Below are 57,671 nucleotides of genomic sequence, written 5' to 3' on the forward strand. Positions count from 1 at the left end.
CAACTTCTACAACACGTTCTACGACTTTCTCAACTTCCACTACTTTTTCTACTTCAACGATCTTCTCGACAGGCTTCTCAACCTCGACGATTTTCTCGACTGGTTTTTCAACCACTTTCTCGATCACTTTAGATTTACGCGATACTGCAATCAAAAGAAGTAAAACACTCGAAGCCGCTAGGCCTGCGTGAAGCATATCGAACGTTTGAGGAATCATTTGTAAATCGAATGTCATGACATTTCTCTTTTGTTTAGTTCAAGAGGCGATTGGCTCAATCAACTCTTGGGCTTTGTGCCCGATTATTCTGATAAATTGGGACGAATAGTAGCATATTCAATGCTGCTCGCTGCTAGATTTCCTTGAGAATCGTGGCCGTTTTGATTTGAGTGACGGCTTTTTGAGCGGTTTTACTACTAGAAAGTAACGTTTGAGTGAGGCGTGCGCCATTTTTGGTGCTGGACCGTTAATAACCCTTTATGTATCTGATTATTAAAAGCTAAGATAGCTTGGTATTTTAGCCGCGAATCAGCAAAACTATTATGTACTTAGGCACTCCTAAAAAGGTTCTATATCCTCTTATCACGTTTCTTCTCACTGTACTAGTGACCTCACTAGTTGTTTACTATTCGCATAAGTCTCAGTTGAAATACACTAACGCTTTGTTTAGCAACCTTGCAGAGCAGCAGGCGGAGAATCTATCTCAAGTATTAGAGAGTGATCTTCATTTTATAGGTGCTGGGGCAAATTTCTTCCACGCGACTAAACCAGAAAACTGGGGGCAGTTTCATTTATTTGCCGATGAATTAGTTTCTTCTTCCGATACGTTGATAGGTTTGCAGTGGATGCAGAGAGTAGGGAAATCGGAACTAGATTCGCATATCACTCAGGTACGTGAAACTTTTCCGAGTTTTAATCTCTATACCGTCCCTAAAGATGGACCCAAGACCATGGGTTACATCATGCCAAACGGTGAAGATATCTACATCGCTTCAGATATCTACCCACGCAGTGATGCCAATTTAAATCTACTTGGCTTCTACTCTTCTCGTGTCCGCTTTCAATTGATCCTCGATGGTATTAGAGCGACTGGGCAGCCAAATGTATCGGATAAGGTTCGATTGCTACAAGATGGTTTGGACAAGAGCTTGGAAAAAACTGGGTTATTGGTGTATCACCCTGTATTTGATGTCGAATCGGCAGAACACTTAATAGGTGTGGTTGTCGGAGTTATTCGGACAACTCGATATTTTGACAATTTAATAAGTCGTACGGCCTCAGGACAGCAATTACTGGTCAAAGTTACCGATATGGGGTTTGACGCAGAAGATGATCCAACTTTGTATGAAAGTGAAGGTTGGAACTCCGGCCAAGGTTTGGAGATCAGTAAGACCATTGTTTTACCCAATCGAGAGTGGATTATCGACTTCAAACTGGCAAGCCGTGTTACTAACAATGATCGCTTGGTCTTAATCAGTATTGGCTTAGGTGGGCTCGTTATCGCCTGCTTGCTTGGCTATATTGTCTATCTGCAAGTTAGAGATAAAGAGTATCTATCGGTAATGTTGGATGAGCGAACGGAAGAGCTCCAGTTTATGGTTAATCATGACGCTTTGACGGGGCTTCGTAACCGACGCGCATTCAATGACCGTTTAAGTCAAGTCATCGCGCAGGAACAATGCTTTGCGCTGGTCACTTTTGATATTGATAAGTTTAAGGTGCTTAATGATAGCTTCGGTCACGTTGCCGGTGATGAGATGCTTATCCATGTCGCTAATATCGTCAGCGAAAATCTAGTCGATGGTGATTTGTTTTACCGAATAGGCGGTGATGAGTTCTGCATTATTTCCTCCGTGACGGAGTGTTCTAAGCTTTACAATTACCTTAATGATATTGGTCGATTAGTGGCGACGTCTCATCATCAATACGATATCCATAAGATCCGTTGTTCACTAAGCATTGGCGCGGTTGTTCGCGTATCGGAATCTGAAGAGGATATCCTTAAAAAAGCGGATACGCAGTTGTATAAGAGTAAGAAAGCAGGGCGTAACCGGGTCACTGTTGAAGAATAACTAATCAGTTGATGAGACAAAATTCGAATTGAGCGCTGTTCTCATGTAGAATCGCGCCCTTTCAGGTAGTTTAAGTAAGGCGAGTGATGAACCATAACCGTATAGTTTGTTTCGATTTAGAAATGTGCTGTTGGAATGAAAACGGTGTCGGTACGACAGGTGAAATCATTGAGGTAGGATTGGCGGAAATCGATCTGGTCAAAGGAGAGATCGTAAAACGCGCTCAATACTACGTTAAGCCTGAACAAGACGAAGTATCATTGTTTTGTGTAGAGCTAACAGGTATCACGCCACGAAAAATTGAAAAGCAAGGCCGTCCGCTAGAGGAAGTGCTCAAATCTATGGTGAAAAACTTTGGTGGTTCGAACAAGATTTTCGCTTCTTGGGGACGAGATGATGTCGTCTTGGCGAAAGAGTGCGAAGCGAAGGGTATTGAGATGCCGTTCAAAGAGTTTATTAACCTTGCGACTTTGTACCGCATTCAAAACCGCCTAAAGGATAAACGCATTGGCCATCGTGCGGCTCAAGAGTCTAAAGGTATTGAGTGGGAAGGGCGCCAGCATTCAGCGTATGTCGATGCCCACAACTTAGCGAAGCTCGCATTAACTATGCTTTAGAGATATTAAAAAGGGAGCGATGAGCTCCCTTTTCTATTTGAGGTGATCGAGTCACCTTTTACAGCTTAGCTTTTTTGCACTTAGGATAAATTTGAAGGTTATATTCCGCCGCATATTGAGTTAAAAGCTGGCGCTTTTCCAACTCCTCATCATTTCTCACGACGTCACTTACTCCTTCGATGATTTTTACCCCGCATAACTCAGCGGCAAACGCTCTTTCCTCGGTCTCGATGCCAGGAAGAACATTACCGCGTCCAGGCATTTGAAAAAGCCGATAGTCATCATTGCTTAGTGCACTTTGTGCATCAGCTTGTGCTTGCTTTTCAGCAGCACAACCACTCAAGATAATTAGAGCGAAAGGCAGAGCTTTTTTAATCATGTTTTCTCCTTAGCCCAAATGCTGCAAGCATTAACAAACCGAACCAGCTTACGCTGCCACCGCTACCACCGCCACTAGATGATGATGTACTGCCACTAGTGGTTGGTGCGGCTGCGACATTAATGGTTACCATTGCTGTAGCTGTTTGAGACGCTTCATCACGGATTGTGTAGGTGAATGAATCAACTCCGGAGAAGCCTTGCGAAGGCTGGTAGCTTACCTCTGTACCAGAGTTAATTAGAGTTCCAGTGCCAGTGTAATTGATCGCTGTGATCGCTAATTCACCTTGCCCAGCATCATTTGCAAGTAAATCTAACAAGGTTGCTGCGCTATTATGGTTTAGATCGTAACTATCATTCGTTGCTGAAATGGTCGCCGTGTTTGAGTTCACCGTGATAGTCAGTGTTCCTGTAGACGTTTGGTTTATTCCATCAACAATAGTATAAGTGATGGTTTCACTGCCAACAAAGCTCGCTTGTGGTTGGTAGCTAATCGCTTCATCAGTATAAGAAGCGGATCCCGTGCCAGTGTAGTTAATTGCAGTGATCTTAAGTGTCCCTTCACCTCTATCGTTTGCTAGCACATCGAATGATGTTTCAGCGCTATCTTGAATAACAGTAAACGCATCATCAACCGCTCTTGCTTCTTCAGGAAGCGCCACTGAAAAGCCCTTCGAAACAGCGTAGAAGATGTTGTCGCTACATTGGATCATTAAGCGCGCGTTGTTGAACGCTTGGCTAGGGAAGTTTACTGGCTCTGAACCATCATTGTTGGTTGCAGAAATCAAGGTTTGATCGAATGTTACACCGCCATCTGTCGATAATAGAATATCAACCGCAGAACAATTTATTGGTAGTTGCGCAGTGCCAGCGACATTCCACTCGACATTCGCAATTCCTGCTATAGTTGAACCGGCGGTAGGAGTGATGACTGTAAATGGACCACTGTTACCATCAACAGTTATGCGTGTATCATCACTTGATACACCACCATTGCCATCTCTTACTGTGAGCCTGAAGTTTAAATCTCGGCTCGTCGTTGCGTATGTTTCACCTTTGGCTAGCGTACCATCAATCACATCTTCCAATCTTGGTAAATAACGCTTAGGTTCCGCCGTAGGCATCCAAGATCGGAATAGCGGACCACTACCAAAATCGGTGGTAAGGTTTGAGGTGCCTGTACCTGAATCCATCTGTTCCCAAACATAAGTTAGGCTGCCTGTGCCCGTCGCTGAGCCAGTTAACACCAGAGGCGTGCTCGCTGGAACGGTATAATTGTTACCTGCATTGACCGCCGGTACTTCGGTCGCAGAAACGTCAACTGTTCCACAACTCTGAGTCGCTAGGTAGTCGTTAATCTCTTTAATGCTTGCAGCGTGGAAGTAGGCATCCGAGTTAACTTGCAGATCGTCGTCGCCACAGATACCAGCGTACGCCATGATGGTGCTACCACTACCGGGCTCGAAAGCCGTTGGATTGTTGCGGTTGCCGCCTTCACAGTTGTACATGTTGCCGTTGAATGTGTGGTTTGCGCCAAACTGGTGACCCAGTTCATGGGCTACATAGTCGATATAAAACGCATCGGTTTCTGGATCAGAGCGACCTGTTACACCTGCCCCTTTTCGAAAATCATCACATACAGCACCTAGCGCGGCCAAACCACCCCCACCGGTGGTAAAGATATGACCAACATCGAATGCGTCACTACCAAATTTACTCGTTAGATCATTGTGGTTGCGACCAATGTCGAGACTCGCATCAGAGTCAGTAAACGGGTCGGTCGACGGATTGGTGTATATATTGAAATTCACCAACTCAAGCTGTATCGCTAGATCTGACTTGTAAACCTGATTAACCCTGTTGATAGCTGTGGTAATAGCTGAACGTGTTAAAGCCTCCGTGCCACCGTGATACCGTGAATACTCGCCCGTTGTCGAAACAATCAATCGATAGGTACGAGACTCAATATTCGCTCGCGCAGCGACGCGATTCTTTTCTGTGTCAACTTGGTTGTTTTGTAGATACGTTAAAACCTGATCCTGGAATGGGCTAGAGAGAGTGTGATTGTAAGACACATAGTGACCCGAGCCATCAGGCTTTGGCTCAACATAAACATACTTGCCATTGTGGCTAAACATGCCGTGGAATCCCTTCGGCGTGTAATCAAATCGACCTTGGATACTAGTATCACCAACCGCATGGCCGACATATGTTTTTAGCTCTGGGTACTTTGCCTGCATTTCAGGCGAGAGGATGGAGTCGTAGGCTAAAACAAAGTCGACCAATTCTCCGTCTGGTAAAGGGACTTGAAGCGTTAAACTGCCTTTAGCTTGGCCGTTTACAAAATGACTTTCTAGCTTACCTGCGTCAACCGAAAAGGTCATAGATGATTTATCATCCGTCGACCTTTCAGAATAAACAGATTGCCAAAGTTCACTGGATAAGGCGTTCGCATTGAACATAAATGAGAGGGATATTGCGCCAACTAACTTACTGTACTTCATTATAAATCTCTGGTGTATCTACTACGTGAGTTGAATGTTTCACGAAACTATTATAATTGGAGTGAATGCTCAATAATTTATAAATACATGCAGTGATTTATGTAACCGACTTCTAGCTTTTTCTATATTGAATTAGGTTGGGGATTACATGGTGTAGTGAAAGCGTAAACCCTTCGCGTAAATAGGAATGGTATGAAACGCTCACGACTTTTGGCTGATGGTTTTATTGCTTGGTAGGCTAACGCTATTACTCGGGCTTGTTTTCAGTTGCGGAAAGTTTGGCGCGAATAAACTCACTGTGGTCGACGTAAAGCAATTCCGCTGTTTTTCGAATCACAGAGTCTTCGAGTGGGTCAATCTCACCATCAGCATTTGCCACTTCCCACATGGCTTTTATCAACTCAAATCGAGTCTCTTGAGTGAGCTCTCTTAACTGAGAGGTAAAATCATAGAGTGATGCCGATTGCTTGCTTTGGGCGCGAGCTCGAGATATCAGAGCCTGCGCGCTCGAATCTTCTAGCCCTAACAGGCGGGATAACAAAGTCAGTTTTGCTTCTTCTTCACGTTGATCTATATGGTGATCCGCTCCCGCGACTTCGCACAGTAAGCATGCGATAGCGAGGTTCGGGTCGCTCGCCGCGTGATTGCCTAAATCCTGCCCTTCGAGCAACTGTTTAAATAATTTTGTAATGGAATTTAGCATATCGATCGCCTCAATTTGTTCTCTAACTTTATAGATAGTGTTAATCAAAGACGATCACAAGAGGCTTTACAGAAACCTTACGTTTCTTTTATCACTGGGAACTCTACTTCTTGATAATTTCCGGTCAAAATCGAGATACGCTCCGGCTTACCATGTGCGTCCAGTTTAAGCTCACCAATGGCGCTGGTGTTGACCAATCTGCGCACGCCATCGGTGTTTGGATCGCGCTTATAGACTTTGAGGCGTTTCCGCTTGGTGAAAAAGTTGAGCGGAGAGCGGGGTGAATAGAGTAATCGGTCTGCGTGATCACAAATACCAAGCAATGGTTCTGGGAATTGGTTCTTAAACCCACTACAGGTAATTTGATAAATATTTGGACTGGATTTACGAAAACGCAGCTTTATGTCATAGGCAAAAGAGTAGTGCACATCACCGGATAAAATGACAAAGTTGGTTGGCGTTTTTGTATGGGTGAAAATACTTAATAACGTGTTCGCACTGCCTGGGTGAGCCATCCAGTTTTCCGCGTCAATGAGTAGAGGCTGCCCAAGCATTGTCATCCCTTTTTGCAATGCTTCTATGAACTTAACGCCAAACATTGGTGCAGCAGAGACAATGATAACTTTGTCTTGATACATCAATTCTTGTTGAAACTCGATCATTGCTTCCCAGTCCATCAGGCCTGAGGGCTTGTTCATACGCGACTCAGAGCGCCATCGTCGAGTGCGAGTGTCTAAGACGACAACTTTAGGCGAAGTATGGATGGTGTAGTGCCATTTCTCAAAAGTATACAGATACTGAATAAAGTTATCTTGGTGCGTAGCTGTTGTCGAATGAAAATATTGGTTAGCGACGTCAAGAAACTCTTGGTTAAAGTTGCCTGGCTCGTTGCCCCATCCCTGACACAGCCAGTAAGACAGTAAGCCGTTTCCAATAATTCGCTTGGCAAACGGATTTTCGTAGGCCGCTTTTTCCCAACCGATGGTTAAATTCCAATCATCAGTAACATCGTGATCGTCAAAAATCATGTAAGTAGGGATGTGCGCAAACAAGCGCTGTACACTTGGCAACCCTGCGACAAACTTATCAATGATCTTTTTTTCTTCTCGCCACTTTTGTTGCCATGCGGGACTAAGTTGTTGACCACCTTGGGTAAACTGCGACTCCATCAAGCGACTAGGGTTGATGTTTTGCCAAAGCACTGGTGACCAAACAAGCAGGTACATGGCGAAAAATTCAGAGAAAGTGATTAAGTGATTCTCGCATTCTCTTGAACTAAAAATAGGCGCGTGACGCTTGGGAAAAAACGTGGTTAACCAGTGACCATCATCGACATAGTGAGGAAGCAATTTATCGCGGCCATAATAGAAATCTTTGTGTTGGCGCAGTTCGTCACAGTTGGCGATAGGACCATGGTGAAACACTTCTTTTGGCAAGCCAAGTAAATCAATCACTTGATCAATGGCATCTAATGTTGGCCCTGCAACGTGGTCTGCATATATTTGGTCACCACTCATCATTAATAAGTCAGGCCTTTCTTCAAGTGGAAGAGACGCGACCTTTTTGTCAGCAGCGACGAGGGCGTCTGGACTTGGGTGATGGGGGTTGCGGCATGAACCATGTAAAACATAGTCAGCCTTGTCTGAGATGATAATGCTAGGGCGTTGTTCACCTTGGTAACAAAGGTGCGGAGCCAACTGCGTGAGCGGTCCAAATTGAGTTATAAAATCGTAACTTAGGGCTGTGTTTGTAGGAAAGTCATGGCGAAAATCAGCAAGGGTGACATAAGCATGCTTACCTACTTGAATTGAATGACAATCCTCCACCTTAAATTGCGTGATCTCATTTTGATCAAGTGGATGATAAAGTGAAAAATGGCCCTGAATTGGCTCACGAGTCACGAGCCAAAAGACAAGCTGATTGTGGGTTGCTTTACGTAAGATCGGGCCTGCGATCAAGAATGGGATTGTATTCAATGTCATTGATTAGTCTGTTGGGTCTTCAGGTACTTCTGGGTCTTCAAGTATTTCGATCACTTCAGAGCTGGATAGTTCATGGCCCATCAAAAAAAGCGCCAGCATCGCGTCCGCTTTTGTTTTTGTATCAGAACTCTCTTCTAAGATTTGCTCAAAACGGTGACGAATCATATCGATTTCGTGTTCAACAAAACCACGGCCTTCTTCGTCTCCTTGCGATTCTTCTGGTGCTGTATCGAATTGTAAAAACAGCAACTCTCCATTTAATTCACTATCGATGAGCCGCTCTGGTAACCACTCTTCACCGCAGACCACATCTGGATCGATGTCTTCTGGAAGAGATTCTAGCAATTTCTTTAACTTTGATGCTTTCACAATTTTATGATTTAGGAGAACATATATTCTTATTTTAACGACGAATTGCTAATAATCATAAGCATTAAGTGACTCAATAGGTTAATTATTGAGTCTTTAGGACATAAAAATGACAAATCAGTGGAAAATTTGCCGCGCGGCAGTGGGTATTGGCGCAGCTTTTCTTTCAACTTCGACTTTTGCCACAGAATCTTCAGCCGTCAGTGAGCAGGAATGGGGGATTGCGGCAATGTATCGTACGGCATCCATTCCGTTCGAAACAGACAAAGGGGATCAAACGGTGAGTACGTTTGTTCCAATGATGTATTTCGATAATGAGTATGTCTTTATCGATGGACTTGAAGGCGGTTTCCATCTTTACAACTCGGAAGATGAAAAGTGGCAATTGAATGCACTAACCCGATTACGATTTGTCGATATTCCTAAGTACTTCCAAAATGCGAATGAAGGTGACTCTGCGGATTTTGGTTTACAGCTTCGTTATCAGGTTGATAACAATTGGCACGTCGATACTGAAGTAATGACGGATGACGAGTATCGCGTTCACGGTAATCTACGAGTTTCTGGCGAATTTGAATCAGGAGACTGGGAGCTAAAACCGAGAGTAAGCCTGCGTTATAAGGAAGCAGAGTTCAACAGCGTTTACTATGGGTTTTCTGAGTACACTGACGATCGTATTGGCGCGGGTGTTGATATCAATGTTGGTTTAGATGCTCGTTATCATGTGATTTCTAACTTGTATTTGCTCGGCTCGACCAGTATTACTCGTCTTGATGACAACGCCTATAACTCTCCGCTTGTTGAAGACCGCTTTGAAGGTGAGTTGTTTGTTGGCTTTGGGTTCTTTAACGATAAGACGAAAGCCCCTAAATCTGAGTTGACTAATAAGCGTTACTGGCGCGTCGCCCATGGTTGGGCAACGCCATCCAATATCGGTGAAATCTTCTCATTTGAAAGTGAGAAGGATGAATACAACAACCAAATGACGTCATTGTTTTACGGTCACCCGTTAACAGATGAATTGTTTGGTTTGCCTATTGATATCTATTTGACGCCTGGACTTGTGCACCACTGGTCTTCAGACGTGCAAGGCGCAAGTACCGAATATGTTGCCGCGATTAAAGCGTACTACACCTTCAACTGGCCGACGCAATGGCGATTTGGTGTAGCGGAAGGTTTGTCGTACATCGACAACATTACTTATATTGAGCAAGATGAGATGGACAGAAAGGGTTATACAGCGAGCCATCTACTCAATTACTTGGATTTCTCATTCGATGTCAACATGGGTGATTTGTTTAATGCACCAGAGCTAAACAACATGTGGTTTGGCTATTCGCTCCACCACCGTAGCGCTATCTTTGAAAAAGCCTCTCAGTTTGGACGTATAAAGGGTGGCAGTAACTACAACAGCGTCTACCTACAGTTTGATTTCTAATTGACGAATCATCAGATTACGCCTGTAGTCAATTGGTTACGGGCGTTTTTTTTTATACGTACAAATAGCTTGTGATACAATTCACGCAGTTTTATGTAATGAAAAAGAATAGGAAACGCTTTGACTTCGTCACAGCCTAAAAAATCTGTCGAGACTGAACAGAAAGCGCTAGCGAACAGCGCAGCATCACTTCGGAAAGCACTCACGCAATGTATGATGCGTGACCGCTTTCGTTTAAGTAAACGTATTGCTGGTGCCAATAAAATTAAAAAAGATGCCGCTCGCAATGCTGTCTTCGATGAGATCGCGCTAGACATCGCTAAATCTATGATGGAAGTAGAACAACGTGCGAATGCTCAGCCAACCATCGAATACCCGGAAATCCTGCCAGTAAGTCAGAAGAGAGACGATATTGCGCAAGCGATCGAGGAAAACCAAGTGGTCATCGTTGCGGGTGAAACGGGTTCGGGTAAAACCACTCAGCTGCCAAAAATTTGTGCTGAACTTGGTCGCGGTAAGTTCGGTCTGATTGGTCATACTCAGCCTCGTCGTCTTGCGGCGCGTTCGGTTGCAAACCGTATTGCCGAAGAGATGGAAACCAAGCTTGGTGAGTTTGTTGGTTACAAGGTTCGATTCAACGATCAGATCTCTGAAAATACCCAAATCAAATTGATGACGGACGGTATCTTGCTGGCTGAAATTCAGCATGACCGCTTCTTGAATCAATACGACACCATCATTATCGATGAAGCGCACGAGCGCAGCCTTAACATCGATTTCATCTTGGGTTACTTGAAAGAGTTGCTGCCACGTCGTCCTGATCTGAAAGTGATCATCACGTCAGCAACCATCGATCCTGAGCGCTTTTCAAAACACTTCAACAATGCACCAATCATTGAAGTGTCAGGTCGTACTTATCCAGTAGAGACGCGTTATCGCCCACTTGGTGGTGAGGATGAGAGCGATCGTGATCAACTTGAAGGTATTTTCGAAGCGGTAGATGAACTGTGTGATGAAGGCTTAGGTGACATCCTGATCTTTATGAACGGTGAGCGAGAAATTCGCGATACTGCTGATGCTCTGTCAAAACGTAATTTGAAGAGCACGGAAATAGTACCGCTTTATGCGCGTTTGTCGGCGGGTGAACAGAACAAGATTTTCCAACCTCATGCTGGTCGCAGAATCGTACTGGCAACCAACGTAGCGGAAACATCATTAACCGTTCCAGGTATAAAGTACGTGATTGATCCGGGTACCGCTCGTATCAGCCGTTACAGTTACCGTACTAAAGTTCAGCGTCTTCCAATCGAGCCAGTTTCTCAGGCGAGTGCGAACCAGCGTAAAGGTCGTTGTGGTCGTGTGGAAGAGGGCATCTGTATACGCCTATACTCTGAGGATGATTTTAACTCGCGCCCCGAGTTTACCGATCCAGAGATCCTTCGTACTAACCTTGCATCGGTTATCTTGCAGATGACAGCTCTTGGTTTGGGTGATATCCAAGCGTTCCCATTTGTGGAAGCGCCTGATAAACGTAACATCCAAGATGGTGTTCGTTTGCTTGAAGAGCTTGGCGCGATTAACGCTGAAGCGAAAGACCCGAAGAAACGTTTGACCAGTATTGGTCGTCAGCTTGCACGTCTACCTATCGACCCGCGCTTAGCGCGTATGGTACTGGAATCACCAAAGTATGGTGCGACCAAAGAGTTGATGATCATTGCTTCAGCGCTGTCTATCCAAGATCCTCGTGAACGTCCAAGCGACAAGCAGCAATCTTCGGATGACAAACACAAACGTTTCTTCCATGAAGAATCAGACTTTCTGACGTTTGTGAATTTATGGGATTACATCCAAAAGCAGCAGAAGAAGTTATCAGGTAATCAGTTCCGTAAGCAGTGTAAACAAGACTACTTGAACTATCTGCGTGTGCGCGAGTGGCAAGATGTCTACTTCCAGATTCACCAGTCGATGCGTGAAATGGACTTTAAACTCAACGATGAACCGGCGAGTTACCAAGGTGTGCACTCAGCAATCTTAGTGGGTTTGCTTTCTCATATCGGTATGAAAGATCAAGAGAAAAATGAATACCAGGGCGCTCGTAACGCTCGTTTTCATATCTTCCCTGCGTCTGGCTTGTTTAAGAAGCAACCGAAGTGGATTATGTCAGCTGAGTTGGTAGAAACCTCAAAATTGTGGGGGCGCATTATTGCCAAAATCCAACCAGAATGGATTGAGCCAGTAGCTAAGCACCTAATCAAACGCAGTTACAGTGAGCCACATTGGTCGAAGAAACGTGCCGCTGTTATGGCGTACGAGAAAGTGATGCTTTACGGAGTACCTATTGTACCGAAGCGCTTGGTTAACTATGGCAATATTGATGCGACGGTCAGTCGTGAAATCTTTGTACGCAGTGCGCTGGTGGAAGGAGAGTGGGAGACTAAGCACACCTTCTTTAAGCAAAACCGCAAACTTCTCCAAGAGGTCGAAGAGCTTGAACATAAGTCTCGTCGCCGCGATATTTTGGTGGATGATGATGAGCTGTTCGATTTTTATGACCAACGTGTAGGAACGGAAGTCGTTTCAGGAAAACACTTCGACACATGGTGGAAGAAAGCATCGAAAGAGAACAGCGAATTGCTGAACTTTGAAAAAGAGATGCTGTTCAGAGGTGATGCAAGCCATGTTACGGATTTAGACTACCCGAACTTTTGGTTTCAAAATAACCTAAAGCTCAAACTAAGTTATCAGTTTGAGCCGGGTGATGACAGTGATGGCGTAACGGTTCATTTGCCGTTGCCGATCTTAAACCAAGTAGAACAAGCTGGTTTTGACTGGCAGATTCCTGGCTTGCGTCATGAGCTAATTGTCAGCCTGATTAAATCACTGCCAAAAACAATCCGTAAAAACTTTGTTCCGGCTCCGAACTATGCAGATGCGTTCTTGGCGCGCTCGACTCCAATGGAAGCTCCGCTGCTGGATTCTTTAGAGAAAGAGTTACGCAGAATGACGGGTGTTGAGGTGCTGCGTGAAGATTGGAATATGGATCAAATTCCAGACCACTTAAAGGTGACTTTCCGAGCCGTTGACCATAGAAATCGTAAACTGAAAGAGAACAAAGATCTCCATGAGTTGAAAGAAAGCCTTAAGGATAAAGTTCAAGAAACTCTATCTAAGGTGGCCGATGATGATATCGAACAGCAAGGTTTACATACTTGGAGTTTTGGTGAGCTGCCTAAAGTTTATCAGCAAAAGCGCGGAGGCTACGATGTTAAAGCTTATCCAGCTATCGTAGACACCAAAGACAGCGTTGAAATTAAGCTGTACGAGACGGAGTACGAGCAGGTCACTGCGATGCAGGCAGGTCAGCGTCGTCTGATCTTGCTGAATGTACCGTCGCCGATTAAGTATTTGCACTCCAACTTGCCGAATAAGTCTAAGTTGGGCCTGTACTTCAACCCTTACGGTAAAGTGCTGGATCTGATTGACGACTGTATCGCGTGTGGTGTTGATAAGCTAATTGAAGAGCAGGGCGGCTTGGTTTGGGAACCGGAAAAGTTCGATGCGCTGAAAGAACATGTCCGTGCTGAACTTGGTGATACGGTGGTAGAGATTGCCCAGCAAGTGGAAACGATTCTGACGACCGCGTTCAACATCAATAAGAAGTTGAAAGGTAAGATTGATTTCACGATGGCGTTTGCGTTATCGGACATCAAAGCGCAAATAGAAGGATTGATCTTCAAAGGCTTCGCCACGGAATGTGGATGGAAGCGCTTGCCAGATATTTTGCGTTATATGCGTGCTATCGAGCGTCGAATGGAAAAACTACCAATCGATCCGAACAAAGACCGACTACACATGTTAAAGATTGAGTCGGTTGCCAATGATTACAAAGAATTACTCAACAAGATTCCAAAAGGAATGGTGGTACCAGAAAACGTCAAAGAAGTACGTTGGATGATAGAAGAGTTGCGTGTAAGTTTCTTTGCTCAGCAGCTAGGCACGCCATATCCTGTTTCCGATAAGCGCGTTAAAAATGCAATAGAAGCTTGTTAGGTATATAAATTGCATTAAAACAATAACAGGATAGTTTTTTGACGAACGTTGGCAGTGGGTTGCCGCATGGTGGCACTGCCGAATGACATGACAAGAAGGTTAATTATGAAAAAGACACTTTTAGCACTGGCGCTGATTGGCGCATCGGCTACAGCTTCTGCGGACTCTTGGATTTATGGTAGTGCAAGTGTCGGTCAAGCTACCATTGGCGGTGAGACGGCCTCTTCGTACAACGTACACGTTGGTACCGGAATCCTACCGTTTATTGGCCTTGAAGCGGGTTATCAAACTTTCGGAGAGTTTACTGACGCGCGTTACGATGGCAAAGACCTTGATTTGGAAGGCTCTGCGCTTTACTTTGCTGCTAAACCAAGTATTGATTTTGGCCCACTGCATGTTTACGCAAAAGCAGGTCTACATTCGTACAAGTTGGAAGACAGTAGCGCAAACTTTGAAGAAGATGAGATCGACATGATGTATGGCGTAGGTGCCGAATACTTTATGGCTGGTCCAATTTCTGTAGGTGCAAGCTACAATGTATTTTCTATGAAAGATGATGACGTGAAGAACTTCTCGCTAAACGCGACGTTCCACTTCTTATAACGATTCATCCTCTTTTAGATTGATACCCAGCAATCTTGCTGGGTATTTTTATGTGCCTATATGGTATGTTGTTTGTTTTGTGTTTGGGATATATAAAATGAAAAAAACACTTTTGGCTCTTATGGTTATGGGCGTTTCAGCTTCAGCTTCAGCTGATTCATGGCTATACGCTGGTATTCAAGGTGGTAAATCTAACTTAGAGAGCGAAAGTTCTACGGCATATGGTGTACATGTCGGTACTGGTATCCTTCCTTTGATTGGTCTTGAAGCGGGTTACTTTAATCATGGTTCTATCGACTTAGAAGCTCGTAATATTAGTGGAAGTGCTGATTTTACGTCTTTCTACGCAGCTGCTAAGCCGAGCATCGATTTTGGTCCTCTACACATTTATGCTAAGGGCGGTCTCAACACGTATAACGTTGAGTTTACTGGTGATTTAAGCTCGATTTCTAATGATTCAGGTGTTGGTCTGATGTACGGTTTTGGTGCTGAGTACAACATTCTTCCTGGCCTAACCGTTGGTGCTAGCTACCAGTCCTTTGGTTTTGAGGTTGATGGTAGTGGCGAAAACGTGGACAGTTTTACGCTAAATGCGACGTTCCACTTCCTATAAATAGAACGAACAGATACTTAAGGCGGCCATCGGTCGCCTTTTTTTGTGCGAGATTTGTCGTCCAAATCACTATACAAGGATTGGTTTTTGGTTTATTTTGAACGATTGTTCAACCATTTTGGGAGATGAATGGATGACTAGAGTGAAACTGTATTATATCTACGATCCTATGTGCTCTTGGTGTTGGGGGTACAAACCCACTTGGCAAAAAATAGAAAGCGCGATAGAAGGATTCGTCGATATCCAATATTTAGTGGGTGGCTTAGCTCCTGATTCCGACCAGCCAATGCCTATCGATATGCAGCAGCAAATCGCTTCTTATTGGAAAAGGATTGAAGATTATCTAGGTACAGAGTTTAACTATGATTTTTGGTCCAATAACACTCCGCGCCGTTCTACTTACCCTTCCTGCCGAGCGGCACTTGCTGCTCGCAAACAGGGCAAAGAAAAAGAGATGATAGAAGGGATTCAGCATGCCTATTACTTAGAGGCGAAAAATCCAAGTGACAATATGGTGTTGTTTGACGTTGCCCGAGAAATTGGATTGACGATGAAAACGTTTGAAGAACATTATCATTCAACTCGTTTAGATTCAGAGTTTCAGGAGGAGATGAAGTTTGTTCGTAGAATTGGGGGCAATAGTTTTCCCTCTTTGTTCTTGGAAACTGAAAAGGGCATTGTTGAACTACCAATAAATTATCAGGATGCTAATGAGACTTTGGTTCAAATCCAAAGTTTATTGAAATAAAAAAGCCACTCCATCAAGGAGTGGCTTTTCGTTGAATCGATGAGCTTACGCTTCTTGTTTTTGCAACTCAGCGTCTTTTTGTTCGTCTTCAATTAGAGCGTCAACGATAACCGCACACGCAGCGTCACCTGTGATGTTAAGCGCAGTACGAATCATATCGAAGATACGATCAAGAGCGAACAGCAGTGGTAGACCTTCGATTGGAATGCCAGCCGCAAGAAGAACCGCAACAACTAGGAAAGATGGGCCTGGAACACCAGCTTGGCCTACGGCACCTAATGTAGAAGTGACGATGATAGCGATGTAAGCGCCCATACCTAGGTCGATATTGAATAGTTGAGCAAAGAAGATCGCAACCAAACCGTAGTAGATTGCGTTGCCAGACATGTTGATTGTCGCACCTAGAGGGAGAACGAATGAAGCTGTTGAGTTCTTCACGCCTAGCTCATGCTCTACAGTATCTAGTGTTACTGGCAGTGTTGCCATTGATGACGCTGTAGATAGTGCAACCGCTTGAGGCTTCTTCATCGCTGTTAGGAACTTCTTAGCAGAAGTCTTAGTGAAGATGTGCACCATTAGCGGGTAAGCGACAAAACCGAAGATTAGAATTGCGGCAACGTAAACAACAAATAGTTTGAACACAACCATAAGTGCGCCAAAACCAAACGTGCCTACTGCTTCAGCCATTAGACCAAACACACCAATCGGTGCGATGATCATAACCTTGTTAATCATCCAAACCATTGCATCAACAATTGCGTTAACGCCATTGATGATAGGCTCACGCTTTTCTTTCGCTTGCTTAGAAATAGCAATGCCAAAGAACATACAGAAAACAAGGATTTGTAGAATATTCGCTTCGTTCAGTGATTGGAAAACGTTGGTTGGGATCATACCAGTGATGGTTGCCCAGAAAGTAGGTAGTTCACCTTTCGCAGCGTATTCTGATGAGAACATGCCTTCGACGCCTGATACGTCGATGCCCATGCCAGGTTTAAACACTTCGCCCATGAATAGAGCCAGCGCTACAGCCAGTGCAGAAGTTAGGCCGAAGTAACCAAGAGTCACAACACCAACTTTGCCCGCAGATTGGCTGTTACCAAGGCCTGCAGCACCAGAGATAAGTGCAACTGCGACCAAAGGGATAACCAGCATTTTGATTAGATTAATGAAGATCGCACCTAGTGGAGCGAACATAGTTGCACTGTCTCCCATGAAGGCACCAACGGCAGTACCCACAATCATGGCGATGACGACTTGCACACCAATATTGCTTAGCAAACTCTTTTCTTTTAACACTTCCATAACCTCTGTGCTAATTAAAATTAAAAATCCAGAATTACCATCTGAGTAGAAACTCAAAAATGGTTAATAATTTCGTCTCGCTTTTTACACGTTATTTTTACAATTGGCAATATGCCTAGAGGCTGACAGTTGGATTTAAAGACAGATTTATTGACAAGCGACAATTTTTTAACCAATAGCAAACGTTTGCTTGTTACTGGAGGAAGTGTTTACTGAATTGGACTTTATAAAAGTATTGGTATTTTGAATGGTTGGGAAAGGGGAAGAATGTTAAATAAAAGATCGGTTTACTCATTATTTAAGAAACCGATCTCATAGATGTTTAGATGGCTAACATGCTACTTTTGTGTTGCAGCCTTCATGGAAGATACAAAATCTGCGAGCTGATTTAACATCTCTTCGGGTTGGTCTGTATGAGATTCAATGATCTTCACCACAGCTGAACCAGAGATGGCACCCGCTGCGCCTGACTCTAAGGCTTGTTTAACTTGCGCTGGTTCAGAAATACCAAAACCAAGTAATGCAGGTGGTGCATCAAATTGGTTGAGTTTTTCTAGCATATGGCCAACTGGCATATTTGCTTTTGTTTCTGCTCCAGTAACACCTGCGCGAGAAAGCAGATAAGTGTAACCACCTCCTAACTCAGAGACCTGTTTCAGAGTATCATCGCTTGCTGTCGGTGGTGCAATGAAGATTGGATGAATACCAAACTTCTCAGCCGCTACCACAAATTCTGCACTTTCATTGGTTGGTACATCAGCAATCAAAACTGAATCAATGCCCGCTTTTGCGCAGCGCTCATAGAAGTTTTCGATACCACGAGAGTAAACAAGGTTTGCGTACATCAGAAGGCCGATTGGAAGATCAGGGTACTTCGCTCGAATCTTACCGATTTGCTCAAAACAGATATCTGGCGTGGCGCCTGAGTCTAATGCACGAATGTTAGCGCCTTGGATCGTTGGGCCATCCGCAAGAGGATCTGAGAATGGAATACCGAGTTCTAGGGCATCTGCACCCGACTCAACCAGTGTTTCCATGATCTTGTAAGATTGCTCTGCATTTGGATCGCAAACCGTTACGAACGGTACAAATGCGCCTTGGTTTTTCTCGTTTAGGCGCGTAAACATCTTTTCATAACGGCTCATTAGATCACTCCTTTTTCTTCTAGGATGGCGTGTACGGTGAAGATGTCTTTGTCGCCACGGCCAGACAGGTTCACGACCAGTAACTGTTCTTTTTCTGGATTTTCACGAGCCATACGCAGTGCGTGCGCTAGTGCATGGGAAGACTCTAGGGCTGGGATAATCCCTTCACTGCGAGCAAGCTCTTGGAATGCATCTAATGCTTCGTCGTCTGTCACGTTGTCGTATTCAGCACGGCCAATTGCGTTTAGGTGGGCATGTTGTGGACCAACTGATGGGAAATCAAGGCCAGCAGAGACAGAGTAAGACTCTTCTACCTGGCCGTTTGGATCTTGCATTAGTGGTGCTTTCATACCAAAGAAGATACCAGTTTTACCATGTTTCAGCGGAGCGCCGTGTTGATCAGTATCGATGCCTTTACCTGCAGGCTCTACACCGATTAGGCGAACAGTTTCTTCTTCGATAAAGTCTGCAAACATACCGATTGCATTGGAACCACCGCCCACACAGGCAATCACTGCGTCAGGCAGGCGCCCTTCGCGTGCCAGAATTTGGTTCTTAGTTTCTTCACCAATCATACGTTGGAAATCGCGCACGATAGTTGGGAATGGGTGAGGACCTGCTGCTGTGCCTAATAGGTAGTGAGCGTCTTCATAGCTTGCTGACCAGTCACGCAGTGCTTCGTTACAAGCATCTTTGAGTGTTGCAGAGCCAGAGTGCACAGGAATGACTTCTGCACCCATTAGTTTCATACGGAATACGTTCGGGCTTTGACGCTCAACGTCTTTTGCGCCCATGTATACGCGGCATTTAAGTCCAAGTAGGGCACACGCTAGCGCAGTAGCCACACCGTGTTGACCTGCACCAGTTTCCGCGATGATTTCTTCTTTACCCATGCGCTTTGCTAGCAGAGCTTGACCTAATACTTGGTTAGTTTTGTGCGCGCCGCCGTGAAGCAGGTCTTCACGTTTTAGGTACAGTTTGGTTTTGGTACCTTTAGTTAGGTTACGTGTAAGCGTTAGTGCCGTAGGGCGACCTGCATACTCCTGAAGAAGGGTCATAAATTCACTGCGAAATTCTGGGTCTTCTTGCGCGTCGATAAAAGCTTGCTCTAGCTGCTCAAGCGCAGGTACTAGGATTTGTGGAACGTATTGTCCACCGTATTCACCAAAGTAGGCGTCTAGTTTTGCCATTATGTTTTTCCCTTTAATCTGTTTGAGCCGTTGTTACGTCTCAATGAATTTTTCGCTGTCTGCGTTAGTAATCTCTGATTGCAGCAAATGCTTGCTCTAGTTTTTCTTTGTCTTTTTTGCCCGGAGAGTGCTCAACGCCTGAATTCAAATCCAGACCTAAACAACCTTGTTGTGAGGCTTTTTGCGCATTGAAAGGGTTGATACCTCCAGCAAGCATCACTTTCTCAGGCGCCGAAATTAGCGACCAGTCAAACACAAGGCCGGTACCGCCGGTTTGTTTGCCGACTTTAGTATCTAAAAGGTGGCGATCTACGTTGCTTTCCATAAATGTAGGCACTTGGTCTGTGATACCGTAGACTTTCCAAATCTGTACGTTGTCAGGCAATTGTTCTTTTAGCTGGTCTACGAAATCTTGGTTTTCATTACCGTGCAGTTGCACCGCTTTTAAGCCTAACTCTGTTACATGCTCGCGTATAAATGCAGCATCATGATTTTGGAATACTCCAACGTAGTTTAATGGTGCACCACTCATGGTTAGACGCGCTGTTTCAAGATCGACATGTCGCTTAGATTGTTCAACAAAAATCAAACCACCAAAGATAGCACCCGCTTGATAAGCTTTTGCTGCATCATCTGGATGAGTTAAGCCACATACTTTGTTTTCTCCAAGGGTGACTTTACGCACAGCAAGCTCAAGGTTGTCTTCCGCCATTAGAGAGCTGCCAATCAAGAAACCGTCTGCGTAGTCTGCTAAATCACGTACTTGCTGGTGGGTATAAATCCCAGACTCGGAGATGATAGTCGCATTTGGCGCAAGTTCGCGAATGGTTGGCGCAAGCTCTTTGGTTCGGTTTAAGTCGGTCGAGAGGTCACGTAAGTTACGGTTATTAATGCCGATGACTTTGGCACCTAGGTTAACTGCTCGGTGCAACTCTTCTTCATTACTGACTTCGGTTAGTACACCCATGTTTAAAGAGTGAGCAACGTGAGCAAGTTCAGCATATTCGTCATCATTCAACACAGACAGCATTAACAGAATGGCATCTGCACTGTAGTGGCGAGCTAAGTAGACTTGATAGCTATCGACCATAAAGTCTTTGCACAATACAGGCTGTTTTACCTGTGTACGAACTTGAGGTAAGAATTCAAAATCGCCTTGGAAGTACTTTTCATCAGTTAATACTGAAATCGCATCCGCGTGATCGTTGTAGACTGATGCAATGTAATCCAAATCAAAGTCTTGACGAATTAGCCCTTTTGAAGGTGACGCTTTTTTGCATTCGGTAATGAAAGCGGTTTTGCCCTGATTTAAGGCATCATAAAAGCTACGATCTGACGCCGCTAAGTCAGCTTTAAAGTTATCTAATGGCTGCGCCTCTTTACGTGCCTCTACCCACAGGTACTTATCGCGAACAATTTTTGCGAGCACTTCGGCCATTTTCGCTTCGTTAACTGACACGTGTTCAGATAGCTTTTCGGTTGTCTGGGTCATGGTGTTACCTTAATTTATTGCTCAGACGCTTACGCGTGGTCCGCCAATTGTTGAACAAGCTCGTAAGCTTTTCCGGAGTTCATCGCATCGATGGCTTGCTGGGTATTTGCTTTGAGATCCTCATGACCAAACAGACGCATCAAGAGTGCAACGTTCACCGCCACAGCGCCCAATTGAGCTTCTGTGCCTTTACCCGTTAAGATATTAGTGATGATGGCTTTGTTCTCTTCTGGATCTCCGCCTTTTATGGCTTCTAAAGGATGTTCAGAAACGCCAAAATCAGCTGGAGTGAGAGTGTACTCGGTTATTTGGCCATCTTTAATTTCAGCCACCGTTGTTTCGCCGTGAATAGCCACTTCGTCTAAGCCACTACCGTGCACAACGGCTGCTCGCTTCATACCCATTTGTAACATGGTTTCTGCAATTGGCTTAACCAGATCTTTACTATATACACCCATCAACTCGATATTAGGACGCGCAGGGTTGATTAGAGGGCCTAAGATATTGAAGATGGTGCGTGTTTTCAGGGTTTGGCGTACTGGCATCGCGTGGCGTACACCTCCGTGATACTGCGGAGCAAACAAGAATGCAACACCGAACTTGTCAACGGCACTGCGGGTATCTTCTGCACTCATCGCTAGGTCAATACCAAATGAAGCGAGTAGATCAGATGACCCTGATTTACTTGATACGCTGCGGTTGCCATGTTTTGCTACTTTAAGGCCACACGCTGCCGCGACAAACGCAGCCGTCGTCGAGATATTGATGGTATTGTGGCCATCACCGCCAGTGCCAACAATATCGGCAAAGTCATAATCTGGACGTGGGAATGGGTTAGCATTTGCCAATAATGCTTTGGCAGCACCAGCGATCTCGTCAGGTGTTTCACCTTTGATCTTTAGTGCGGTTAACGCTGAAGACATTAGGATTGGGTCAAGCTCACCTCGGATAATGACGTCAAATAGCTGTTGGCTTTCTTCTTGAGTCAGCGATTGTTGGTCATATAGCTTATTTATAATCTGTTCCATGATAATTCTCCTTAATGCTGCTCTTTTTGTTCTAGGGCCCATTCAATGGCATTGGCGAGAAGGGTTGCGCCATAGGTCGTCATTATTGATTCTGGGTGAAACTGAAATCCGCAGACTTTGTCTTGTTCATTGACAACAGACATCACCAAACCTTCGACTTCTGCGGTAACTGTAAGTGAATCTGGCACCTCAGTTGCGACCAAAGAGTGGTAACGCGCTATGGCTAATGGGGAGGGAAGATTTTGATACGTCGGATGGTTTTGATGTTCCATCATCGACACTTTACCATGAATGATTTCACCCGCACCCGCCACTGTACCACCATAGGCTTCAACTATCGCCTGATGACCCAAGCATATGCCAATCATAGGCACTCGACCTTTCAAACGTTGGATAAGTTCTGGCATAGTGCCAGCCTCTGAAGGCGCTCCGGGGCCGGGAGACAGTAATACGACTGGATTACTCAGCTCAGACACCGCAGCTTCAATGATGTCTGCTGAGATGTTGTTTCGATAGATTTTTACGTCGTGACCAAGTGAACGAAATTGGTCAACTAGGTTGTAAGTAAACGAATCGAAGTTATCGATAAATACGATGTTAGTCATGTCTACTTACTCCTTGTCTTGGCGCGCTTGATGTGCTGTTTGAATGGCGGAGATAACTGCTTGAGCTTTACCTCGAGTTTCGTCAGCTTCTGCTTGTGGGTCGGAGTCGAACACTACCCCTGCCCCCGCTTGCACTTGAGCAATACCGTTTTCCACATACGCTGAGCGAATCACGATACAGGTATCTAGTGTGCCTTCACCAGTAAGGTATCCTACAGCGCCACCATAGCTACCACGGCGTGCACCTTCTACATCTCGAATCAGCTGCATTGCGCGAATTTTAGGTGCGCCTGTTAGTGTGCCCATATTCATACATGCTTGATAAGCGTGTAGGGCGTCCAGATCCTCGCGCAGTTGGCCAACGACGCGAGACACCAAGTGCATTACATGGCTGTATCGGTCTACTTTAAGTAGATCCGCGACATGACGAGTTCCCGCCTGAGAGATACGCGCGACATCGTTGCGGGCGAGATCAACCAGCATCATGTGTTCAGCATTTTCTTTTTTGTCAGTACGTAGCTCAAGTTCAATGCGGCTATCTAAGTCCAAATCGATATCGCCATTTTCACGTTTTCCGCGGCGTCGCGTACCTGCAATAGGGTAAATTTCAACTTGGTTGGTATTCGTTTCGTATTTCAGTGCGCTCTCTGGCGAAGCCCCGAATAGGGTGAAAAGCTCGTCTTGCATATAGAACATGTAAGGGCTTGGGTTACTCATTTTCAGCTCTTTGTATGCCGCCAGTGGAGAAGGGCAAGGGAGTGTAAAGCGGCGCGATGGCACTACTTGGAAAACGTCACCTTTTACTACGTATTGCTTTAAATCGCGTACAGTTTGACAAAAATCTTGGTCGGAGATGCTAGGCACTGCTTCCACGTTGGCAAGTTGGGTTGCTTGAGGAAGGAGCTTTAGCTCAGCACATTGCGCCTGTATTTCTTCCAGTCGTGCTGAAAGTGTCTGTTTTTGATCTTTGTTTTCAAACAGGGTCGCTTTTAAGTCACAGGTTTGACGTTGATGATCGACAACCAAAAGGGTTTCTGCGACATAAAAAACGTAATCTGGACATTGGTTGGTTTGTTCTGCGTCACCCAGTGGTTCAAAGTTTGCGACCAGGTCATAGGCAAATAAACCACCTAGGAAAAGGGCATGCGGATGCTGACCTTCGAGGTTGAAGCTATGTTGTATCAGTCGAAGAGCGTCAAACGAAGAAGCTTCACGTAAACGAGAGTCTTCATCGAGCGTGTCGCAGGATGCAGCAAACTGAAGTGTTAGCGTATCACCGTTCAAAGCATGAGAAACATTCGGTTGAATGTTTTGTGCAAGATGAGCGAGTAAATGTTTACCGTTAACTGTCAGTGCTGTCATGGTGACAGTGTGACCAAAGCAGACGATACGAACGGCTGAGTCTACGATTAACAGGCTTTTAAGGTTTTGCTTAGAGTCAATCTCGGCGGACTCTAACAGCAGGCTGTCGGTTTTGTTCTCACATAATGTATGGAACAAGCGCGTAGGATCCTGCGCATAAGGAGCAGAGGCTTGAATAACTTCAAGGTTTCCGAGCTTTCTGATTTCAATGGCCTTGTTCACAAGACCTCCTTTTTCTATAAAACTTTAAATCTTCCTGTCGTACATAGTGTCATAAAGCAAACGTTCACCCAATCTAGTTTTGGTTCAAATCGTCGATTGTTTAAGCACTTAGATGTGAGACAGACTACAAAACAAAAAGCCCGCTTGCGAAGCGGGCTTAGGTTATTCTATTTCTATAAATTAGAAGTACACGCTAGCCCACCAAGAACTTGTCCAAGTGCGCCACCAATTAAGGTTACCTGCATCAACAGAAGTGCCGTTGCTCATAGTAGGAGCGGCAACTTTCTGTTTTTGGTCGCGGGTAATTTCTTGTAACATAGTTGGCCTTAAATTCAGGTACTTCGTATTTGTGTACTAGTTAACTAGTGCAGAGGTAAAAAGTCAACTAAAAAAATAGAATTATGAGAATTGATTTACATAGCCATACCACTGCCTCTGACGGAAGACTGCCACCTAACGAATTAATAGATAGAGCACTGAGTTTTAATCTAGAAGTATTAGCGATTACTGATCACGATACGGTCGATGGTCTACAACCTGCGCACGATTACATCAATGAAAATCAACTGCCACTCAAATTAATTAATGGCATAGAGATTTCGACAGTATGGCAAAATAAAGATATCCATATTGTTGGTCTGAACATTGACCCTGAATCACCGCAGTTAACGGCATTAATTGAGCAACAGAAGAAACACCGTGAAGGTCGAGCGGAGTTAATTGCACATCGTTTAAGTAAAGCAACTCGTGAAGGAGTGCTTGAAGAAGTCAAACAGATAGCTGGCGATGCGCCAATCACTCGTGCTCATTTTGCTAAATGGTTGGTAGAGCATGGTTATGCCAAAACGATGCAGCAAGTGTTTAAGAAGTACTTAACGCGTAATAATCCTGGTTATGTGCCTCCTGCTTGGTGTTCAATGAACGAGGCTGTTACAGCAATTCATGCTGCTGGTGGACAAGCCGTGTTGGCTCATCCTGGTCGTTATGATTTGACTGCAAAGTGGATTAAACGCCTTTTGGCTGCGTTTGTTGAGGCGGGTGGTGACGCTATGGAAATTGCTCAACCGCAACAAGGTCAACAAGAAAGGCGCAACTTGGCGGATTATGCTATACAATACAAACTATTAGCTTCTCAAGGTAGCGACTTCCACTATCCCTCACCGTGGATGGAGTTGGGGCGCAACTTATGGCTGCCGTCAGGTGTTGAGCCTGTATGGAAAGATTGGGGTATCGAGCCTTCAAGCGCAGTGTAACCTGTAAGAATTATATCGATATCATATAACTATAGAGTCGAGAGACTCGATAATGAGGAATTACAATGAGCCAGTTTTTTTACGTTCACCCAGAAAACCCACAGGCTCGCTTGATTAACCAAGCTGTAGCAATCATTCGTAATGGCGGGGTAGTGGTTTACCCTACAGACTCAGGCTACGCTTTGGGTTGCCAATTAGAGAACAAACAGGCTTTAGAACGTATCTGTCAGATCCGTCGTCTTAACGAAAAGCATAACTTCACTCTTTTATGTCGTGACTTATCAGAGTTATCTCTGTACGCACGTGTTGATAATTCGGCATTCCGTTTGCTCAAGAACAACACGCCAGGGCCATACACATTTATTTTCAAAGGCACGAAAGAAGTTCCTCGTCGCTTGATGAACTCAAAGCGTAAGACCATTGGTATTCGTGTGCCGGATAACCAAATCGCACTTGATTTGCTCGAAGCGTTAGGCGAGCCATTAATGTCGACTTCTCTGATTTTACCGGGTAATGATTATACTGAATCTGATCCAGAAGATATTCGTGACAAATTGGAGCACGCGGTAGATTGTATCTTGAACGGAGGCTACCTCGGGGAGCAGCCAACGACAGTTGTTGACTTTAGTGAAGACGAACCAGTGATTGCTCGCATTGGATCGGGTGATCCTGCCCCATTTGAGTAATCAAAAGTTCGTGATTTTCGACACACTTTTTGCGATAATGTGCGGCCGCGATTTCGGGTCGCACATTTTTATTCGACGTCTGCGAAGACGACACATAGGTAAATAAATGAACGAAAAATTACAGAAAGTATTAGCACGAGCAGGTCATGGATCACGTCGCGAGCTGGAAGCTTTAATTAAAGCGGGCCGTGTCAGTGTGAATGGCGTTGTCGCTAAACTTGGTGAGCGACTAGAAGATGAAAACGCCATTGTGCGTATTGATGGCCATACTGTGTCTGCAAAGGCTCAGGAAGAAGTCATCTGTCGTGTTCTTGCTTACTACAAGCCGGAAGGTGAGCTGTGTACTCGTCATGACCCAGAAGGTCGTCGTACTGTATTTGACCGTTTGCCAAAGATCCGTGGTTCTCGCTGGATTTCGGTTGGTCGTCTTGATGCTAACACATCAGGCCTACTGCTATTTACTACTGATGGTGAGCTGGCAAACCGCCTAATGCACCCAAGCCGTCAGGTAGAGCGCGAATACCTAGTACGTGTGTTCGGTGAAGTTACCGAGCAAAAAGTGAAAAACCTAGTTCGCGGTGTCGAGCTAGAAGATGGTATGGCTCGTTTTGAAGACGTTGTTTACGCTGGTGGTGATGGTATGAACCACACTTTCTACGTGGCAATTAACGAAGGTCGTAACCGTGAAGTTCGTCGTCTTTGGGAATCACAAGAGACAACCGTTAGTCGTCTAAAACGTGTTCGTTACGGTGATATTTACCTAGACAAAAAACTACCACGTGGTGGTTGGATGGAGCTAGATCTTAAACAAGTAAACTACCTACGTGAGCTTGTTGAATTACGTCCAGAGAAAGAAACGCTTCTTGATGAAAACAAAGCGAACAGCTCTCGTAAGCGCGAACGTTCTCGTAGCCAGAAGATTCGTCGTGCTGTTAAGCGTCACGAAGAGCGTGTAAACAACGGTGGCGGTCGTAGCAACAACCCATCACGTCGCAAGCCGCGCAAAGCCGCTGGGGAGCAGGGCTCTCGTGGTAAGCAAGGTAACAGCAAGCCTCAACGCCAGTCTCGCAAATAATTGAAAAAGCAGCCATTCGGCTGCTTTTTTCGTTTATCCGTTTTATTAAGATTGCAGTGCTTTAACCAAGCTAGCCACTCGCTCTCCTAAATACTCCGCGGTCGCTAAATCCGATGGATGTACCTCACTATCGATACCTTGTGCCACAATGCCTGTTTGAGTCCCTAAACGGTTGAGGCCTTGATCTCCGGAATTGGTCGTTTTGTCGAGACCTATCCAAATCATGCCATGTTGCCCGGCGAGAGTTTGGATGTATTGTAATGTACTGGATTGATCTCCGTTCATTGCGCCACCACTGGTAAAGCCCGCGGCGATTTTTCCAGCCCACTTTTGCATAGCCCAAGTTTCGCTACTTGCATCAGCAAAAGCTTTAAACTGCGCAGCGACGCCTCCCATGTAAGTAGGGGAACCAAAGATTATCGCGTCGCAACCCTCTAATTGATCGAGAAGAACGGTATTACTAAAGCGGCCTTCAGTGATTTCCTGGCCACTAATTCGGTGAGAGATTACGTGGATACCACCTTGTTTCTCTGCACCTAAAGCAATGGCTTTTGCAAGTTGGCCTGTTATATCTGTTTGTGTGAAATAGACTATAGCAATCGTAGACAAAGTATTTTCCTTTCAATCATCTTCTTATCAAACTTCGCTATAGGCTAAAACCTCAACCTAGGCTGAGGTCAAAGGTTTTTTTCTTAATTTTTGAGATGAAGTGCCCCCACATATTTTAGGGAGTAGAAAGGCTTTTAGTGAATATGAATGCAATGGCCGCACGTAAATATTCGTACCATATTATTCTTATTAGTATCAATGTTGGCGAGTGATTTTTGTTCGATTTTGGAATTGGTATCCCGACGAAATATTATTCTGCTTTTTTTATAAAATCCAGCAAAGCATTATCCGCGTGAATGCCATTTAACTGGCATTTATCTACCTAAATAATAAGTGATAAATGGAAATGTTTTGGATGGCTTTCTATTTATTATATTAGGTATTAATAATATTAAAGTAACAATAAACAGGATATTATAATGAATAGACAACGCCTAACCCTCAGTGTTGCTGCTTTTGCTCTGCTCGGAGTATTGGCTCCGGCTCATGCTGCTGATACTTTAAAAGCATATACCTCAACTCTTTTAGAGCTCGATGACAGCGACGCTCGTTCTAAGAAAATTCGTCTAATCTACTCATTAGAGAATGTTTGGAACAGCTCTTTGCTTCCGAGCGGAGCTAAAGAGGCTAAGCTTCTTCTCAATGGTGGATCTGGCTTTGATATGACCAATGTCCCTAACAAAGAGCAGATCTATGGTTTTGCAACTGGTGGGGATTACCGTTATACCGTTCCAACAGCATTCAAACTCGCACTGAGTTATCAAGGTGGTGCGCCGCTTCGTCATATGAGCCACGCGCCAGAAAACACCATTGCCACCGCTTCAGTCAGTGAATCATTAGATTTTAACCTTGGCTTCACTGCTTCTCAGTCACCTTCTATTAATGCAGGTGTTTCTTGGAGTAACCGCGTTACTTATGACCAGCCAGAGTTCCAAACCGTTGCTGATTTTAATCAAACCAATGAAAGCATCAGTTGGCTTATCGAAAACCGAACAATACGAAATCACTCCCCGGCGAAAGATTGGTTACTTTATCGTTGGACGAGCTGTGGTATGGGGAACTTAGTTGATTATAACGAGCTACCTGTTGTTATGCGCTCGGACTTTAAGCCCCAAGTCGGAGCTGTATATCGTAAAGACAATATTGATGACGGCCAAAATACAACGGACATTAAACTTGTCGCTGGTTGGCGTAAAACGAATTACTACTTCGGTCGAGACTGGTGTAGCTGGTACACCTCTTACCAAAATAGCTGGAAGAAAAATAGAGACAGTAGCCAATGGACGCAAACGGACCGAGTGGTAACCATCGCTTGGAACGATAACCTTTACCATTAATATAACAAGCAGTTACCACGCGAGGCATAACGTGTGGTAACTGCAGATATTGCCTAATTGCAGGGATTCAAAAGAATGATGAAAAAAAGAATTTTGTTAGGGGTATTTGCGGGAGTAGCGACGCTCTATTTTGGAGCCGCGTATATAAGTGAGGAGGATCTCAACGATTCTACACATATTGAGGTTGTAGAGCCTTCACTACAGGTGCAACGGGAGACGTTCCCTGAAGAGTCGAACCAAGTAACTTATAGTCTGGGTGAGAATAATGAAACGAAAGCCTATGTAGCTTTACCAACAGCTGATCAACTGCCCGAGACGGCATGGTTGTCTGACCCCCTTAACCAATTGAGTAATGAGTTGTATGATTTCATTGAGTCAGAGGATGTTCGTTATATCAATACAACTGATTATCCGTTCGATGAGGAAAAACAAAATCAGCTCAATGCTTTGATACAGGAGGGGGATCTAATCTTGTTTGATAACACCGAGCCGGATTATCTAGACAGTTATGGAGTGAGCGAGGCCCAAGTGGTATCGGAGTATTTTGGTACAGCATCTGATGGTGATGTCATTGTTGCGACGGCAGTTTCTTTACCTGACGGTGGCATGCATTACCTAGTATTGCCTTTACATGATAAAAAAACGTCTGGCGAAGATTCGTTTATCAATGATGTAAAGCAAGCGGTCATATTACTTAAAGACCAAAAGTTGGATTTGATTAAACCTCCAACTGCAGAAGGGAATCAATCAGCTAGTTCCACATAGAAGTATTCGCTTTCTCTTCGGCAGAAACTGTATTTCTAGCGGAATGCTTAGTTTTGTTCTTTGACTAACTCTAAGTATTTTTTCTCAACAAAGTTCTTCTCTTTGGTGACATGTTTTAGCTGTTGTTTGGTACTGGCCAACTCTTTGTTGAGTTGGTCAACTTCTCCCACAGAGGCGAGTTTTTGCTTGTAATTCTCTATAGTGGCGAGCAATTGCTCTTTTTCTCTTTGATGCTCTTTGAAGGAATCTGAAGAACCACCAGATTCACTGATTTGTATATACTCATGCTCTAGCTGATCAAACTCTTTTTCTATTTGTTCCTTTTCTTGGCGCAAACTTGTCACAGTATCATGCTGCTTCAGTAACTTGGATTTAGCCGTGCGTAATCCTCGAACACTACGGTCTAGGTCTGTACGGAGTTTGGTAATAAGTTGATGAGATTTGTTGAGCTTAGACGTTAGTGCATCGATAGACTCCTTGTCTTGCTCGCTCAGCATTCGATCATTTTCCGCTTTTATTTGCGAAACTTGGGTCTCTAGCGCTTTTTGAATTTCTATCAAGTCGTTAAGGGTTGCGCTGTTATCATGGGTGTAATTGAGTGCTTTCTCTACAGACTCTTGGCATAACGAGTAAGTGTCTGAATCCATTTGTTGATTGCCTGACACCTGAACAGCAAAGCGACGAAATTCTCTCAAAATAAGCCAAAGAACAATAAACCAAGCCAAAACTATGAGGAGCCCAGCATCAATGGCCAAAGCGGTTAGATTCTCTGCTGAAAGTTCCATAGTCCTGTTCCTATCCAATGATTTGAATAGAGTAAGTTTAGTTGTCCAGTAAAAATGTACCTATAATTGAGACAGTTGATTGTTATGGAGGCGCAACAGAGCGTGAAGATTCTGATTGTTGATGACAGCAAGGCAACACTTGAAATTGTCCGCCGTGCCTTGGAGGCATTCGGGTATCGAAAGCTATCGATCAAAAAAACCAACTGTGCAACCGAAGCACTTGATCTTATCGACTCGTGGCAGCCTGAAATCTTATTGACCGATTGGTATATGCCAGAGATGACGGGGCTGGACTTGATCGCTCAAGTTCGTAAGTCTAGCCCATCGATAAAAGTAGCAATGATTTCTACCGTAGATGATAAGCAGCAGATTGAACAGGCGTTGTTAGCAGGGGCCGAGTTTGTGCTGTCGAAGCCCTTTGAGGATGACGACCTTCACAAGGCATTATTACCGTTGGTACAGGGTGCTGAAGAAGAGGAGTTGTTGATTGAACCGGAAAACGATGTTCAACCAGAGCTTGCGCTTCCTAAGCTCTCTCAGCTAGCTAAGTTACTCACTAAAGTGATTGGTGGTGACGTGGAGATACATAATGTCCAGCTGCAACAGTTTGACGAGAGTAAAGTTCCTTGCCTTATGGCTGTCTATGAAGACTCTGAGACTCAGCGATTAAAAGCCGTCGCGCTATTAGATATTTATGCAATATGCGTTTTTTCTCGGGGCAGTCACAAAGTAACTGAAGTTGACATTCAAACTGCCATTCACAAAAAGATCGTTTCTAAACGAATACTTGATAGTTGCCATAAAGTGCTTGAGCAATCTTCTATCGCATTTCTTGATTCAAATTCTCGCAAAAGCTTACGTTTAAAAAGTGTCAACTTTATTACTAAGCCTTTTGATAAGCTAAAGTCTCTCTATGAAAAAGAGCCAGCTACGAGGCTCGACTTTTCTTGCCAGCTTAATGAAATGGCGCAAGGAAAAGTCACTTTGGTTGGTTTTTAGTTCACTATTCTGCTTCTATTTGTACGGAGTTGTAAGCATCGAGCCGTTATGGTTGGAAAATGGTTACAATGGTGCAAATAGTGATTGTGGTTAAGGGCACGATATGGGCAAATTATTATTACCTATCTTATTAGTCACAGGTTTGACGACATCTACGATGAGCATGGCGTCAGACGATCTAAGCAGAGCTAAGGTGCTGGCACAAGCTGTCGGCGATTTAGACAAAGATGGTGTAAACGAAAAAGCGCTAGTGCTTGATCTTGGTTTACTACAAGAAGAAGGCAATGATCGATTCGTGCTCATTTACAAGCAAGCGGATGATAAGTGGCAACTTTGGAAACATCTCCACGGCGGCGTAATGGGGGATACAGATGGAGGCATGATAGGAGACCCATTCTACGATCTGAGTATCTCTCGAGGAGCGTTGGTATTTTCCCATTTTGGCGGTTCTTCATATAAATGGAATAACATCCATCGCTTTCGTTTTAACACTGTGTCAAATCACTTTGAGTTGATTGGTGCGACCGTTAATTATGGGGTTAACATGGGGTGTAATGGCTTTGAGCTTGACTATAACCTAGTCACTCACAAGGCGATTTATCAAACGTACAATGATTACTGTACAGAAGATAAAGCTAACCAAAGCTATAACCTTGAGCTAAAGGCAAATGAGATTCACACGCTTGACGGCTTCCTACCAGGCTCAGTTATGGTGAAAATTCCCAACCTAGATAAAACGGTCTACTACTAAGATGGTTAACACGGTGAGTATGTGTATTAGAGTAAAAGTGGGGGCACTTCTATCTTTGATAATTTCAGGTTGCTCGTATTTTCCACCGAAAGATTGTCAACAATGGTCTGAGAATGCGGCGCAAGTGATGACTCTGCGACAATCAGGTTACGATATAAACAGTTCAAAATTTGATGGTTTTGATAGTGATCTTATTGAGGAAGCCTTTTTGCTTCCGGTAATGGAGAGTGAGTCGCTGAAATTGATGGCAATTAGCAAGTTTAAGCTCAACCGTTTGCTCGTATGTGAAGGCAGTGAATAGGGAACAATAGCCCAGTTTCTAGGTAGCCAAGCTAAGGTTATTGTCTTATGGTTTTGGTGGCCGAGAAAGCTTGGCCACCTTATTGATTAGTTGAGCCTGGGTATCTCTAACAAAGTAAGTAAGCTGTTGGTCGCGTTGTCGATATCTTGGTAACGAAGCGTTTTTCCCAATACTCTCATTCCCTGCATATGGCTCAGTACCAAGGAGGCTAGTTGTGAGGCTGGAATATGGCTAATCACATGATTGTCGACTTGGGCATTGTGAATAGCACGAGAGATTATTTTGATTAGACGATCGAATAATCCATTCCCTGCTTTTAACACTTCACCATCTTCTCCTGCATGTTCGACCAATGCATTTTGCATAAAGCAACCACAATGGCGTTTACGCTGTATTGCCGCGAAGTCGAGCAAAAACGTTTTTAGTTCGCTAAAACCCGCGTCGCTTTGAGCCAGATTTTGAATACTGGGAACTTGCACTTTCTTGAGGTATGCGTTCAGCGCTTCATAGTAAAGCTGTTGTTTATCTCCGTAGGTGTTGTAGAGGCTGAATCGATTGATTTGTAGCTCGTCAACTAAATCTGAGATTGCTGTACTGGCATATCCCTTACGCCAAAACAAATCCATGGCTTGGTGAAGTTTTTCTTCTCTATCAAATTTGCTTTTACGCGCCATCGTGAATGACCCTTTAGATATTTTTCTTGACTGATCGTTTAGTTAAACATTATTTTAATCTAAACGATCGTTCAGTAAAAGGAAGTGAGAACAAAAATGAAAATATACCAAGCTGCTATGACGCCAAGCTGCCGTCGCGTGACTCTATTTTTAAAAGAACTCGGCGTCGAGGTACCACGGGTAGAAATGAACGTCAGGGAAGGCGATAACTTGTCTCAACAGTTCCGAGAGAAAGCAGTGAATGGGAGAGTTCCCGTTTTGGAGCTGGACGATGGTGCGACAATTTGTGAAAGTGTTGCTATTTGTCGATATTTCGATGAGATCGCCGTTCAAGAACAAAGCCTGTTCGGCAACACATTTAAAGAAAAAGCTGATGTTGAAATGTGGCATCGAGTTGTTGAATTTCAAGGCTTGTATGCGGGCTTTCAGGCCTTTCGTAATTTGACTTCAATCTATGCGGACCGCGAAAACTGTGTTTATGATTGGGGAGTCGAGTCCAAGCAACGTGTTATCGACTTTTTACCTCAGTTAGATAGCCGATTAGCCGAAAGCTGCTATATTGCTGCGCAACGTTTTACTATTGTGGATATTACCGCTTACATTTTTGTTGGTTTTGCACAGAAGGCTTTAGAGATCGATGTATTGGGGGAATATCCAAACATTGGTAGATGGTTTAATGTCGTCGCCACAAGGCCAGCATTTCAGTGATTGCAAACTAATACCCTGCCAAATATAAAAGTTGGCTGAGCATTTAGTCACGAGCTTGCAATGATAAAAAAGCCGAAGTCACAGACTTCGGCTTTAAACTTTAACTTATAACGTTTGGTTGAGCTGGTAGTAGCGGCCTTTTTGCATGATAAGAGAATCATGGCTGCCGTACTCGACGATTTCCCCTTGTTCAATGAGGCAAATCGAGTCCATTTTGTCTAAGTCAACTAAGCGGTGGGTAATAAATAAAACAGTTTTCCCTACGAAATGCTCGTCAAACAGCTGCATGATCTGCTGCTCTGTTTGTTTATCGAGGCCTTCAGTCGGCTCATCAAGTAGCAAGATAGGTGCGTTGTGTAGTAGAGCTCGCGCGATACCGATACGACGCTTTTCGCCTCCAGAAAGTTGGCGGCCACCATCACCTAACCAAGTATCTAAGCCTGTTTCATCAAGAAGCTTTTCTAGTCCCACTTTAGTCAAAGTGCTACTCAACTTCGCATCATCACTGTCTGGTGCCGCCATCAGAAGGTTATCACGCAGCGAGCCGTTTAATATATCGACTCTTTGGCTAACGACGCTGATTGCTTGGCGAAGCTGGCTTTCACTCCACTCTTTAATAGGTTGGCCCGCGATTTGAATTTCACCTTGTTGTACATCCCAATAGCGGTTTAAAAGCTGCAGTAACGTCGACTTCCCAGAGCCTGTTTGACCCACCACGGCGACGCGGTGACGCGCAGGAATATGCAAATCTATGTCTTTAACGACATCAACATCGCTATCTGGGTAGCGGAAAGACATGCCTTTATACTCAATAGAGTACTCTTGGCTGTGTTCTACGTTTTGCTGATTAAACTGCACCTCTGGCTCCGCGAGAGTAATATCGTTGAGACGGCGCGCTGAAGTCAGTGTTTGGCCAAGGTGTTGGAATGCTCCTGCGATTGGCATTAATAGCTCTACGCTCGCCATCGTTGCGAATACGACTAACGCGATCATCGGATCTGGCGTGTTCCCCGCGACACCGTCGGCAGCGAGCCATAACATAAGAACAATGGTCCAGCCATTTGCCAACATCAGTAATGCTTGAGCTAAACCCGCAAAATGGGCGTTAAAGAACTGATTCTTCAATAAACGTTGTTGAGTATCTAAGATAGCCTTTCTATAACGTTGCTCTGCACCAAATAGAGTCAGTTCACTGTATCCCTGCAACCAATCCAAAGTCGCGATACGAAGGTCAGCTTTGTTCTGAGTGAGCTCAGAACCGTTACGTTTGCCTAGCTTGTAAAACAGAACTGGCCAGCTCAGGACTAAGATTAACAGAATAGAACCTAAGGTGAGTCCCAGCTCTCGATCAAACCAGCATAGCAGTGCGGTGAGGCCTGAGATGCCAAGGATACCGACAACCATTGGACTCACTAGACGTAGGTATACGTGATCCATTGCATCGATGTCAGCGACAAGGCGGTTAAGCAGATCTGCATCTCTAAGGTTTGAAACTCGGCCTGGAATCAGCGGTGCTAACTTTGAGAAGAAAAACACGCGCAAGTCGGTAAGCAACTTGAAGGTAGCATTGTGACTAACGACTCGCTCGCCCCAACGGCCAGCAGTTCTTCCCATCGCAAATCCACGAACAAACGCACCAGGTAGCATGTAGTTAAACGTTTCACGCGCTATGGTTAAACCAGCAACGGCAGCCGCCGACAGGAACCAACCTGATAGCGTGAGTAGACCGATAGACGCAGCAACAGTAAGAAAGGCGAGCAACATTCCGAGCGATAAGCCGAACCAATGCTTTTTATACAGTTTTAGGTAAGGGAGTAAATCACGCATCCAGATTCCCCTTATTCGCTTGGTGAAGTGCTTGGTTCGCTTTTAGCATCTGCTTGAATAATCCCTCTTGAGTGGAGAGTTCACTAAATGGTCCCGTTTGTACAATTTGGCCATTTTGCATTACTAGGATTTGCTCTACGTTTTTCAAAGGTGAGAGCTGGTGAGTTACCATCAAGGTAGATTTTCCAGAGATCTGGCTTTCTAGTCCTTGCATTACCAGGCGTTCACTGCGAGCGTCTAAGCTTGCTGTTGGTTCATCTAATAACCAAAATTGGCCGTCTTGAATCATTGCACGTGCCAATGCTAGACGTTGCGCTTGACCAACAGACAGCCCACCTGAACGATCAGAAACTTGGTAGTCAAGCCCGTGCGTATCAACAAACTCTGCGGCATGGGATTCTTGAAGCGCAGTGGTAATCTGTGAATCAGTGACATGACTCTTGCCAAGGGTAATATTGTCACGTATGGAGCCGTGGAGTAGTAGAGGGTTTTGTCCAACCCAGCTAATTTTCTCGCGCCAGTTAGCAAGATCTAATTCAGTGCGTTCCACACCATTAATCGTCAGAGAGCCTTGGTAAGGTAAGAAACCCAATATGGCGTTAATTAGGCTAGTTTTACCTGCACCACTTGGGCCTACCAAAGCAGTAGTACTACCAGAATCTAGCTCGAAGCTGATTGGGCCGAGCAGTTTGACGCCTTCTGGGGAGAATACCTCAAGGTCTAAAGCTCGAATGGTAACGGCGTCTTCTGTGTTAAGAGTTTTTTCTCCAGTGCGAACGGTATCTACATCTGTTTCTAGAAATTCAACAATGCTTTCTGCAGCACCAACCGCTTGTTGCTTCGCATGATAAAACGTACCAAGATCACGAAGTGGTTGATAAAACTCTGGCGCTAACACAAGTATAAACAAACCTGCGAAGAGGGTGACTGGCGCGCCATATCCGCCAAAGTTCAGCTCACCGATAAAGGCAAAGCCAAAGTAAACCGCTGTCAGAGCGATGGATATAGAAGTAAAGAACTCCAACACTGCTGAAGACAGAAAAGCGATTTTCAATACGTCCATGGTTCTGGTGCGGAACACTTCTGAAGCTCCGCGCATGACTTCTGTCTCAGCTTTAGTTCGATCGAATAAACGAATAGTAGTCATAGATTGAAGGCGGTCATAAAAGTGACCGGATAATCGTTGCAGAGCTTTAAAGTTTTTGCGGTTTGCGTCTGCCGCTTTCATACCAACCAAAGCCATGAACATTGGAACTAATGGAGCGGTAAGCAGGAAGATTAAACCTGCTGCCCAGTTAACCGGGAACACAACAATAAGAATGACAAAGGGAACTAAGACAGAAAGTGACATTTGCGGCAGGTAACGGGCAAAAAAGTCATGCATGTCTTCAACTTGCTCAAGCAAAAGTGTTGCCCAAGAGCCTGCAGGCTTACCTTTGATATAAGCCGGTCCAAGTTCTCTAAGCTTATCGAGAATAAGCTGTCGAATGTAGACTCGAATCTGCTCACCGCAGCGATATCCAGCAATTTCTCTTCCCCATGAGCACAATGCACGAGTCGCGATGACAATAGCGAGCCCGACAAAGTAAGGGACAAGTTCGTATTTATCAACTTGCTCTATGATCAGGGAGTGAAGGATGGTGGCGAGCAAGGCCGCTTGACCCAGCAATAACACGCTTGAAAATACGCCAAGGCCCACAGCAATCATTAGCCAGCGTTTTGCCAGTTTACTTTGCTGTTTCAGCCATTTATTCAAGCCGCGCTGTTTCTTTTTATCCATTGTGAAGGCTTAATGAGAATTATTATTGCAATTAGAGCGGGGCATTATACAAAAGAAAGCCCCACGGGAATACCGCAGGGCTTTAAGGATTTGAGCTAAAAATGAAAAATATCTTTTAGCAAGTGTAAACTTAGTTGTTGTCAGCTAGCGCATCAAGGAATCGCTCGGCATCAAGCGCGGCCATACAACCTGAACCCGCAGAAGTAATTGCTTGGCGGTAGTTGTGGTCCATAACATCACCTGCGGCAAAAATGCCCGGAATACTCGTTTGAGTTGCGTTACCTTCTAGGCCAGATTGAACGATGATGTAGCCATCTTTCATTTCTAGCTGGCCTTCAAAGATCCCGGTGTTAGGCTGGTGGCCAATCGCAATAAAGGCACCCATAACATCGATCTGTTCGATAACATCTGATTTGGTGTCCTTAATGCGAACACCCGTCACGCCCATTTCATCGCCGACAACTTCTTCGAGAGTACGGTCGGTATGTAAGATGATGTTACCATTCTCGACTTTATCCATCAGACGTTTGACTAAGATTTTCTCTGCTCTGAAGCTGTCACGGCGGTGAATCAAATGAACTTCTGATGCTATGTTAGATAAGTAAAGCGCTTCTTCGACGGCCGTGTTACCACCACCGACTACTGCAACTTTCTGGTTGCGGTAAAAGAAACCATCACAGGTAGCACAAGCTGATACGCCGCGTCCCTTAAATGTTTCTTCCGACTCTAGACCTAAATATTTCGCTGAAGCACCCGTTGAGATGATGAGAGAGTCACAAGTGTATTCACCACTATCGCCCTTAAGACGAAATGGTCTTTGACTAAAATCGACTTCATTGATGTGATCGAAGAGGATTTCCGTTTCGAAACGCTCCGCATGTTCTTTCATGCGATCCATTAAGCCAGGGCCTGTTAAGCCTTCTGGGTCGCCCGGCCAGTTTTCGACTTCTGTCGTAGTGGTGAGCTGACCACCTTGCTGCATGCCTGTTACCAGCACAGGGTTTAGGTTTGCGCGAGCTGCATAAACCGCAGCAGTGTATCCAGCAGGACCTGAACCAAGAATAAGTAATTTACTGTGTTTTACGTCGCTCATATGTGCTCCATCGCGGTGACGCTTCATTATTATCAATCTCTTCCGATTATATGGGGCCAGATATCGAGTTAACAAGAGCTTGAGCAGGAATAAATGGTTATAGATTAGAACGCAATTGTAAGCCTAAATTAAGATTGATTTTTAATTAAGTTATTGAAATGTAGAGGTAAATGACAATGTATAGTGAACTTGTCTAGTTTTCAATTAAACCATATTGAATTATTGGTTTGATAAACTGTTATTTTTTATTTATGTGGTTATATATGCTTTATTTGTAATTTTGTTGGATGTAAAAACTAAATAATCTTGATCTTGCGGGATAAGTGCGCAAATAATAATTGTGAACAAGATGTTAAACATATAACACTTATGTACACTCATTAAGGAGATGATGATGTTGCATACTCGCGAAACAACCCTACAACTCACTAAGCTCAGTGACAATGCCATTGCTCAGCTCGCACCTTCATTTACAAAACTGCCAAACACAGAACATGCAGATGGTAAATACCGATTACGTCGTTACTCGGTGGTCGAGTTTAGAGATGGAAAGGTGGTTGATCTGCAAAAAAATGAGTTCATGCAGACTGATGACATTAATCGCTTTCAAGGTAACGTTGTTCGCCAGTTTGAGCCTGTTGAAACTTCTACTCTAGAAAGTGAAGGCATGCGTGAAATCTGCGAAGTATTTGCACACTCAAATGGCTTGGCGAACGGCCAGGAAATTGAAATTCATCAAATTCGCATATCGGCAGTGTATGACGAAACTCAAGTTGCGCCAGAAGGGGTCCATCAAGATGGGTTTGAGCACATTGCACTGATTGGTATGGGCCGCCATAACATTGAAGGCGGAGATATCATGCTCTACAACAGTTTTAATGAAGCCCCGTTTTTCCGCAAAACGCTTCAGAGCGGAGAAGTTGCGATGCTGGCCGACAACAAACTTTGGCACAACGCGACGCCAATACGCTCTGTTATTGAAGGTGAAGCTGGCCATATGGATGTATTTGTATTAACGGCAAAGGAAGCGGTGAATGAACTTCACTCCTAATTTAGTCAGAGCGCAGTTTAGCGCTTTGCAACAAACCCACAATGACTTACCGATCATTTTCCTAGATGGCCCTGGAGGCTCGCAAGTTCCTCAGTCAGTATTGGAAGCGATGAATGCCTACCTAGGGTTCTACAATTCTAATTTAGGTGGTCACTATTTTTCGAGTCAGCATACTACCGAGTTGATGAGAACTGCTCGAGAGCATGCCGCGGCATTAGTTAACGCAGAGTCGAGTGATAACATCGTTTTTGGCGCCAACATGACATCGTTGACGTTTCAGCTTAGTCGGGCAATTAGTCGCGCTTGGCAGCTAGGTGATGAGATTATTGTTACGGCACTTGATCACTACTCGAATGTGTCTAGTTGGCAGCAAGCTGCGGATGACAAGGGCGCAGTCGTTCACCAAGCAAGAATTAACGAACAAGATTGTACTTTGGATATTGATCACCTGCTTTCTTTGATTAATCAAAATACTAAGCTTATCGCGCTTACTTATGCTTCAAATACGACGGGCTCTATTGTTGATGTGAAACGTGTTGTTGAGGCCGCTCATAAAGTTGGCGCTATGGTGTATGTGGACGCGGTACATTATGCACCTCATCATCTAGCAGACGTGCAGGCGCTTGGTTGTGATTTCTTGGCTTGCTCTGCGTATAAGTTTTTTGGGCCGCATGTAGGCATCGCATATATTGCTCCCAAGTGGCTGCAAACATTACAGCCATATAAGGTTGAACCAGCAACGAACATTGGACCTGGTAGATTCGAGACAGGAACACAGAGTTTTGAAGGCCTTGCCGGTGTCATCGCCGCGGTAAAATATCTTGCGCAATGGGGTTATGATGGCGATCCATTAAGAACTCGCTTAGAAGACTCATTTAAGCAGTTTAATCAGCACGAAAGCGCGATCAGCGAACGTTTCTTAACTCGTTTAGCCGAGTTAAAAGGGGTTAAGCTGTGGGGAAGAAAAGATGCAGATAGTTCGCTTAGGACTCCGACATTTGCTCTAACCTTTGATGATATTTCACCTGAGTATGTTGCTAGAAAACTGGGTGAGCGTAACGTTTGTGTCTGGAACGGCCATTTTTATGCGATGGGACTTGTTAGACAGTTGAACCTAGAGGTGTCTGGTGGTGTCGTTCGTATTGGATTTATGCACTACAACACATTGCAAGAAGTCGATGTTTTGTTCGATGAACTGAAAGCGATACTTGCACAATAAGTAAAAAGACCTCCATATTTAGGAGGTCTTTTTATCTTTATCTTAGTTACTTACTTCGACTTCGTAAGAAGTGAACTTACGGATGTTAATCACCCCCGTATCAAAAATCATATATTGCCCCTTAATGCCTTGTAGTACGCCCGTCACTTCTGGGTTTTTATCGAAGTTGTGAGATACGATTTTAGTTGGATGTTGAGTTACTGGGTAACTGATAGGTGTGATCTCGTCATTCAAAATCTCGATGGCATCGTCTCCAAATTGAGCTCGGATCTCCGCTATTTTGTCAGTGACCAAAGGCAACAGTTCAGCAAATCTCTGTTCTAACGCCATTGGCTCACCATCTCCCTTAAGTAGAGTTCGCCAATTGGTTTTATCCGCAATATGTTTCGCTAACTCAACCTCGATCAAGCCTGAAATGTAACGTGTCTTCACTTTTAAAATAGGCAAGCCTTGAGTCGCGCCTTGGTCAATCCAGCGAGTAGGGATTTGAGTATGACGCGTAATGCCGACTTTCAAACTGGAAGTGTTTGATAGGTAGACGTAATGATCAACCATGCAGTTTTCTTCTCCCCACTGAGGCTCACGGCATGTACCTTGATCGTAGTGACACGTTTCTGGCTTCATGATGCACATATCGCAGCTTGCGAGCTTTTTCATGCAAACAAAGCAGTGCCCTTGAGAATAGCTCTTCTTGGTTTTCTTTCCACATGAGCAACAAAATATGTTGCCAGTATGAGTTAGGGTAATGGATTGCCCGATGAAAGGTTTCAAATCGACAAGCTCATCACCAACTGGAAGGCGGTAGTGAACTTCACCGTCTAAGGAAGCACGCATTTTTCTTAGCGTGCCTTTTGCGATTAAAGACATGACATTGCTCTTTTGTTTTTGTGTGGTTATGTCGCGTATTGTTATTTTTCGACGTTACTGAGTATATCAAAAATATTGAGCGGCGTTGTTATTCCAGTTTTCTATGTAGAACAGAGAAAGAGTCCGCCATTATCCTTACTTTAAAGGATGTTTTTTTAGGACTCACTTCAAGTTTTTATTGAATATGCATCAATAAAAAAGAGATAAAATGGAACTAAAGTTGTAGTATTGCCGGAATGGCGTTTTGTATATATAGAGTATTTGCTAGGAAACCGCGTTGAAGATCATCCATAAAATCATTTTTGTGTTGGTTGTCATTACCATATTAATTTTGCAGCTTTACTGGATGTACGGCAGCACCCTGGTCTATAAAGTGACTCCAAATAAGTTTGATTTTTTACCCACCAATGATCAGGTTGCTGGTGGACACAGTTCATCAGCAATATCCTTTGATGGCGATGCTGCTATTTTGAACTGTGAGTTAGTGAAGTCTCCGGATTACGCTTGGCCATACTGTGGCATTTCTATTGGTTTGACCGATAAAATATTTGAGGGTATGAACTTAGACCATTTTCATACGGTGAAAATGAACATCGATTTTGAACAAATTGATAGCACAAATAGCCCTAGAATGCGTTTCTACCTAAGAAACTTTAATGCGGCTTACTCTCAGCCAGACAACGAATATTCGCAGAAGTACAATGGGCTAGAATACACTCCAGGGTCAGGTGGCGGTTCCATTGATATTCCATTAAAAAACTTGCAGGTCATGACTTGGTGGCTCGCAGACAACAAGATCCCAATTCAACATTCGGCTCCCGAATTTACAAATGTAACCAAAGTAGAGCTAGCCACAGGTTCGGGTCATAATACTGGCCAATATCGAATGAAAATTCATAGCATTGAGCTAATAGGGAACTACGTATCTGCTGAGAGCTTAATGTTTGGGCTACTACTGTTTTGGGTTTCGCTGGCGTTGGTTTATAGCGTCGTCGAGATTCGTAGAAGCCATAAGATGATTCTGCATGCTCATTTTCGTCAAGATCATTTGCGCAGACTTAACAAAGAGCTTAAAGAGCAAAATATCCACTTTGCAGAACTCGCTAATCGAGATGCGCTAACAGGAGCCATGAACCGCCACTCCATAAGAGATTGGTTAGACTCTAACTATGAGAAGGATAACCCTAAAGGTAAGCAACTCTCCGCTCTCTATTTGGATATCGATCATTTTAAATCGGTTAATGACTTATATGGACACTCAATGGGCGACGACATTCTAAGAGAATTTACCATGGTTGTTCTGAGTACGCTCAGTGCAAGTGAACGATTGGTTCGTTGGGGTGGCGAAGAGTTTGTGGTGTTTTGCCCGGGCATAGATTTGCAGGAGGCAGAGCTCATCGCAGAGCGCATTCGCCATAAAGTGGAAGCCCATATCTGGATTCATGGTGACCCGCTAACGACCAGTATTGGTGTTGCTTCGCTTGGTGAAGAACGTACGAACGAGATGCTTACTAGAGCAGATGAAGCTTTGTACATAGCTAAACGCCAAGGACGCAATCGAGTGGTAGTTAGTCAATAGTTGGAGTGGCTGAGGAAAGTGACGTATCCGTATCGAGAGTCACTAACGTGTCATTTTCAATGCTGTTTAGGATAGGCTCTTTTGGACCTAAGAACTTGGGCTTAGTGTGGGTGATATATACATCAAGGAAAGCTTTCGCTCGCGCAAAAATCTCTCGAATACGAACCTTCATTCCAGAGTGTCTTGAAGGACCCGGTACAGCGAAACACTTTGCATTGATATCGTGTGAATTGGCGATAAACAGCGCACGTTCACAATGAAATTTTTGCGAAATAATCAGAAAATTGTCGGTATCAAAAATCTCTTTGGCTCTAACGATAGAATCTAAGGTGCGGAACCCCGCATAGTCTAGAAAGATCTTCTGTTCCGGAACTTCAGCCCTGAGTAAGTCTCGTTTCATCGTCCAAGGTTCATTATAGGAGCGGTGAGCGTTGTCTCCACTGAGTAGGAAGTGGTCGACTTTCTCATTGTTGTAGAGACTGATTGCGGCTTCAATCCGATTGGTATAATACTCATTAAGAATTTTGCCTAAATACTTACTTGTACCTAGTACCACCGCTACATCGAAATGTGAGACGTCTTGTTGGTTAGTGAATAGTTGATCTTTAGCTTGATAAGAGATCCAACGATCAATGACAAACAGTGCCGCACCAGTAAGCATGATAAGAATCAGTAGATACTTTAAAACCTTTAGCGAAAGCGCTAAATAGGTATGAGAATTGCGTTGGCGATGAAAGAGTCGTCTCACTAAATTTGTCGGTTCCGCTGTGCCCATGTTCCAATAACTATAAAACTGACAACTACAATAGAAAACATGATGCCAGCATCCAAATTAGCTAATGTCCGAGCTAGGTAAGGTGTTGCTTTTACAATGATTAAGCCGTAACCAAATGCGTTAATCAAGATGAAAACCACAGTTCTGAGGACAAAGTTGTAATTTCTTAGCGCTCGCCTAACCACGCGGTTAATTTCCCCTCCAGCCATAACTAAAAAGCAGGCGATCAGGGCAGTTGAAAGTTCGGTTAAATATGGGGTTATGTATTTGCCAGCTGGCGAAAGGAATTCAAATATCATCATAACGAATACAGCCCCTAAAAAGGGGCTGCTTAAATTAGTTTAGAACGCTGTGCGTTTGTAACGGCGATAAACTGGTTGCCAAAAACTACCATCGATGGCTTCTTCTAGCGCTTCGTCAGTAATCTCTAGGGCAACACCTTGCTCAATGGCTTTTTTCGCCACGGCAAATGCAATTTTCTTTGAGACAGAGTGAATTGCTTCCAGAGGCGGCAATAGTGCACCTTGGCCGTTAATTGCAAGTGGCGAACAAGTCGCGAGTGCGCGGCTTGATTCCATTAACATTTCATCAGTAACTCGCTTAGCTTGAACTGCCAGTACACCTAGACCAATACCAGGGAAAATGTAGCTGTTGTTACATTGAGCGATAGGGTATGTCTTACCGTCATGAACGACAGGATCAAACGGGCTACCTGTTGCAACAAGTGCTTCACCGTTTGTCCAACGAATAATGTCGTTTGGCGTTGCTTCCACGCGGCTAGTCGGGTTTGAAAGAGGGAATACGATCGGACGAGGGCAGTGTTTATGCATCTCTTTGATCACTTCTTCACTGAATAAGCCCGGAGCACCCGATACGCCCACTAATACAGTAGGTTTCGCATTGCGCATTACATCAAGTAGCGAGTAGCCATTGCTCTCGGATTCCCAGTCGGCTGTTTGGCTATGCTTTTGCACCAAACGCTGTTGGAAGTCGAGTAAGTTAGGCATACCTTCTTGTAGCAACCCCCAACGGTCAACCATGAATACTTGAGAGCGAGCTTGCTCGTCAGAAATACCCTCTGAAACCATTTGAGCGATGATCGCTTCAGCGATACCACAACCCGCAGAACCAGCTCCTAGGAAGGTTACACGTTGCTCTGAAAGTTTGCTGCCCGCTGCCTGACATGCCGCAAGAAGTGAACCAACGGTAACGGCTGCTGTACCTTGAATGTCATCGTTGAAACAACATACTCGGTCTTTGTAACGCTCAAGTAGAGGCATCGCGTTCTTCTGAGCGAAATCCTCGAACTGGATTAGCGCATCAGGCCAACGGCGTTGAACCGCTTGCATGAATTCTTCAACGAACGCATCGTACTCAGCGCCAGTAATACGCGGGTGGCGCCAGCCCATGTACATTGGGTCAGCAAGACGTTGGGGGTTGTTTGTACCGACATCAAGTACGATAGGTAGCGTGTAAGCTGGGCTGATGCCGCCACAAGCGGTGTACAGAGCAAGCTTACCAATTGGAATGCCCATACCACCGATACCTTGGTCACCCAGACCAAGAATACGCTCACCATCGGTTACAACGATGACTTTTACGTTGTGGTTTGATGCATTGTTAAGAATGTCATCAATGCGATCACGGTTAGCGTAAGAAACGAATAGGCCACGTCCACGTCGGTAGATGTTAGAGAAGTTCTCACAGGCGGCACCTACTGTTGGCGTGTAGATGATAGGCATCATTTCTGAGATGTGGTTTTGAACCAGACGGTAGAAAAGCGTTTCGTTGGTGTCTTGGATGTTGCGTAAGTAGATATGCTTGTCCATATCGCTTTCGAAATTGCAATATTGTTGGTAAGCACGCTCTACTTGCTCTTGAATGGTTTCCGTGTTTTCTGGCAACAGGCCTTCAAGGTTAAAAGACTTTCTCTCTTGTGCGGTAAATGCACTGCCTTTGTTGAGCAACGGCGTACTTAGCAGCGCGGGACCAGCATAAGGAATATATAAAGGGCGTTTATCGTTATTCATCACTTGCCTTAAATAGGGTGTAGGGCCAATAGACCAATTGGAAACAGGACATGAAAATGATAGGGATTCAATGCTGTGTTGTAAACTGATAATCCTGCAAAGTAGCCCAGTTTCAAGATATACTTCACGGCCCAGCCGTTAACTAGATACAAACGATGAACGACCTGCCAATTAACGCCATTAAAACCACGTTTTTACACCAGATTCAGACTCATGATCTTATTGTTGAAGCTGAAACTGGTTCGGGAAAATCCACCTGTTTACCCGTTTGGGCGGCAGAGTCTGGGAGAGTGTTAGTTGTTGAACCAAGACGTATTGCTTGCACCTCGCTCGCTCAGTTTATAGCAGAGCAAAAAAATGAGCCGCTTGGTTGTTCTGTGGGGTACGCAATTAAGCTAGAAAATTGCTGTGATGAGAATACTCAAATTGTATTCGTCACACCAGGGGTAGCGTTACGCTGGTACGCTGAAAATCGGCTAAATGATTTTTCCACTATTATAGTCGATGAGTTTCATGAAAGGCGTTGGGATACGGATCTGCTGGTTGCTCTGCTCACAAAAGAAAAAACGAAACGTTTGGTGGTCACTTCCGCAACTATTGAAGGCAACAAGTTAGCAACCTACATTGGGGCGGAACGTCTATATGCAGAAGGTCGCAATTACCATGTTTCTATTGGTCACCGAGCTACTGACTCTCGTCAACTGCCTGACGGGCGTAATCTAGAAAAAAGAGTAAAGGCTGAAGTTGAAGCTTTGCTCGATGTAGAAGGCGATATCTTGGTATTTCTACCTGGCCGTAAGGAGATCACTCAATGTCAATCGGAGCTCAAGTCGATTGAAAACATTATAGTGACTCCATTACATGCGTCAGTGACTGATGAGCAGCGTCAACGTGCATTAAATCAACAACCCATTAAAAAAGTGGTCTTAGCTACCAATGTTGCTGAAACTTCGCTTACGATTCCAAACATTGTCGCTGTGATCGATTCTGGACTTGAGCGCCGTACTGAACAGCGAAATGGGCGCACAGCTTTAAGCTTAAAGCATATTTCTAAAGCCAGTGCGAAGCAGCGAAGTGGTCGAGCTGGCCGAGTTATGGATGGTATTTGCATCCGTTTGTATGGTGAACATGCTGCATTAGTCGAAGTGACACCACCAGAACTGCACCGTGAAACACTAACAGAGGCAATGTTAGCTTCAGCAAGTTGCGGTTATGCGATTAGCGAGCTTAAGTTCCTCGAACCGCTGCCCGAAAAGTCGTTTAACCAAGCGACCAATATACTTCGTGCTATGAACGCTATTGATGAGCAAGGCTTAGCGACAGAGCATGGACGTACTATTTACACGCTGCCAATTGATGCTCTCTATGCGGATTTAGTAAGCCGCATGCCAACGAAGCCGCTTAAAGAAGCCATGGTTGATCTTACTGCCGTATTAGCGACTCCAGCTAGCCTATATCGATTGTCTTCAAACGAAGAGTTATTAGAGAAGTTAAGCATAGAAGAGCCGCTGGGCTGTGATGGTCAACTGGCGATCCGACTGATTCGTGGAGATGTTGTTTCCGGAGTGACTGTTGACAGCGAAGTCATCAAAGAGGCGCGAGGCTTGTCTAATCAGATGAGAGAGGCATTTGAGTTACCGCAATTGTCTGTGGCTTCACGCTATGAGCACCGGTTGTTAGTTGAAGCCATTGCTAGTTTACATCCGGAGTTACTGTTTGTTCGGAGAGAGAAACGTCAAGAAGCGATGTCTAATGGGCATTTTGAGGTGGTGCTAGGGCGAAACTCAAGACTTAAGAATCAAGCACAAGCTGCGATCATATTAGACACACATAGTCTCCCGGGGAGAGGGGTTAAGCAGACGTTAAACCTCGCGACTGTCACCATGCCAGCTGATCTAACCATCATTGATAATCTGGGATTAGGGGATTGGCAGCAAGGGGATGTCGTGAATGTTGATGAACAGCCAATGCTCAATTTAGAGCTCAACTATGCTGGGCGCGTTGTCGCGACCCGTTTAGAGCCTGCGCAGGGTGAGTTTGCGATTAAACCTCTGTTAGAAGCCGTTATGCGGGGAGAGATGTTGCCTGGCTTCGCAGCAGAAATGAATAGGCAGATAGAACATTGGAAGTTGTATATTGCTTTGGGGCTTGCTGAGCAAGATCATAATACTGAGTCCCTCACTTTTGAAAGTTGGTTCAGTGAACAGTTAGAAATGTTGGAACTTAGTGAAGTTTCAGAGCTAGAGCTATTTGGGCCGGAGGACTTCGAGTTTTCAGGAATACCTTATTGGGAGTATGATGACTTCTCTCAAACCTACCCGTTTGAGCTTCAATTAGGTGACTTAAATCTAAATGTAGAATACCACGCCAAGAAGAAGCTGATTTATGTCGTCTATAAAAACGGTCTTCGCAAAGGAGATCCTAAACGGTGGGAACTTCCTAAATGGCAAGGTTGGCGTGTGCAGTACAAAAAAGCCAGCCGTATTGTAGATGTACGCTAAACGTTTGAAATTATTTGATGACCAAAATATTAAGCAACCGATTTCTTATTTATTCAGGTTGTTCACATGTTGTTACAGGATTGGTTTTTATATAGCTTTTTCAAACGGAGAAGGGGTATAAAAGACTATTGTTTTATATCCTATTGCTATATCCAGCCTGATGGTGGATATTTGGAACACTGTGTTGCCGTTATTACGGGGGATGATATGGAGCATCAAGGCAAGACAAGTGTCGTGTTTGACTATACTTCTTTTCTCGGAGCCTCGTGTAGTAAGAGATGGACTTTCTTAGAAGCGATGAGCACTTTTGCGCCAATCTTTAGCTTGGCTTGGAAGAATACGATTAAAGATTCAGTATCGGTTGAAGACCGCTTGTGGGAACAAGCGTTAAAGTCACTGTCAGCGAGTCGAAGTGATGAGGTTAATATTGTCACATTGGTTCAGTTAGCGAAAAGTGAAGGCATAGAAGAAATCAAACTAGTGATGCCTTACGAGTTAGATAACGATCAACTAGAGCGCATGAGTAACCGATCTCATGCAAACATCGAGCGATTACAGCAAGATGAGTTTATGATTACTCTATAAGGCCTCAGCAGAGGCCTTTCTCTTTTAAGGGGGTTTCTAACTCAAGCATTAACAAAATTCTTTGCGTCAGGACACCCATAAGTCTTTAAAACAACGCTATATTATAGTTATAAGCACAACAGTTATCTTCACTGTCGTCGTAAGAGCGAATAGCAGAGGTAAGCATGGACGCAAAAAATTATAAATGGCTAGCTCCCTTCATTTTGACCTTTTCAATTAACACTTATGCTGACGAAGCTTCAGACTATCAGTCGATGGATTATGAATACCTTTACGCTGAAGTGAGTGCAGGCTCGTTGGACGAGTACATAGGCGTTAATAGTGATGTATCTTCGTTTGTGCTTGGCGGTCACTATCAGGTGATGGATGATTTGTTTGTGACGCTTGAGTATGAAGCGCGATACATCCATCCAGATGAGACAACGACAGAAATCTATACTTTGCTTCCTGGTGCGTTCTACCGTTATGAGGTTGTTGAAGGGTTAGACTTTCTTGCTGGTATGAAAACAGGCCTACTTTGGGCACATCAAACCAATAATGAAACGGACAAATCGATATCCAAAGACAACCGATTTATGATTACAGGCAGCGCTGCGTTGCGCTATAACATTTCTGAAAACTGGGATGTTGAAGGTTCTGCAGAGATTCGACGAAGTGACGTTTTGGACGAAGAAGTTTATATCTTGCGAGGGGATTACTTCCTCACAGCTAGAATATCGCTCGGCGGTTTTTACAAGCATAGACATAAAGATACAGCGACAACAAACGAAGGCGGGTTGTCGATGAGGTTTTATTATTAGGCTTTTCGGCCGAGAAAAGAAAAAGCCAGCTTACCGCTGGCTTTTACGTATCTTTAGGTTCGGATTATAGTACCGCAGCGATCCCTTTACACAGTGGCAGCATGTTTGCTTTCGTCATACCTGCTACGCTGATGCGACCAGAACCGACGATGTAAATACCAAACTCTTCTTTCAGGCGGTTTACTTGCTCTTTGCTTAAACCCGAGAAAGAGAACATACCGTTTTGACGTTCGATGAAGCTAAAGTCAGCATCAACACCTTGCTCTTTCAACGTGCTAACAAATAATTCGCGCATCTCTTGGATACGGTCACGCATTTCCGCGACTTCTGCTTCCCACTCTGCGCGCAGTTCAGCGTTATTCAGAATGTGAGTCACGACAGCACTACCGTGAGCTGGTGGGTTCGAGTAAATAGAACGGATGATAGCTTTTACTTGAGAGAACGCAGTGCTGGCAACTTCTTCAGATTCAGCAACAAGTGTGAATGCGCCTACACGCTCATTATATAGGCCGAAGTTTTTCGAGAATGAACTCGCGACTAGAATCTCTTTGTTGTATTGAGCAAAGATGCGTAGACCTTGAGCGTCTTCTTCAACACCTTTCGCAAAACCTTGGTATGCAAAATCAAACAGTGGAAGTAACTTTTTGTCTGCCACTAGCTTAGCTAGCACTTCCCACTCTTCTGCTGTTGGATCGATACCCGTAGGGTTGTGGCAACAGCCGTGCAGAAGAACAATATCACCTTCGGATGCTTTTTCTAGATCCGCAACCATAGAAGCGAAGTCTTTGTCTTTTGTTTCTGCGTTGTAGTAGCTGTACTGGGCAGTTTCGATACCTGCGGCAGTAAATACGCCGTTATGGTTTGCCCATGTAGGGTTACTGATCCAAATCTTTGCGTCGCCTAGCTGGCGTTTAATAAATTCACCAGCAACACGAAGTGCACCAGTACCACCTGGAGCTTGCGCTGTTTTTGCTGACTTGCTTGCAACGATGTCTGAATCTGCCCCAAACAGAAGCTTCTGAACAGCTAGAGCGTATTCTGCTGTGCCTTCGATCGTTAAGTAAGACTTAGTTTTTTCCGTTTCAATTAAAGCAGCTTCAGCTTTTTTAACGGTTGCAAGAACAGGCGTTTCACCTTGCTCATTTTTGTAAATACCAACGCCAAGGTTGATTTTCTCTGCACGAGCGTCTTTTTTAAACTCTTCAGTAAGGCCAAGAATAGGATCAGCTGGAGCAGCAACTACTTTTTCAAACATTTTGATCATCCGTGTTAGTCGAAGTGGGTATACCGCTATTTATACCTTTCTCCCTACTTAGGTACAACCGTTAATGAGTACGAAAGTAAACAAAATTTCTATTTGGGTGCGATTTTAATTGAACTCACTATTTCTATGAGTTTTTTGTCATGTACATGCGTTGAATCAAGCATAGGGTTTTCATTTATCTTTCTATGTTGATGATTTTGTCACCGCTCATAAACGGATTGTAAGCGATGAAACCCATGCAATTTCTCAATGTTAAGCCGTATTACCATTCTTCATATGTGAGGAATTTAATAATCTAGCTGTCGAAACAACCATAAAGGAGAGACAGGGTGTTTAGAAATACATTAGTGGTTTTGTCATCGGCACTTGCGATTACTGCATGTGGAGGCGGTAGCAGTGGCGGCAGTGATAGCGGCTCAGTTAATGAAAACTCAGGGTCAACAGATCAAGTTTCAACTTACTCTGGCTCACTTGTAATTCCCGAAGGGCTCAATGCAAGAAGTGCGCGAGCTATAACGCGTGATACGTTTATAGCCTATAGCGCTGACTGTCCTAACGTACCGGATGGTTATCAGCCTATGGCCAATGCGACCGTTAGTATGGAAGATGCCGATGGCAATCAAATCGGTGAGGCAACGACTAGTGACGCTTGTGGTGTATTTACACTACAGATAGACATAGATGAAGAGGTCAATGAAAGTTCGGTAATCAGTGCAAACCTTGATGGCTTTAAAGAGCTAAAAGCTCACGCTGAAAACTTTGAACAAAGTGATACCGATAACGTAACAGATGTGGTCGCCTCAACGATACCTGCATCGGCGACATACGCTATTAGTGCGATCCAAAAAGCAAGCGGTGATGAGTTAATGTTCTCTGTAACAGATACGGTCACTAATAATGCCGTTATACAGTTAACCAAATCAGCATTTACGGTGAGCGTAAATGATCAACCGTTGACGATTTCTTCACTAAATTCATCTGACCAATTAGGTGTGGCAAGTAGTAATGTTATTGCATTGGATGGCAGTGGCTCAATGTATTCTTCAGTAACTGACGAGAATGGTGACGCTGTGACTGATGCTAATGGTAATACATATTCATTGCATCGCTTGACGGCTTTAGCTGCGCATCAGTTTGTTTCAGAAAAAAGCGATTTTGATGAAATTGGTATAATGGCATTCGACCATGATGTGGAGCTTATCAACAATACAGTGTTGGCTGATTACTCGTTTTCGGACATTGATGGCGATAACGTAGTCTTCGATTACTCAGACGAGAGTTTTGTGAGTGATAAAAGTAAATTGCACTTTGCCGTTGATTTTTACAACCCTGAGTCTCACATGTGGATGGGAAGCCAAGTGGATGCAAGTCATGCCTCTCGCACTGATGGAATCAATAGTACAAATAGTTATTATCGCTGGGGTGGCGGTACTGAGCTTGAAGGCGCAATTGGTGATTCTTTAGCTGCACTTCTATTACGTAATAATGCCATCAAACGAGTATTTGTGATGACTGATGGTAACAGTACGTTCAGAGATAGAGCTGGTTTGATTGATACAGCTGTCGCTAATTCTATTCCTGTCCACTCAGTTGCCGTTGGCGCAGGAGCAAATGAAATCGACCTTAAGGAAGTCTCTGAGCAAACAGGCGGTGCATACTATAAAATTGTTGATGAACAAAACTTGGTTGGGATCTACTCTTCATTGCAAACAACCATTAAGTATGCGTATTTAGCGCAGATAAGTACTCCGCTTCAGGCTGGCGATGTAGTGAAACTCAGCTTAGAAGTTAATGGTGAAACTGTTGAGCGTACTATCACGATTCAATAGAACCAAAAAGCGCCTGATACATCAGGCGCTCTTCAACTCTTGTAGGCTACGCCTAAGAAACTTTATTCAATTCCATTTCGTTCTCTTTTCGTTCCATATCCCGATATTTGTCAGCGATAGCGACAAACTCATGTTCAATAGCTAAGAAGGCGTCTACCAGTTCAGGATCAAAGTGACTACCATTCCCTTCTAAAATGATCGCTTTTGCTTTCTCATGACTAAAGGCTTTTTTGTAAACGCGCTCTGAAATGAGAGCATCGTATACATCAGCAATCGCCATCAAACGGCCCGATAAAGGAATATCCTGGCCGCTCAGTTGATTTGGGTACCCTGAGCCGTCCCATTTCTCATGGTGGGTTAACGAAATCTCTTTTGCCAACTGAAGGAAGCTATTGCTGCCTAACTGTTTCTCTGCCATTGAGAGAGCTTGTGCCCCAATTTCTGGATGGCCTTTCATTATTTCAAACTCTTCATCAGTCAACTTCCCGGGTTTTAGCAGAATACTGTCAGGGATACCGACTTTACCGACATCATGGAGAGGAGCCGACTTATAGAGTAACTCAATGTAGCTCGGTGTCAGCAATGCCTTATGTTGCCCAAATTGACTTAGGTAGTTTGCTAGCGCGCGAATATACTCTTGAGTACGCAAGATATGCGCGCCAGTTTCATTGTCTCTAGATTCAGCTAGTGCAGACAAGCTGATGATGGCGACGTCACGAGTGGTTTTTACCTCTTCTTGGCTTGATTGTAAGCTGTCGAGCATTTCATTGGTTAGAGACGCCATTGAACCAAGTTCATTATATTCAAAGATTGGTAGGCGAGTATCGGTTTTGCCCTTGGTTACTTCAACTAATGAACACTCTTGAGCAAGTAATATCTTCTTCATCAGTTTTGACCATAGGACCATAATCGTTATTGCATACGCACCGAGTACTACGGAAATATAGATAAACTCCTTAATGACGCTTATTTTTCCTGTACCATCCAGTACACGCTCTGGATTATGCTCGAGCCAGAAGATATCTTTCACGGCGATCATCGCTAACATTGTTGTTAACGTAATTAGCAGCAAGCTAACCATCATGATCATCTGCTTAACTAATGATTGTCTTTCTCCATTGAGCGTGAAGCTATAATTCTGGTCGCCGGATATTTGCTCAAACTGATTGAGTTTAGCGACTAACTGAAGAATAAGACCGGTGAAAAAACCGAAGAGAGTGAGTCCAAATAGTACTTTTAGATTGCTATCTAAGGTGAAGTCATACTGTAGGTTGTAAAAAATAGCCAGGGGGATGCTTCCAAAGAAAAACAGAGTGGCGTCAAGGCGAGCCAGGCGATTTTCGTGGACGAGAGAATGTTCTTTAAGCAGGAAATGTCTGAATAGGAAGATACCCAAAAAAGTGATGGCGACGTGAAGTAAGATCTCACTCGCGGTCAGGGTTTCAAGCATAGGGCATACACGGCCACCGTATGTACCAAAAATAAGTGCGGCTATCACGTACAATTTAACTGTGAGAGACACGTTATAATTAGAGTTCACCATTTTCTAGCCCTTAGGTTATCGCTATCCCTTTGTGATAATTCTAGACATCCATAGTCGTTATCAATAAAAAAGACCCGGAATCATATCGGTAAATTTCGAAAATTAATACATTTTTACAACATTAGCATTAGTGTGGGAATACAACTAAAGATAGTGTAGGGCAGAACGGTGAGGTTGAATGCGTAAATGTTGCGTGCGCGGAGGCACGCAACAGAGGTAAATGGCTGGTTATTTCTTAAGATTGATTTCTGATTCGCGCGCTTGAGTTTCAATATCAGGATTTGAACTTAGCTTACTTTTAGCCCATTCGTTTAGGTGAGATAGAATCGCTTTCACCGCGTGTTGCTCAGTTGGCTTTTCACCTTCCGTCAACTCAATATCTTGACGAGGGTGAGAACCAGTCGCGTCTTCGGCGATGTGCAGCCAATCTGGGTGCCAGTAGTAAGGTTGGCCAGATGGAGATGTCCAACTGTGAACACCATTACTTTCGCCTTTGTATTCGATATGAGTTTCGTTGTATTTAGTCATTATAATTATCCATTTAGTAAGGTTATTCAGTTCACTAAAGAGTGATAAATGTAACAAAGCATTAAATAATTAATGTGACCAATCTCAACAAACGGAGTCCGCTATAACGAATGAATGGAAGATTCGTGCTCTAGCACTGACTTTGATTCCGATTGTGGTATGTTTGCCTGCATTGATGAGAGGGAAGTATGAATCGCTATCAAGAGTTGGCCGACGATATTAAGCAACAAATCATGAGTAACACTTGGCGTGCTGGAGAAAAAATTCCATCAGTGCGCAAGGCAAGCCAAAACTATTCAGTGAGTGCGGCGACGGTTCTACAAGCCTATCAACTACTTGAATCAGAGGGCTGGTTGATTGCTAAGCCACAATCTGGATACTTTGTCACCTCACAAATGGAGCGAGTTGACGTCGGTGAGTCGCCTAGTATCCGACCTGCGTATAATGATGAACTGTATGAGTTTTTGCAGACCAACATTCACTCTACTGTCGCACTAGGGTCGGCACTTCCTGCTCCTGACTTGTATCCCTTCGCTACGTTAACACGGCATCTAGCAAGTGCAGGGCGTAAGATGTCGTCACAGTCCATTATTCAAGACATGCCACCAGGCAATGAAGATCTCAGGCGTATAATCGCGCAGCGTTACCTCAATCAAGGTGTCAACATTTCGGCAGACGATATAGTAGTGACTGCAGGGGCAATGGAAGGGCTAAACTTAAGCTTGCAAGTCTCGACGCGTCCAGGTGACAAGGTTGTTATAGAGTCCCCCTCTTTTTATGGCGCTCTACAAGCTGCCAAACGACACCACTTATCTGTCTTGCCAGTACCCATGGGGACTGAAGGTGGAATTGATATGGCTGCGCTGGAAAAAGCTTTCCAACAGGGGGCGAAATCAAGTTGGTTAATGCCTAACTTCCAGAACCCGACAGGGGTTACGTTAAGTGATCACGTTAAGCAGCGCATTGTCGAGTTAGCGAACCAATATGATGTGATTCTGATTGAAGATGATGTCTATTCTGAACTCTATTTTGGTGATCAAAAACCGAAACCATTGAAATTTTGGGATACGCAAGATCGAGTTTTGACATGTGGCTCGTTCTCCAAATCTCTATGCCCTGGATATAGGATTGGCTGGGTGGTTAGCCGCCAATTTGGTAAGCAAATACAAAAGCAGCAGCTGATTTCAACGTTGTCGGGTAGCTCTCCAGTACAACAAGGTGTGGCTCATTATCTTCAGTATGAAAGCTACGATAACCATCTGCGTAAACTTCGGCGACTCATGCAGGAAAGGCAAAATGATTACGTGGAGTATATTCATCACAACTTCCCTGAATGTTGCCGCGTTCACACACCTGAAGGTGGCTATTTTCTGTGGTTAGAGCTGGGCAGAGATCTAGATAGTTACGAGCTGTATCAAGAACTAAAACAAGAAGGCATTTCAATTGGATATGGAAGATTGTTTAGCTCGCAGCAACAGTATCAGAACTGTATAAGATTAAATGCCTCATTTGAATTTGAGAGCAATATCAAAGCGGCATTAGATAGAGTCGCGCAAAAAGTGAGAGTTTAAGAAACGGCAAAGACTGTTTGGCTGTTTATCGTAGAAACTGTACTGCTATGGTTTCGCTTTTCCATGTTTCAATATCTGCGTTCTGACGAGATGAGGTTGAGCATGGAAAAGCAAAGTACAAAGCATGAATTTCGTTTAATTGGCATTGCCATTGTGTGCGCGGGGCTGTTGGTATTTGGCCATCTGATTTTGGCTAAATCATTTGCCGAGTCGGCATGGACTGAGTATACCGCAGCGGCAATTCCTTTCGTTATGCTGGGCTTGTGTTGGTTAAGCATACGTTACGCAACCAAAGCAGATGGAAATAGCCATTAAGTCTTAAAAATTCAGCCTCGATAGAGGCTGAAGATCGTTATTGACCATGTTTGTCATTGAGATGGTCGATGATTGCTTGTTTAGCGTGCTCTTCACTTGGCGTCTCACCGCTTTCTATATCAAGTGGCTTTTTGCCATGCATCCCTG

52 protein-coding genes, 1 pseudogene and 1 other annotated feature (1 of these 54 running past the window's edge) are annotated in these 57,671 nt (G+C 44.3%); of the genes and pseudogenes, 25 read left to right on the plus strand and 28 right to left on the minus strand.

Features of this window, described 5'->3' with window-relative positions:
• A pseudogene (locus tag AC4MRV_RS12105) lies at positions 1–235 on the minus strand (DUF2760 domain-containing protein); the annotation flags it as partial.
• Positions 236–540: 305 nt separating this feature from the next.
• Between AC4MRV_RS12105 and AC4MRV_RS12110 the strand changes: the two are divergent.
• Both AC4MRV_RS12110 and AC4MRV_RS12115 read left to right on the plus strand, forming a co-directional pair.
• Positions 541–2,070 carry a diguanylate cyclase domain-containing protein gene (locus tag AC4MRV_RS12110; RefSeq protein ID WP_491187591.1) on the plus strand — a complete coding sequence of 510 codons (1,530 nt, stop codon included), beginning with the start codon at positions 541–543 and terminating at the stop codon, positions 2,068–2,070.
• A gap of 86 nt (positions 2,071–2,156) precedes the next feature.
• Positions 2,157–2,687, plus strand: coding sequence for a 3'-5' exonuclease (locus AC4MRV_RS12115; RefSeq protein WP_491187592.1), 531 nt, complete (start codon positions 2,157–2,159; stop codon positions 2,685–2,687).
• A 58-nt stretch (positions 2,688–2,745) separates the two neighbouring features.
• Here the strand turns inward: AC4MRV_RS12115 and AC4MRV_RS12120 are convergent, their stop codons facing one another.
• From AC4MRV_RS12120 to AC4MRV_RS12140, 5 genes are all read right to left on the minus strand, one after another.
• Positions 2,746–3,066, minus strand: coding sequence for a hypothetical protein (locus AC4MRV_RS12120; protein WP_491187593.1), 321 nt, complete (start codon positions 3,064–3,066; stop codon positions 2,746–2,748).
• The gene (locus AC4MRV_RS12125) at positions 3,059–5,569 is read right to left on the minus strand and encodes a reprolysin-like metallopeptidase (RefSeq protein ID WP_491187594.1); all 2,511 of its coding nucleotides are present in this window, start codon (positions 5,567–5,569) and stop codon (positions 3,059–3,061) included. Before AC4MRV_RS12125 ends, AC4MRV_RS12120 begins: the two co-directional genes overlap by 8 nt.
• Positions 5,570–5,816: 247 nt before the next feature.
• On the minus strand, positions 5,817–6,272 hold the full coding sequence (locus AC4MRV_RS12130) for a tellurite resistance TerB family protein (RefSeq protein ID WP_491187595.1): 456 nt from the start codon (positions 6,270–6,272) through the stop codon (positions 5,817–5,819).
• A 77-nt stretch (positions 6,273–6,349) separates the two neighbouring features.
• On the minus strand, positions 6,350–8,254 hold the full coding sequence (locus AC4MRV_RS12135; RefSeq protein ID WP_491187596.1) for an alkaline phosphatase D family protein: 1,905 nt from the start codon (positions 8,252–8,254) through the stop codon (positions 6,350–6,352).
• 3 nt (positions 8,255–8,257) lie between these two features.
• Complete coding sequence (locus tag AC4MRV_RS12140; RefSeq protein ID WP_491187597.1) at positions 8,258–8,623, minus strand: VC1380 family protein; 366 nt, start codon at positions 8,621–8,623, stop codon at positions 8,258–8,260.
• Between the two features lie 109 nt (positions 8,624–8,732).
• On the opposite strand from AC4MRV_RS12140, the gene AC4MRV_RS12145 reads away from it, so the two are divergent.
• The 5 genes from AC4MRV_RS12145 (at position 8,733) to AC4MRV_RS12165 (ending at position 16,075) form a co-directional block, all read left to right on the plus strand.
• Positions 8,733–10,061: a MipA/OmpV family protein gene (locus AC4MRV_RS12145; RefSeq protein ID WP_491187598.1), complete on the plus strand. Its 1,329-nt coding sequence runs from the start codon at positions 8,733–8,735 to the stop codon at positions 10,059–10,061.
• Positions 10,062–10,181: 120 nt separating this feature from the next.
• On the plus strand, positions 10,182–14,111 hold the full coding sequence (gene hrpA, locus AC4MRV_RS12150; RefSeq protein ID WP_491187599.1) for an ATP-dependent RNA helicase HrpA: 3,930 nt from the start codon (positions 10,182–10,184) through the stop codon (positions 14,109–14,111).
• Positions 14,112–14,216: 105 nt separating this feature from the next.
• A complete protein-coding gene (locus AC4MRV_RS12155) occupies positions 14,217–14,714 on the plus strand; it encodes a porin family protein (RefSeq protein ID WP_491187600.1) in 498 nt (165 codons plus the stop codon).
• A 97-nt stretch (positions 14,715–14,811) separates the two neighbouring features.
• Positions 14,812–15,327, plus strand: coding sequence for a porin family protein (locus AC4MRV_RS12160; protein ID WP_491187601.1), 516 nt, complete (start codon positions 14,812–14,814; stop codon positions 15,325–15,327).
• A 133-nt stretch (positions 15,328–15,460) separates the two neighbouring features.
• Positions 15,461–16,075 (plus strand): DsbA family protein, encoded by a 615-nt coding sequence (locus AC4MRV_RS12165; protein WP_491187602.1) that lies wholly within the window; start codon positions 15,461–15,463, stop codon positions 16,073–16,075.
• Positions 16,076–16,120: 45 nt separating this feature from the next.
• Here the strand turns inward: AC4MRV_RS12165 and AC4MRV_RS12170 are convergent, their stop codons facing one another.
• The 8 genes from AC4MRV_RS12170 to trpL2 form a co-directional block, all read right to left on the minus strand.
• On the minus strand, positions 16,121–17,380 hold the full coding sequence (locus AC4MRV_RS12170; protein ID WP_491187603.1) for a dicarboxylate/amino acid:cation symporter: 1,260 nt from the start codon (positions 17,378–17,380) through the stop codon (positions 16,121–16,123).
• A gap of 338 nt (positions 17,381–17,718) precedes the next feature.
• Positions 17,719–18,525, minus strand: a complete 807-nt coding sequence (gene trpA / locus AC4MRV_RS12175) for a tryptophan synthase subunit alpha (protein WP_491187604.1) — start codon at positions 18,523–18,525, stop codon at positions 17,719–17,721.
• Positions 18,525–19,715, minus strand: coding sequence for a tryptophan synthase subunit beta (gene trpB / locus AC4MRV_RS12180; RefSeq protein ID WP_491187605.1), 1,191 nt, complete (start codon positions 19,713–19,715; stop codon positions 18,525–18,527). The genes trpA and trpB overlap by 1 nt, the downstream gene beginning before the upstream one ends.
• 64 nt (positions 19,716–19,779) lie before the next feature.
• On the minus strand, positions 19,780–21,207 hold the full coding sequence (gene trpCF / locus AC4MRV_RS12185) for a bifunctional indole-3-glycerol-phosphate synthase TrpC/phosphoribosylanthranilate isomerase TrpF (RefSeq protein WP_491187606.1): 1,428 nt from the start codon (positions 21,205–21,207) through the stop codon (positions 19,780–19,782).
• Between the two features lie 29 nt (positions 21,208–21,236).
• Positions 21,237–22,235 (minus strand): anthranilate phosphoribosyltransferase, encoded by a 999-nt coding sequence (gene trpD, locus AC4MRV_RS12190; protein ID WP_491187607.1) that lies wholly within the window; start codon positions 22,233–22,235, stop codon positions 21,237–21,239.
• Positions 22,236–22,246: 11 nt separating this feature from the next.
• A complete protein-coding gene (locus AC4MRV_RS12195) occupies positions 22,247–22,840 on the minus strand; it encodes an aminodeoxychorismate/anthranilate synthase component II (RefSeq protein WP_491187608.1) in 594 nt (197 codons plus the stop codon).
• Positions 22,841–22,846: 6 nt separating this feature from the next.
• Positions 22,847–24,424 (minus strand): anthranilate synthase component 1, encoded by a 1,578-nt coding sequence (locus AC4MRV_RS12200; RefSeq protein ID WP_491187609.1) that lies wholly within the window; start codon positions 24,422–24,424, stop codon positions 22,847–22,849.
• 130 nt (positions 24,425–24,554) lie between these two features.
• Positions 24,555–24,658: a sequence feature (Trp leader region), on the minus strand.
• Complete coding sequence (gene trpL2 / locus AC4MRV_RS12205; RefSeq protein ID WP_491187610.1) at positions 24,605–24,742, minus strand: tryptophan operon leader peptide; 138 nt, start codon at positions 24,740–24,742, stop codon at positions 24,605–24,607. Its footprint overlaps the feature before it by 54 nt.
• An 83-nt stretch (positions 24,743–24,825) precedes the next feature.
• Here trpL2 and rnm point away from each other — a divergent pair, with 83 nt between their 5' ends.
• The 3 genes from rnm (at position 24,826) to rluB (ending at position 27,438) form a co-directional block, all read left to right on the plus strand.
• Positions 24,826–25,677 (plus strand): RNase RNM, encoded by an 852-nt coding sequence (gene rnm / locus AC4MRV_RS12210; protein ID WP_491187611.1) that lies wholly within the window; start codon positions 24,826–24,828, stop codon positions 25,675–25,677.
• Between the two features lie 65 nt (positions 25,678–25,742).
• Entirely contained in the window at positions 25,743–26,363 is a 621-nt protein-coding gene (locus tag AC4MRV_RS12215) for an L-threonylcarbamoyladenylate synthase (protein ID WP_491187612.1), read from the plus strand.
• Between the two features lie 106 nt (positions 26,364–26,469).
• Entirely contained in the window at positions 26,470–27,438 is a 969-nt protein-coding gene (rluB, locus tag AC4MRV_RS12220; RefSeq protein WP_491187613.1) for a 23S rRNA pseudouridine(2605) synthase RluB, read from the plus strand.
• Positions 27,439–27,483: 45 nt separating this feature from the next.
• Here the strand turns inward: rluB and AC4MRV_RS12225 are convergent, their stop codons facing one another.
• The gene (locus tag AC4MRV_RS12225) at positions 27,484–28,047 is read right to left on the minus strand and encodes a flavodoxin family protein (RefSeq protein ID WP_491187614.1); all 564 of its coding nucleotides are present in this window, start codon (positions 28,045–28,047) and stop codon (positions 27,484–27,486) included.
• 419 nt (positions 28,048–28,466) lie between these two features.
• Here AC4MRV_RS12225 and AC4MRV_RS12230 point away from each other — a divergent pair, with 419 nt between their 5' ends.
• Positions 28,467–29,384, plus strand: a complete 918-nt coding sequence (locus AC4MRV_RS12230; RefSeq protein WP_491187615.1) for a leukocidin family pore-forming toxin — start codon at positions 28,467–28,469, stop codon at positions 29,382–29,384.
• 75 nt (positions 29,385–29,459) lie between these two features.
• The gene (locus AC4MRV_RS12235) at positions 29,460–30,149 is read left to right on the plus strand and encodes a topoisomerase I (protein WP_491187616.1); all 690 of its coding nucleotides are present in this window, start codon (positions 29,460–29,462) and stop codon (positions 30,147–30,149) included.
• A gap of 47 nt (positions 30,150–30,196) precedes the next feature.
• Here AC4MRV_RS12235 and AC4MRV_RS12240 read toward each other — a convergent pair whose 3' ends face one another.
• Complete coding sequence (locus tag AC4MRV_RS12240; RefSeq protein WP_491187617.1) at positions 30,197–30,934, minus strand: chromosome partitioning protein ParA; 738 nt, start codon at positions 30,932–30,934, stop codon at positions 30,197–30,199.
• A gap of 102 nt (positions 30,935–31,036) precedes the next feature.
• Here AC4MRV_RS12240 and AC4MRV_RS12245 point away from each other — a divergent pair, with 102 nt between their 5' ends.
• From AC4MRV_RS12245 to AC4MRV_RS12255, 3 genes are all read left to right on the plus strand, one after another.
• Positions 31,037–31,933, plus strand: coding sequence for a response regulator (locus AC4MRV_RS12245; RefSeq protein WP_491187618.1), 897 nt, complete (start codon positions 31,037–31,039; stop codon positions 31,931–31,933).
• A gap of 103 nt (positions 31,934–32,036) precedes the next feature.
• Positions 32,037–32,684, plus strand: coding sequence for a hypothetical protein (locus AC4MRV_RS12250; RefSeq protein WP_491187619.1), 648 nt, complete (start codon positions 32,037–32,039; stop codon positions 32,682–32,684).
• A gap of 127 nt (positions 32,685–32,811) precedes the next feature.
• Entirely contained in the window at positions 32,812–32,985 is a 174-nt protein-coding gene (locus AC4MRV_RS12255; protein ID WP_491187620.1) for a hypothetical protein, read from the plus strand.
• Positions 32,986–33,071: 86 nt separating this feature from the next.
• Here the strand turns inward: AC4MRV_RS12255 and AC4MRV_RS12260 are convergent, their stop codons facing one another.
• Entirely contained in the window at positions 33,072–33,659 is a 588-nt protein-coding gene (locus AC4MRV_RS12260; RefSeq protein WP_491187621.1) for a TetR/AcrR family transcriptional regulator, read from the minus strand.
• A 96-nt stretch (positions 33,660–33,755) separates the two neighbouring features.
• Here AC4MRV_RS12260 and AC4MRV_RS12265 point away from each other — a divergent pair, with 96 nt between their 5' ends.
• Positions 33,756–34,367, plus strand: a complete 612-nt coding sequence (locus tag AC4MRV_RS12265; RefSeq protein ID WP_491187622.1) for a glutathione S-transferase — start codon at positions 33,756–33,758, stop codon at positions 34,365–34,367.
• Positions 34,368–34,472: 105 nt separating this feature from the next.
• Here the strand turns inward: AC4MRV_RS12265 and cydC are convergent, their stop codons facing one another.
• The 3 genes from cydC to trxB form a co-directional block, all read right to left on the minus strand.
• The gene (cydC, locus tag AC4MRV_RS12270) at positions 34,473–36,194 is read right to left on the minus strand and encodes a heme ABC transporter ATP-binding protein/permease CydC (protein ID WP_491187623.1); all 1,722 of its coding nucleotides are present in this window, start codon (positions 36,192–36,194) and stop codon (positions 34,473–34,475) included.
• On the minus strand, positions 36,187–37,974 hold the full coding sequence (gene cydD / locus AC4MRV_RS12275) for a heme ABC transporter permease/ATP-binding protein CydD (protein ID WP_491187624.1): 1,788 nt from the start codon (positions 37,972–37,974) through the stop codon (positions 36,187–36,189). The genes cydC and cydD overlap by 8 nt, the downstream gene beginning before the upstream one ends.
• 130 nt (positions 37,975–38,104) lie before the next feature.
• Positions 38,105–39,067 (minus strand): thioredoxin-disulfide reductase, encoded by a 963-nt coding sequence (trxB, locus tag AC4MRV_RS12280; protein ID WP_491187625.1) that lies wholly within the window; start codon positions 39,065–39,067, stop codon positions 38,105–38,107.
• Between the two features lie 394 nt (positions 39,068–39,461).
• Here trxB and AC4MRV_RS12285 point away from each other — a divergent pair, with 394 nt between their 5' ends.
• Together AC4MRV_RS12285 and AC4MRV_RS12290 are read left to right on the plus strand one after the other, a co-directional pair.
• On the plus strand, positions 39,462–40,118 hold the full coding sequence (locus AC4MRV_RS12285) for a 2OG-Fe dioxygenase family protein (protein WP_491187626.1): 657 nt from the start codon (positions 39,462–39,464) through the stop codon (positions 40,116–40,118).
• The gene (locus AC4MRV_RS12290; protein WP_491187627.1) at positions 40,102–41,337 is read left to right on the plus strand and encodes a cysteine desulfurase-like protein; all 1,236 of its coding nucleotides are present in this window, start codon (positions 40,102–40,104) and stop codon (positions 41,335–41,337) included. The genes AC4MRV_RS12285 and AC4MRV_RS12290 overlap by 17 nt, the downstream gene beginning before the upstream one ends.
• Before the next feature lie 42 nt (positions 41,338–41,379).
• Here the strand turns inward: AC4MRV_RS12290 and AC4MRV_RS12295 are convergent, their stop codons facing one another.
• Positions 41,380–42,204 (minus strand): DUF2797 domain-containing protein, encoded by an 825-nt coding sequence (locus AC4MRV_RS12295; protein ID WP_491187628.1) that lies wholly within the window; start codon positions 42,202–42,204, stop codon positions 41,380–41,382.
• Positions 42,205–42,481: 277 nt separating this feature from the next.
• On the opposite strand from AC4MRV_RS12295, the gene AC4MRV_RS12300 reads away from it, so the two are divergent.
• Positions 42,482–43,783: a GGDEF domain-containing protein gene (locus AC4MRV_RS12300; RefSeq protein ID WP_491187629.1), complete on the plus strand. Its 1,302-nt coding sequence runs from the start codon at positions 42,482–42,484 to the stop codon at positions 43,781–43,783.
• Here AC4MRV_RS12300 and AC4MRV_RS12305 read toward each other — a convergent pair.
• Genes AC4MRV_RS12305 through AC4MRV_RS12315 form a run of 3 tightly spaced genes read right to left on the minus strand, consistent with a single transcriptional unit; the run spans position 43,773 to position 46,588 of the window.
• Positions 43,773–44,558: a SanA/YdcF family protein gene (locus tag AC4MRV_RS12305; protein WP_491187630.1), complete on the minus strand. Its 786-nt coding sequence runs from the start codon at positions 44,556–44,558 to the stop codon at positions 43,773–43,775. The two genes, AC4MRV_RS12300 and AC4MRV_RS12305, sit on opposite strands and share 11 nt — an antisense overlap.
• On the minus strand, positions 44,531–44,860 hold the full coding sequence (locus AC4MRV_RS12310; protein ID WP_491187631.1) for a DUF3392 domain-containing protein: 330 nt from the start codon (positions 44,858–44,860) through the stop codon (positions 44,531–44,533). The genes AC4MRV_RS12305 and AC4MRV_RS12310 overlap by 28 nt, the downstream gene beginning before the upstream one ends.
• Before the next feature lie 39 nt (positions 44,861–44,899).
• The gene (locus tag AC4MRV_RS12315; RefSeq protein ID WP_491187632.1) at positions 44,900–46,588 is read right to left on the minus strand and encodes an NAD-dependent malic enzyme; all 1,689 of its coding nucleotides are present in this window, start codon (positions 46,586–46,588) and stop codon (positions 44,900–44,902) included.
• 155 nt (positions 46,589–46,743) lie between these two features.
• Between AC4MRV_RS12315 and AC4MRV_RS12320 the strand changes: the two genes are divergently transcribed.
• From AC4MRV_RS12320 to AC4MRV_RS12330, 3 genes are all read left to right on the plus strand, one after another.
• Positions 46,744–49,089 (plus strand): DEAD/DEAH box helicase, encoded by a 2,346-nt coding sequence (locus AC4MRV_RS12320; RefSeq protein ID WP_491187633.1) that lies wholly within the window; start codon positions 46,744–46,746, stop codon positions 49,087–49,089.
• A gap of 207 nt (positions 49,090–49,296) precedes the next feature.
• Complete coding sequence (locus AC4MRV_RS12325) at positions 49,297–49,674, plus strand: transporter (protein ID WP_491187643.1); 378 nt, start codon at positions 49,297–49,299, stop codon at positions 49,672–49,674.
• A 164-nt stretch (positions 49,675–49,838) separates the two neighbouring features.
• On the plus strand, positions 49,839–50,474 hold the full coding sequence (locus AC4MRV_RS12330) for a porin family protein (protein WP_491187634.1): 636 nt from the start codon (positions 49,839–49,841) through the stop codon (positions 50,472–50,474).
• Between the two features lie 64 nt (positions 50,475–50,538).
• On the opposite strand, the gene AC4MRV_RS12335 is transcribed toward AC4MRV_RS12330, so the two are convergent.
• Positions 50,539–51,729, minus strand: coding sequence for an amino acid aminotransferase (locus AC4MRV_RS12335; protein ID WP_491187635.1), 1,191 nt, complete (start codon positions 51,727–51,729; stop codon positions 50,539–50,541).
• A gap of 338 nt (positions 51,730–52,067) precedes the next feature.
• Between AC4MRV_RS12335 and AC4MRV_RS12340 the strand changes: the two genes are divergently transcribed.
• Positions 52,068–53,567, plus strand: a complete 1,500-nt coding sequence (locus AC4MRV_RS12340) for a vWA domain-containing protein (RefSeq protein ID WP_491187636.1) — start codon at positions 52,068–52,070, stop codon at positions 53,565–53,567.
• Between the two features lie 52 nt (positions 53,568–53,619).
• Here the strand turns inward: AC4MRV_RS12340 and AC4MRV_RS12345 are convergent, their stop codons facing one another.
• Together AC4MRV_RS12345 and AC4MRV_RS12350 are read right to left on the minus strand one after the other, a co-directional pair.
• Positions 53,620–55,110, minus strand: coding sequence for an HD-GYP domain-containing protein (locus AC4MRV_RS12345; protein ID WP_491187637.1), 1,491 nt, complete (start codon positions 55,108–55,110; stop codon positions 53,620–53,622).
• A 228-nt stretch (positions 55,111–55,338) separates the two neighbouring features.
• Positions 55,339–55,638 (minus strand): hypothetical protein, encoded by a 300-nt coding sequence (locus tag AC4MRV_RS12350; RefSeq protein ID WP_491187638.1) that lies wholly within the window; start codon positions 55,636–55,638, stop codon positions 55,339–55,341.
• Positions 55,639–55,826: 188 nt separating this feature from the next.
• On the opposite strand from AC4MRV_RS12350, the gene AC4MRV_RS12355 reads away from it, so the two are divergent.
• Both AC4MRV_RS12355 and AC4MRV_RS12360 read left to right on the plus strand, forming a co-directional pair.
• Positions 55,827–57,209 carry an aminotransferase-like domain-containing protein gene (locus AC4MRV_RS12355; RefSeq protein ID WP_491187639.1) on the plus strand — a complete coding sequence of 461 codons (1,383 nt, stop codon included), beginning with the start codon at positions 55,827–55,829 and terminating at the stop codon, positions 57,207–57,209.
• A 102-nt stretch (positions 57,210–57,311) separates the two neighbouring features.
• The gene (locus AC4MRV_RS12360; protein ID WP_491187640.1) at positions 57,312–57,524 is read left to right on the plus strand and encodes a hypothetical protein; all 213 of its coding nucleotides are present in this window, start codon (positions 57,312–57,314) and stop codon (positions 57,522–57,524) included.
• 37 nt (positions 57,525–57,561) lie between these two features.
• On the opposite strand, the gene AC4MRV_RS12365 is transcribed toward AC4MRV_RS12360, so the two are convergent.
• Positions 57,562–57,671, minus strand: the end of a protein-coding gene (locus AC4MRV_RS12365; protein WP_491187641.1) for a hypothetical protein. It continues 130 nt past the right edge of the window; the window shows 110 of its 240 coding nt (coding positions 131–240); the start codon falls outside the window, past its right edge; the stop codon is at positions 57,562–57,564.

It is taken from the genome of Vibrio sp., from assembly GCF_984391705.1.

Excerpts from the sequence above, each read along its gene's own strand:
- AC4MRV_RS12235 (WP_491187616.1), top strand. The coding sequence starts at position 29,460 with ATGATGAAAAAAAGAATTTTGTTAGGGGTATTTGCGGGAGTAGCGACG.
- AC4MRV_RS12120 (WP_491187593.1), bottom strand. The coding sequence starts at position 3,066 with ATGATTAAAAAAGCTCTGCCTTTCGCTCTAATTATCTTGAGTGGTTGT.
- AC4MRV_RS12170 (WP_491187603.1), bottom strand. The coding sequence starts at position 17,380 with ATGGAAGTGTTAAAAGAAAAGAGTTTGCTAAGCAATATTGGTGTGCAA.
- AC4MRV_RS12125 (WP_491187594.1), bottom strand. The coding sequence starts at position 5,569 with ATGAAGTACAGTAAGTTAGTTGGCGCAATATCCCTCTCATTTATGTTC.
- AC4MRV_RS12320 (WP_491187633.1), top strand. The coding sequence starts at position 46,744 with ATGAACGACCTGCCAATTAACGCCATTAAAACCACGTTTTTACACCAG.
- AC4MRV_RS12145 (WP_491187598.1), top strand. The coding sequence starts at position 8,733 with ATGACAAATCAGTGGAAAATTTGCCGCGCGGCAGTGGGTATTGGCGCA.
- rluB (WP_491187613.1), top strand. The coding sequence starts at position 26,470 with ATGAACGAAAAATTACAGAAAGTATTAGCACGAGCAGGTCATGGATCA.
- cydC (WP_491187623.1), bottom strand. The coding sequence starts at position 36,194 with ATGCGTGATTTACTCCCTTACCTAAAACTGTATAAAAAGCATTGGTTC.
- AC4MRV_RS12350 (WP_491187638.1), bottom strand. The coding sequence starts at position 55,638 with ATGACTAAATACAACGAAACTCATATCGAATACAAAGGCGAAAGTAAT.
- AC4MRV_RS12360 (WP_491187640.1), top strand. The coding sequence starts at position 57,312 with ATGGAAAAGCAAAGTACAAAGCATGAATTTCGTTTAATTGGCATTGCC.
- AC4MRV_RS12160 (WP_491187601.1), top strand. The coding sequence starts at position 14,812 with ATGAAAAAAACACTTTTGGCTCTTATGGTTATGGGCGTTTCAGCTTCA.
- cydD (WP_491187624.1), bottom strand. The coding sequence starts at position 37,974 with ATGGATAAAAAGAAACAGCGCGGCTTGAATAAATGGCTGAAACAGCAA.
- AC4MRV_RS12230 (WP_491187615.1), top strand. The coding sequence starts at position 28,467 with ATGAATAGACAACGCCTAACCCTCAGTGTTGCTGCTTTTGCTCTGCTC.
- AC4MRV_RS12325 (WP_491187643.1), top strand. The coding sequence starts at position 49,297 with ATGGAGCATCAAGGCAAGACAAGTGTCGTGTTTGACTATACTTCTTTT.
- trpD (WP_491187607.1), bottom strand. The coding sequence starts at position 22,235 with ATGGAACAGATTATAAATAAGCTATATGACCAACAATCGCTGACTCAA.
- trpL2 (WP_491187610.1), bottom strand. The coding sequence starts at position 24,742 with ATGTTACAAGAAATTACCCGCGACCAAAAACAGAAAGTTGCCGCTCCT.
- AC4MRV_RS12315 (WP_491187632.1), bottom strand. The coding sequence starts at position 46,588 with ATGAATAACGATAAACGCCCTTTATATATTCCTTATGCTGGTCCCGCG.
- AC4MRV_RS12305 (WP_491187630.1), bottom strand. The coding sequence starts at position 44,558 with ATGGGCACAGCGGAACCGACAAATTTAGTGAGACGACTCTTTCATCGC.
- trxB (WP_491187625.1), bottom strand. The coding sequence starts at position 39,067 with ATGAGCGACGTAAAACACAGTAAATTACTTATTCTTGGTTCAGGTCCT.
- AC4MRV_RS12155 (WP_491187600.1), top strand. The coding sequence starts at position 14,217 with ATGAAAAAGACACTTTTAGCACTGGCGCTGATTGGCGCATCGGCTACA.
- AC4MRV_RS12295 (WP_491187628.1), bottom strand. The coding sequence starts at position 42,204 with ATGTCTTTAATCGCAAAAGGCACGCTAAGAAAAATGCGTGCTTCCTTA.
- AC4MRV_RS12215 (WP_491187612.1), top strand. The coding sequence starts at position 25,743 with ATGAGCCAGTTTTTTTACGTTCACCCAGAAAACCCACAGGCTCGCTTG.
- rnm (WP_491187611.1), top strand. The coding sequence starts at position 24,826 with ATGAGAATTGATTTACATAGCCATACCACTGCCTCTGACGGAAGACTG.
- AC4MRV_RS12285 (WP_491187626.1), top strand. The coding sequence starts at position 39,462 with ATGTTGCATACTCGCGAAACAACCCTACAACTCACTAAGCTCAGTGAC.
- AC4MRV_RS12330 (WP_491187634.1), top strand. The coding sequence starts at position 49,839 with ATGGACGCAAAAAATTATAAATGGCTAGCTCCCTTCATTTTGACCTTT.
- AC4MRV_RS12310 (WP_491187631.1), bottom strand. The coding sequence starts at position 44,860 with ATGATGATATTTGAATTCCTTTCGCCAGCTGGCAAATACATAACCCCA.
- AC4MRV_RS12110 (WP_491187591.1), top strand. The coding sequence starts at position 541 with ATGTACTTAGGCACTCCTAAAAAGGTTCTATATCCTCTTATCACGTTT.
- AC4MRV_RS12255 (WP_491187620.1), top strand. The coding sequence starts at position 32,812 with ATGACTCTGCGACAATCAGGTTACGATATAAACAGTTCAAAATTTGAT.
- AC4MRV_RS12260 (WP_491187621.1), bottom strand. The coding sequence starts at position 33,659 with ATGGCGCGTAAAAGCAAATTTGATAGAGAAGAAAAACTTCACCAAGCC.
- AC4MRV_RS12115 (WP_491187592.1), top strand. The coding sequence starts at position 2,157 with ATGAACCATAACCGTATAGTTTGTTTCGATTTAGAAATGTGCTGTTGG.
- AC4MRV_RS12345 (WP_491187637.1), bottom strand. The coding sequence starts at position 55,110 with ATGGTGAACTCTAATTATAACGTGTCTCTCACAGTTAAATTGTACGTG.
- AC4MRV_RS12355 (WP_491187639.1), top strand. The coding sequence starts at position 55,827 with ATGAATCGCTATCAAGAGTTGGCCGACGATATTAAGCAACAAATCATG.
- trpA (WP_491187604.1), bottom strand. The coding sequence starts at position 18,525 with ATGAGCCGTTATGAAAAGATGTTTACGCGCCTAAACGAGAAAAACCAA.
- AC4MRV_RS12165 (WP_491187602.1), top strand. The coding sequence starts at position 15,461 with ATGACTAGAGTGAAACTGTATTATATCTACGATCCTATGTGCTCTTGG.
- trpB (WP_491187605.1), bottom strand. The coding sequence starts at position 19,715 with ATGGCAAAACTAGACGCCTACTTTGGTGAATACGGTGGACAATACGTT.
- AC4MRV_RS12290 (WP_491187627.1), top strand. The coding sequence starts at position 40,102 with ATGAACTTCACTCCTAATTTAGTCAGAGCGCAGTTTAGCGCTTTGCAA.
- AC4MRV_RS12195 (WP_491187608.1), bottom strand. The coding sequence starts at position 22,840 with ATGACTAACATCGTATTTATCGATAACTTCGATTCGTTTACTTACAAC.
- AC4MRV_RS12240 (WP_491187617.1), bottom strand. The coding sequence starts at position 30,934 with ATGGAACTTTCAGCAGAGAATCTAACCGCTTTGGCCATTGATGCTGGG.
- AC4MRV_RS12250 (WP_491187619.1), top strand. The coding sequence starts at position 32,037 with ATGGGCAAATTATTATTACCTATCTTATTAGTCACAGGTTTGACGACA.
- AC4MRV_RS12130 (WP_491187595.1), bottom strand. The coding sequence starts at position 6,272 with ATGCTAAATTCCATTACAAAATTATTTAAACAGTTGCTCGAAGGGCAG.
- trpCF (WP_491187606.1), bottom strand. The coding sequence starts at position 21,207 with ATGACCCAGACAACCGAAAAGCTATCTGAACACGTGTCAGTTAACGAA.
- AC4MRV_RS12135 (WP_491187596.1), bottom strand. The coding sequence starts at position 8,254 with ATGACATTGAATACAATCCCATTCTTGATCGCAGGCCCGATCTTACGT.
- AC4MRV_RS12265 (WP_491187622.1), top strand. The coding sequence starts at position 33,756 with ATGAAAATATACCAAGCTGCTATGACGCCAAGCTGCCGTCGCGTGACT.
- AC4MRV_RS12335 (WP_491187635.1), bottom strand. The coding sequence starts at position 51,729 with ATGTTTGAAAAAGTAGTTGCTGCTCCAGCTGATCCTATTCTTGGCCTT.